Source organism: Micromonospora echinofusca (genome assembly GCF_900091445.1).
Classification (GTDB): Bacteria; Actinomycetota; Actinomycetes; order Mycobacteriales; family Micromonosporaceae; genus Micromonospora; species Micromonospora echinofusca.
The window spans coordinates 335248-391939 of record NZ_LT607733.1; the positions used below are offsets into that span (position 1 = coordinate 335248).

At 74.5% G+C, this 56692-nt stretch carries 51 protein-coding genes (2 of these 51 running past the window's edge); 28 read left to right on the plus strand and 23 right to left on the minus strand.

Features of this window, described 5'->3' with window-relative positions:
* Positions 1-715 carry the end of a phosphomethylpyrimidine synthase ThiC gene (gene thiC / locus GA0070610_RS01680; RefSeq protein ID WP_088998379.1) on the plus strand. The gene continues 878 nt to the left of window position 1, outside the view, so 715 of the gene's 1593 nt are visible here — the last part of the coding sequence; its start codon lies beyond the left edge, outside the window; the stop codon is at positions 713-715.
* Positions 716-811: 96 nt separating this feature from the next.
* Here thiC and GA0070610_RS01685 read toward each other — a convergent pair whose 3' ends face one another.
* The 4 genes from GA0070610_RS01685 to GA0070610_RS01700 all read right to left on the minus strand — a co-directional run bounded on the left by GA0070610_RS01685 (position 812) and on the right by GA0070610_RS01700 (position 5252).
* Positions 812-3139, minus strand: coding sequence for a hypothetical protein (locus tag GA0070610_RS01685; protein WP_088998380.1), 2328 nt, complete (start codon positions 3137-3139; stop codon positions 812-814).
* 75 nt (positions 3140-3214) lie between these two features.
* The gene (locus GA0070610_RS01690; RefSeq protein ID WP_088998381.1) at positions 3215-3517 is read right to left on the minus strand and encodes a cupin domain-containing protein; all 303 of its coding nucleotides are present in this window, start codon (positions 3515-3517) and stop codon (positions 3215-3217) included.
* Positions 3514-4464: an LLM class F420-dependent oxidoreductase gene (locus GA0070610_RS01695; protein WP_088998382.1), complete on the minus strand. Its 951-nt coding sequence runs from the start codon at positions 4462-4464 to the stop codon at positions 3514-3516. Before GA0070610_RS01695 ends, GA0070610_RS01690 begins: the two co-directional genes overlap by 4 nt.
* A gap of 2 nt (positions 4465-4466) precedes the next feature.
* The gene (locus GA0070610_RS01700) at positions 4467-5252 is read right to left on the minus strand and encodes an ABC transporter ATP-binding protein (protein WP_088998383.1); all 786 of its coding nucleotides are present in this window, start codon (positions 5250-5252) and stop codon (positions 4467-4469) included.
* Between the two features lie 268 nt (positions 5253-5520).
* Here GA0070610_RS01700 and GA0070610_RS01705 point away from each other — a divergent pair, with 268 nt between their 5' ends.
* Positions 5521-6552 carry an ABC transporter substrate-binding protein gene (locus tag GA0070610_RS01705; RefSeq protein ID WP_088998384.1) on the plus strand — a complete coding sequence of 344 codons (1032 nt, stop codon included), beginning with the start codon at positions 5521-5523 and terminating at the stop codon, positions 6550-6552.
* 96 nt (positions 6553-6648) lie between these two features.
* A complete protein-coding gene (locus GA0070610_RS01710; protein ID WP_088998385.1) occupies positions 6649-7494 on the plus strand; it encodes an ABC transporter permease in 846 nt (281 codons plus the stop codon).
* A 57-nt stretch (positions 7495-7551) separates the two neighbouring features.
* Here GA0070610_RS01710 and GA0070610_RS01715 read toward each other — a convergent pair whose 3' ends face one another.
* Complete coding sequence (locus GA0070610_RS01715) at positions 7552-8733, minus strand: ABC transporter substrate-binding protein (RefSeq protein ID WP_088998386.1); 1182 nt, start codon at positions 8731-8733, stop codon at positions 7552-7554.
* Between the two features lie 445 nt (positions 8734-9178).
* On the opposite strand from GA0070610_RS01715, the gene GA0070610_RS01720 reads away from it, so the two are divergent.
* The 4 genes from GA0070610_RS01720 to GA0070610_RS01735 all read left to right on the plus strand — a co-directional run bounded on the left by GA0070610_RS01720 (position 9179) and on the right by GA0070610_RS01735 (position 13812).
* Complete coding sequence (locus GA0070610_RS01720) at positions 9179-12349, plus strand: sensor histidine kinase (RefSeq protein ID WP_088998387.1); 3171 nt, start codon at positions 9179-9181, stop codon at positions 12347-12349.
* A complete protein-coding gene (locus tag GA0070610_RS01725) occupies positions 12346-12753 on the plus strand; it encodes a roadblock/LC7 domain-containing protein (protein ID WP_067359650.1) in 408 nt (135 codons plus the stop codon). Before GA0070610_RS01720 ends, GA0070610_RS01725 begins: the two co-directional genes overlap by 4 nt.
* Positions 12754-12842: 89 nt before the next feature.
* Positions 12843-13208 (plus strand): DUF742 domain-containing protein, encoded by a 366-nt coding sequence (locus GA0070610_RS01730; protein ID WP_088998388.1) that lies wholly within the window; start codon positions 12843-12845, stop codon positions 13206-13208.
* Complete coding sequence (locus GA0070610_RS01735) at positions 13189-13812, plus strand: GTP-binding protein (RefSeq protein ID WP_088998389.1); 624 nt, start codon at positions 13189-13191, stop codon at positions 13810-13812. The genes GA0070610_RS01730 and GA0070610_RS01735 overlap by 20 nt, the downstream gene beginning before the upstream one ends.
* 28 nt (positions 13813-13840) lie before the next feature.
* On the opposite strand, the gene GA0070610_RS01740 is transcribed toward GA0070610_RS01735, so the two are convergent.
* From GA0070610_RS01740 to GA0070610_RS01760, 5 genes are all read right to left on the minus strand, one after another.
* Complete coding sequence (locus GA0070610_RS01740; protein WP_088998390.1) at positions 13841-14929, minus strand: uroporphyrinogen-III synthase; 1089 nt, start codon at positions 14927-14929, stop codon at positions 13841-13843.
* Positions 14930-15283 carry a nitrite reductase small subunit NirD gene (gene nirD / locus GA0070610_RS01745; protein WP_231925876.1) on the minus strand — a complete coding sequence of 118 codons (354 nt, stop codon included), beginning with the start codon at positions 15281-15283 and terminating at the stop codon, positions 14930-14932.
* Positions 15284-15317: 34 nt separating this feature from the next.
* A complete protein-coding gene (gene nirB / locus GA0070610_RS01750) occupies positions 15318-17837 on the minus strand; it encodes a nitrite reductase large subunit NirB (RefSeq protein WP_088998391.1) in 2520 nt (839 codons plus the stop codon).
* 76 nt (positions 17838-17913) lie between these two features.
* Positions 17914-19353, minus strand: a complete 1440-nt coding sequence (locus GA0070610_RS01755) for an FAD-dependent oxidoreductase (protein WP_088998392.1) — start codon at positions 19351-19353, stop codon at positions 17914-17916.
* A 37-nt stretch (positions 19354-19390) separates the two neighbouring features.
* Positions 19391-21514 carry a molybdopterin oxidoreductase family protein gene (locus GA0070610_RS01760; protein WP_088998393.1) on the minus strand — a complete coding sequence of 708 codons (2124 nt, stop codon included), beginning with the start codon at positions 21512-21514 and terminating at the stop codon, positions 19391-19393.
* 147 nt (positions 21515-21661) lie between these two features.
* Here GA0070610_RS01760 and GA0070610_RS01765 point away from each other — a divergent pair, with 147 nt between their 5' ends.
* The 7 genes from GA0070610_RS01765 to glmM all read left to right on the plus strand — a co-directional run bounded on the left by GA0070610_RS01765 (position 21662) and on the right by glmM (position 27046).
* Positions 21662-22357 (plus strand): class I SAM-dependent methyltransferase, encoded by a 696-nt coding sequence (locus tag GA0070610_RS01765; protein ID WP_088998394.1) that lies wholly within the window; start codon positions 21662-21664, stop codon positions 22355-22357.
* Positions 22358-22408: 51 nt separating this feature from the next.
* Positions 22409-22666: a DUF6364 family protein gene (locus GA0070610_RS01770; RefSeq protein WP_088998395.1), complete on the plus strand. Its 258-nt coding sequence runs from the start codon at positions 22409-22411 to the stop codon at positions 22664-22666.
* Positions 22656-22949 (plus strand): type II toxin-antitoxin system PemK/MazF family toxin, encoded by a 294-nt coding sequence (locus GA0070610_RS01775; RefSeq protein ID WP_088998396.1) that lies wholly within the window; start codon positions 22656-22658, stop codon positions 22947-22949. The genes GA0070610_RS01770 and GA0070610_RS01775 overlap by 11 nt, the downstream gene beginning before the upstream one ends.
* 124 nt (positions 22950-23073) lie before the next feature.
* Positions 23074-24459 (plus strand): MFS transporter, encoded by a 1386-nt coding sequence (locus tag GA0070610_RS01780; protein ID WP_088998397.1) that lies wholly within the window; start codon positions 23074-23076, stop codon positions 24457-24459.
* A 192-nt stretch (positions 24460-24651) separates the two neighbouring features.
* Positions 24652-25095: a 50S ribosomal protein L13 gene (gene rplM / locus GA0070610_RS01785; RefSeq protein WP_088998398.1), complete on the plus strand. Its 444-nt coding sequence runs from the start codon at positions 24652-24654 to the stop codon at positions 25093-25095.
* A gap of 20 nt (positions 25096-25115) precedes the next feature.
* A complete protein-coding gene (rpsI, locus tag GA0070610_RS01790) occupies positions 25116-25580 on the plus strand; it encodes a 30S ribosomal protein S9 (protein WP_088998399.1) in 465 nt (154 codons plus the stop codon).
* Positions 25581-25690: 110 nt separating this feature from the next.
* Positions 25691-27046: a phosphoglucosamine mutase gene (glmM, locus tag GA0070610_RS01795; protein WP_088998400.1), complete on the plus strand. Its 1356-nt coding sequence runs from the start codon at positions 25691-25693 to the stop codon at positions 27044-27046.
* 69 nt (positions 27047-27115) lie between these two features.
* Here glmM and GA0070610_RS01800 read toward each other — a convergent pair whose 3' ends face one another.
* Both GA0070610_RS01800 and GA0070610_RS01805 read right to left on the minus strand, forming a co-directional pair.
* The gene (locus GA0070610_RS01800) at positions 27116-27862 is read right to left on the minus strand and encodes an ABC transporter ATP-binding protein (RefSeq protein WP_088998401.1); all 747 of its coding nucleotides are present in this window, start codon (positions 27860-27862) and stop codon (positions 27116-27118) included.
* A gap of 2 nt (positions 27863-27864) precedes the next feature.
* On the minus strand, positions 27865-30693 hold the full coding sequence (locus tag GA0070610_RS01805) for an FtsX-like permease family protein (protein ID WP_172896348.1): 2829 nt from the start codon (positions 30691-30693) through the stop codon (positions 27865-27867).
* Positions 30694-30789: 96 nt separating this feature from the next.
* Here GA0070610_RS01805 and GA0070610_RS30300 point away from each other — a divergent pair, with 96 nt between their 5' ends.
* The gene (locus GA0070610_RS30300; RefSeq protein WP_157747018.1) at positions 30790-31395 is read left to right on the plus strand and encodes a PadR family transcriptional regulator; all 606 of its coding nucleotides are present in this window, start codon (positions 30790-30792) and stop codon (positions 31393-31395) included.
* 20 nt (positions 31396-31415) lie between these two features.
* On the opposite strand, the gene GA0070610_RS01815 is transcribed toward GA0070610_RS30300, so the two are convergent.
* On the minus strand, positions 31416-32606 hold the full coding sequence (locus GA0070610_RS01815) for a pyridoxal phosphate-dependent aminotransferase (protein ID WP_088998404.1): 1191 nt from the start codon (positions 32604-32606) through the stop codon (positions 31416-31418).
* A gap of 203 nt (positions 32607-32809) precedes the next feature.
* Here GA0070610_RS01815 and glmS point away from each other — a divergent pair, with 203 nt between their 5' ends.
* Entirely contained in the window at positions 32810-34723 is a 1914-nt protein-coding gene (glmS, locus tag GA0070610_RS01820) for a glutamine--fructose-6-phosphate transaminase (isomerizing) (RefSeq protein ID WP_088998405.1), read from the plus strand.
* A 65-nt stretch (positions 34724-34788) separates the two neighbouring features.
* On the opposite strand, the gene GA0070610_RS01825 is transcribed toward glmS, so the two are convergent.
* Positions 34789-36660, minus strand: coding sequence for an alpha/beta hydrolase (locus GA0070610_RS01825; protein ID WP_231925877.1), 1872 nt, complete (start codon positions 36658-36660; stop codon positions 34789-34791).
* The gene (locus GA0070610_RS01830; RefSeq protein WP_088998406.1) at positions 36657-36953 is read right to left on the minus strand and encodes a type VII secretion target; all 297 of its coding nucleotides are present in this window, start codon (positions 36951-36953) and stop codon (positions 36657-36659) included. Before GA0070610_RS01830 ends, GA0070610_RS01825 begins: the two co-directional genes overlap by 4 nt.
* A 175-nt stretch (positions 36954-37128) precedes the next feature.
* Here GA0070610_RS01830 and GA0070610_RS01835 point away from each other — a divergent pair, with 175 nt between their 5' ends.
* The 6 genes from GA0070610_RS01835 (at position 37129) to ung (ending at position 42606) form a co-directional block, all read left to right on the plus strand.
* On the plus strand, positions 37129-37497 hold the full coding sequence (locus GA0070610_RS01835) for a holo-ACP synthase (RefSeq protein WP_088998407.1): 369 nt from the start codon (positions 37129-37131) through the stop codon (positions 37495-37497).
* A 51-nt stretch (positions 37498-37548) separates the two neighbouring features.
* Positions 37549-39018: an NAD(P)H-hydrate dehydratase gene (locus GA0070610_RS01840; protein ID WP_088998408.1), complete on the plus strand. Its 1470-nt coding sequence runs from the start codon at positions 37549-37551 to the stop codon at positions 39016-39018.
* Between the two features lie 140 nt (positions 39019-39158).
* On the plus strand, positions 39159-40277 hold the full coding sequence (alr, locus tag GA0070610_RS01845; RefSeq protein WP_088998409.1) for an alanine racemase: 1119 nt from the start codon (positions 39159-39161) through the stop codon (positions 40275-40277).
* On the plus strand, positions 40274-41365 hold the full coding sequence (locus GA0070610_RS01850; RefSeq protein ID WP_088998410.1) for an alpha/beta fold hydrolase: 1092 nt from the start codon (positions 40274-40276) through the stop codon (positions 41363-41365). The genes alr and GA0070610_RS01850 overlap by 4 nt, the downstream gene beginning before the upstream one ends.
* The gene (gene tsaE / locus GA0070610_RS01855; RefSeq protein ID WP_088998411.1) at positions 41362-41844 is read left to right on the plus strand and encodes a tRNA (adenosine(37)-N6)-threonylcarbamoyltransferase complex ATPase subunit type 1 TsaE; all 483 of its coding nucleotides are present in this window, start codon (positions 41362-41364) and stop codon (positions 41842-41844) included. Before GA0070610_RS01850 ends, tsaE begins: the two co-directional genes overlap by 4 nt.
* Before the next feature lie 60 nt (positions 41845-41904).
* Positions 41905-42606 carry a uracil-DNA glycosylase gene (gene ung, locus GA0070610_RS01860; RefSeq protein WP_088998412.1) on the plus strand — a complete coding sequence of 234 codons (702 nt, stop codon included), beginning with the start codon at positions 41905-41907 and terminating at the stop codon, positions 42604-42606.
* Here the strand turns inward: ung and GA0070610_RS01865 are convergent.
* Positions 42595-43362 (minus strand): helix-turn-helix domain-containing protein, encoded by a 768-nt coding sequence (locus GA0070610_RS01865; protein WP_088998413.1) that lies wholly within the window; start codon positions 43360-43362, stop codon positions 42595-42597. The two genes, ung and GA0070610_RS01865, sit on opposite strands and share 12 nt — an antisense overlap.
* Before the next feature lie 486 nt (positions 43363-43848).
* On the opposite strand from GA0070610_RS01865, the gene tsaB reads away from it, so the two are divergent.
* The 6 genes from tsaB to GA0070610_RS01895 all read left to right on the plus strand — a co-directional run bounded on the left by tsaB (position 43849) and on the right by GA0070610_RS01895 (position 49888).
* Positions 43849-44526 carry a tRNA (adenosine(37)-N6)-threonylcarbamoyltransferase complex dimerization subunit type 1 TsaB gene (gene tsaB, locus GA0070610_RS01870; RefSeq protein WP_088998414.1) on the plus strand — a complete coding sequence of 226 codons (678 nt, stop codon included), beginning with the start codon at positions 43849-43851 and terminating at the stop codon, positions 44524-44526.
* A complete protein-coding gene (gene rimI / locus GA0070610_RS01875) occupies positions 44523-44978 on the plus strand; it encodes a ribosomal protein S18-alanine N-acetyltransferase (protein WP_088998415.1) in 456 nt (151 codons plus the stop codon). The genes tsaB and rimI overlap by 4 nt, the downstream gene beginning before the upstream one ends.
* A complete protein-coding gene (tsaD, locus tag GA0070610_RS01880; protein WP_088998416.1) occupies positions 44975-46021 on the plus strand; it encodes a tRNA (adenosine(37)-N6)-threonylcarbamoyltransferase complex transferase subunit TsaD in 1047 nt (348 codons plus the stop codon). Before rimI ends, tsaD begins: the two co-directional genes overlap by 4 nt.
* 18 nt (positions 46022-46039) lie before the next feature.
* Positions 46040-46294, plus strand: coding sequence for a hypothetical protein (locus GA0070610_RS01885; protein WP_088998417.1), 255 nt, complete (start codon positions 46040-46042; stop codon positions 46292-46294).
* Positions 46295-46397: 103 nt separating this feature from the next.
* Complete coding sequence (locus GA0070610_RS01890; RefSeq protein ID WP_088998418.1) at positions 46398-48098, plus strand: ABC transporter ATP-binding protein; 1701 nt, start codon at positions 46398-46400, stop codon at positions 48096-48098.
* Positions 48098-49888 carry an ABC transporter ATP-binding protein gene (locus GA0070610_RS01895; RefSeq protein WP_088998419.1) on the plus strand — a complete coding sequence of 597 codons (1791 nt, stop codon included), beginning with the start codon at positions 48098-48100 and terminating at the stop codon, positions 49886-49888. The genes GA0070610_RS01890 and GA0070610_RS01895 overlap by 1 nt, the downstream gene beginning before the upstream one ends.
* A gap of 521 nt (positions 49889-50409) precedes the next feature.
* Here GA0070610_RS01895 and GA0070610_RS01900 read toward each other — a convergent pair.
* The 7 genes from GA0070610_RS01900 to GA0070610_RS01930 all read right to left on the minus strand — a co-directional run.
* A complete protein-coding gene (locus GA0070610_RS01900; protein ID WP_088998420.1) occupies positions 50410-51147 on the minus strand; it encodes a DUF4142 domain-containing protein in 738 nt (245 codons plus the stop codon).
* Positions 51148-51320: 173 nt separating this feature from the next.
* Positions 51321-52502, minus strand: coding sequence for an ROK family protein (locus GA0070610_RS01905; RefSeq protein WP_088998421.1), 1182 nt, complete (start codon positions 52500-52502; stop codon positions 51321-51323).
* A gap of 28 nt (positions 52503-52530) precedes the next feature.
* Positions 52531-53790, minus strand: a complete 1260-nt coding sequence (locus tag GA0070610_RS01910; RefSeq protein ID WP_088998422.1) for a sugar ABC transporter permease — start codon at positions 53788-53790, stop codon at positions 52531-52533.
* Positions 53787-54611 carry an ATP-binding cassette domain-containing protein gene (locus GA0070610_RS01915; protein WP_088998423.1) on the minus strand — a complete coding sequence of 275 codons (825 nt, stop codon included), beginning with the start codon at positions 54609-54611 and terminating at the stop codon, positions 53787-53789. Before GA0070610_RS01915 ends, GA0070610_RS01910 begins: the two co-directional genes overlap by 4 nt.
* A gap of 105 nt (positions 54612-54716) precedes the next feature.
* Positions 54717-55814: a sugar ABC transporter substrate-binding protein gene (locus GA0070610_RS01920; RefSeq protein ID WP_088998424.1), complete on the minus strand. Its 1098-nt coding sequence runs from the start codon at positions 55812-55814 to the stop codon at positions 54717-54719.
* Positions 55815-56007: 193 nt separating this feature from the next.
* Positions 56008-56487 carry a Cys-tRNA(Pro) deacylase gene (gene ybaK, locus GA0070610_RS01925; protein WP_088998425.1) on the minus strand — a complete coding sequence of 160 codons (480 nt, stop codon included), beginning with the start codon at positions 56485-56487 and terminating at the stop codon, positions 56008-56010.
* An 83-nt stretch (positions 56488-56570) separates the two neighbouring features.
* Positions 56571-56692 carry the final stretch of a class I SAM-dependent methyltransferase gene (locus GA0070610_RS01930; RefSeq protein WP_088998426.1) on the minus strand. It continues 1129 nt past the right edge of the window, so 122 of the gene's 1251 nt are visible here — the last part of the coding sequence; its start codon lies beyond the right edge, outside the window; it ends in the stop codon at positions 56571-56573.

Here is a 56692-nt window from a genome sequence, read left to right on the forward strand (position 1 = left end):
CGTGACGTTCTCGCTCGGCGACGGGCTGCGCCCCGGCTCGATCGCGGACGCCAACGACGCCGCCCAGTTCGCCGAGCTGCGCACCCTGGGCGAGCTGACGAAGGTCGCCTGGGAGTACGACGTCCAGGTGATGATCGAGGGCCCCGGGCACGTGCCGATGCACAAGATCAAGGAGAACGTGGACCTCCAGCAGGAGTGGTGCCACGAGGCGCCCTTCTACACCCTCGGCCCGCTGACCACGGACATCGCCCCCGCGTACGACCACATCACGTCGGCGATCGGCGCCGCGATGATCGGCATGTTCGGCACCGCCATGCTCTGCTACGTGACCCCGAAGGAGCACCTGGGGCTGCCGGACCGCGACGACGTGAAGGCCGGCGTGATCGCGTACAAGATCGCGGCGCACGCGGCCGACCTGGCCAAGGGGCATCCCGGGGCGCAGGCGTGGGACGACGCGCTGTCCAAGGCGCGGTTCGAGTTCCGCTGGGAGGACCAGTTCAACCTGTCGCTGGACCCGGAGACCGCGCGCTCGTACCACGACGCGACCCTGCCGGCGGAGCCGGCGAAGACCGCCCACTTCTGCTCGATGTGCGGCCCGAAGTTCTGCTCGATGAAGATCACGCAGGAGCTGAAGGAGTACGCGGCACGCGGCATGAAGGACAAGTCGGAGGAGTTCCTCTCCTCGGGCGGCCGCGTCTACCTGCCGCTGGCCTGAGCGCCGCGACCGCCCGTCCGAGCTGTCGGACTGCCGGAAGATCGACGACGCCCGCCCTGCTCGGTCCTCCGGGCGGGGCGGGCGTCGTCGGTCGGGTCAGTCGCGGTGGTGGCGGCCGGTGGAGCGCAACGACCGCCGGCCGTTCTCCTGCTCGGGCTCGTTGTCCGGGACCGCCCTGCTCAGGCCGGTGACCCAGTCCACGTACTCCTCGTCCTGCGCCGGCAGCGGCTCGGGCTCCTGTCCGGCCGGGGCCTCCTCGGCCCGGGACCGGTTGCGGCGGAACAGGGCCAGCCGGCCCCGGCCCCGCCCGGTGGGTTGCTCGGCCTCGCCGGGCGACGCGGATCCGGGCGACGCCTCCGCCCCGGTGGCGGTGCCGCCGTTCGTCGGGGTGCTGTCGGCGGACACCGGGGCGGGACCGCCCCGGCGCGCGGTGGCGAGCGCCTCCCAGCTCGCGGCGCGGGCCAGGTCGGGCATCGGGGCCCGGTGGCGGGGCCGCGGCGTGCTCTCGGCCGCGGGTTCGGTGGCGGGCCGGGCGACGTCGGCCGTGTCGGCCTGGGGCCGGGGCGGGACCGGCCACGCGGGGACGGGCGGCGGCGCGGCGCCGGCAGCGGGGACCGTCGTGCTGTTCGCGGCGGTGTCCGCGATCGCGGGGGCGTCCGGGGCGGCGGGCGTCGGGTCCGCGTCCCCGGGCTTCGGGTCCGCAGCGGTGGGCGTCGGTTCCGCAGCGGTGGGCGTCGGTTCCGGAGCGGCGCTGGTCGGGTCCCCGGTCACGGGGGTCGGGGCCTCGGCGGTGGGCGTCGGGTCCGCAGCTTCGGATGCCGCCGCGGGGGCGACCTGGCGCGTGGACCGGGGCTTGCGGGTACGGCGGGGCTTGGGCGCGCTCGCCGTGGCCGGCTGCCCTGCAGGCGTGGATCCCTCGGCCGGCTGCCCGGCGGGCGTGGCCCCCTCGGGCGGCTGCGCAGCCGATGTGCCCTCGGCCGGCTGCGCGGCTGGCGTCGGGGCTTCGGCCGGCTGTACCGGGGGAGTCGTCTCCCTGGCCGGGCGTCCGGCAAGCGTCGCCTCCCGGAGGGGCTGCCCGGCGGGCGTCGCCTCGGCGGCCGTCGACGCCGTGAGGACGGAGGGCGCCTCGAAGTCGGGTGACGCTTCGGCGACGGGCGTCGCTTCGGCGGTGGCCGGGACGGACGGGGCCGTCGGGGCGTGGGCGGCGGCGTCCGGCGTACGGGCGGGCTCCGGTGCGACCGGGCGGTCGGCTGCGGCCGGGGCGTCGGAGCCGGCCGTCCGCTGCGGACCCGCGCCCGTCCGGGCGGCGGGGGCCGGGGCGATTCCTCCCTCGGCGGGCCAGTCCCAGTGCGGGGGGACGGTCCGGGGCTCCCGGCCGTCGCCGGTGGCGGTGGTGACCGCGCCGGAGTCCGTACCGCCGGCCCGGTCGGTGGTGGCCAGGGTGGCGCCGGCCAGGTCGACCGTCTCCGGCTCGTCCCCGGCGGCGGACGCCGGGGCGTGCGGCAGGGCCGGACCGGCCGGCAACGGACGCAGGATGTCGGTCGGCTCGATGGCTCCGGTGGGGGCGGTGCGGGCGACCAGCGGCCAGCGCAGCAGCGCGGCTGCGGCCGACCCGAGGGCGCCGGCGGCCACCGCGAGCAGCGCCGCGTAGTACGGCGTGAGCTGGTAGCGGTCGGCGGTGTCGCCGGGACCGGCGGTCAGGTAGGCGAACGCGACCAGCACCGGCCCCGCCACTCCCGTCGCGCCGCTGACCAGCGGCGGGTGGCCGCGCCAGCGGGCCAGCCCGCCGGTCGCGGCGCCGGCCAGCAGGGCCACCAGCGGCAGGACGACCAGGGCCAGCCGCTGCGCCGCGCCGGCGTCGAGCGACGCCGGCTCCAGCACCCCCAGGCGTACGGTCCCCAGCGGCCCGGTCGACAGCAGCGACGGCGTCACCGAGATCAGGGCCAGCAGCCAGACGGCGCCCGCGACGGCCGCCATGTTCCACCCCACCGGCGGCTGGAGCAGTACGGCGAGGGCGGCGCCCGCACCGGCCACCGCACCGAGGACGGCGCAGATGCCGACGGCCCAGACGGGGTCCACCGAGACGAGTTCGGCCGCCCGGGCGGGCTGCATGCACAGCGGCGCGACGACGGTGGCGCCCAGTGCGGCGGCGCCGGCGACGGCGAGCAGACGCCCGGTGCCGGCCAGCCCTCCGTCCCGGCGGGCCAGGCGCTCGGTGAGCACGGCGCCCACCACGGCGGCGTTGGCGGCGAACCAGCCCGCCCAGACGAGCTGGGCCGGCCACTGGTTGACGGTGGTGCCGGTGAAGGTGCCGGTGAGCCGGACGACGCCGAAGCCGAAGGCGATGCCGAGCTGACCGGCCCCAGCCAGCAGGCTCACCCCGAGCGCGGTGAGCAGCAGTCTGCCCCAGGTCCGAAAGGCCATGTCCGGCACGTTACGCACCTGTTGACCAGGCCGCCACCGGCGCGCCGCGAGCGGGGGTGACCCGCCGGCCGGCGGTTACTTCAGCTCGACCAGCCGGGCCAGGTAGGTCGTGTCGCCCACGTTGGTCAGCATGTGCACCGCGCCCGGGTCCCGGTAGACGACCCCGCCGGTCGGTTCGTCGGCGTCGATGAGGGTGCCGTCGATCGTCTGCACGACGTTCTTCGCCCCCTGGATCGCCACCACGAGGTACGGATGGTCGTGCCGGTGCAGCGGCTGCCGCTCGCCCGGCTCCAGGCGGATGTGCCAGACCCGGACCCGGTCGTTCTCGTACACGATCTCCTGGCCCACCGGCCCGAGTTCGAGGTGCGCGTCGGTCATCGGGTTCCGTCCAGTCGGGGGAGCACCTCGGCGGCGATGAGCTCCAGGTGGTCGAGGTCGGCGAGGTCGATCAGCCGCAGGTGCACCCGGGTGGCGCCGATCGCGGCGAACTCGCCGATCCGGTCGACGAGCTGCGCGGGCGAGCCGACCACCGGGTCCTCCGGCGGCAGCGCGCTCTTGACGTGCAGCGGGGCGGCGCGGCGCTGGGCCTCGGCGTCGGTGCGGCCGATCGCCACCACGATCCCGGCGGAGAGGGTGAGCGGGGCGCGTCCCGACTCGGCCCGGCCGGTCCGGTCGCAGGCCTCCCGCACCCGCTCGTACGCGGCGGCGGTCTCCGCGACGGTCTTGAACGGCATGTTGAACTCGTCGGCGTACCGGGCGGCGAGTTCGGGGGTGCGCTTCGGGCCGCGACCGCCGACGATGATCGGCGGGCCGGGCACCTGCACCGGCTTCGGCAGCGCGGGGGCGTCCACCAGCCGGTAGTGGTCGCCGGTGAAGCTGTACGTCTCGCCCGGCGGCGTCCGCCACAGCCCGGTGACGATCTCCAGCTGCTCGGCCAGCCGGTCGAAGCGTTCGCCGACGGCGGGGAACGGGATGCCGTAGGAGGTGTGCTCCCGCTCGTACCAGCCGGCGCCGATGCCGAGTTCGACGCGACCGCCGCTCATCTGGTCCACCTGGGCCACCATCACGGCCAGCGGGCCGGGTGGTCGGAAGGTGGCGGAGGTGACCAGGGTGCCGAGCCGGATCCGGCTGGTCTCGCGGGCCAGCGCGGCCAGCGTGAGCCAGGCGTCGGTCGGGCCGGGCAGGGCCGGTTCGTCGCCCATCGCCTGGTAGTGGTCGGCGCGGAGGAAGCCCTCGAAGCCGCCGTCCTCGGCCAGCCGGGCGAAGCGGAGCTGGTCGTCGTAGCTGGCGCCCCGGTGCGGCTCGGTGAAGACGGTGACCCGCATGCTCATCGTCCTTCCGCGCCGGCTGTCGCCGGCAGGTCCCGCTCCATGAGGAGTTCGTGCAGGTCGGCGCTGACCCGGGCGACGTCGGCCAGGTGCGCGTTGCGGCCCAGGGTGCGCGGTCGCGGGATGTTCACGTCGACCACCTTGCGGATCCGGCCGGGGCGGGGGCTGAGGACGACCACCCGGTCGGCCAGCAGTACCGCCTCGTCGATCGAGTGGGTGACGAACACGATGGTGGCCCCGGAGGTCATGTGCACGCGTTGCAGCTCGCCGGAGAGCTCCTCGCGGGTCAGCGCGTCGAGCGCGGAGAACGGCTCGTCCATCAGCATCACCCGGGGCTCGCCGATCAGCGAACGGCACAGCGACACCCGCTGCTGCATGCCGCCGGAGAGTTCGTGCGGCAGCCGCTTCTCGAAGCCGGCCAGCCCGGCGAGGTCCAGCAGCTCCCGGGCCCGGTCGCGGTGCTTGGCCCGCTTCCAGCCGAAGATCTCCACGGGGAGCAGGACGTTGTCCAGGACCGTGCGCCAGGGGAGCAGGGCCGGTCGCTGGAAGAGCATCGCGATGTCCGGACGCGGCTTGGTGATCGGCGTACCGGCCACGGTGATGCTGCCGTCGCTGACCGGGAGCAGGCCGGCGATCAGGCGCAGCAGCGTGGACTTGCCGCAACCGGAGCGGCCGAGTACGGCGACGAACTCGCCGGCGGCGACGTCGAGGTCGATGCCGCGCAGCGCCTCGACGCGGCCGCTGCGGCCGTCGAAGGTGCGGGACACCCCGGAAAGCTGGATCATCTCCGGCGGCCTCCCTGAGTGGGCGATCAGCAGTCGCGGCCCAGGGTAACCGGCTCGTGTGGACTGCACGTCGTCCGGGGTGGACGCGAGGATTTTTGCGTAACGAAACCCATACGCCTGGCATTGTCGGGGTCGGTTTCTCGTACGCTGTCCCCCGCTAAGAGTCCCCTCACGACGGTTGGTATCGGCCCAACCCCTCGGCCGGCCAACCTAGACAACCCCTCCGGTGGCGGCGCGCCGCTCCGGTCGGAAAGGACATGGTGCACTGATGAGAAGGCTGACCCGTACGGTCGCTGCCGCTGCGCTGGCCACCGCCCTTGCCCTGGTCTCCGGGTGCAGCGGCGACTCGGACTCCGGCGCCGACGCCAAGAGCGGCAACGGCACGGCGTTGGAGAAGGTGACCTACCTCACCTCGTTCGGCAACTTCGGCCGTGACTCCTACGCCTGGGTCGCAAAGGAGAAGGGCTTCTTCAAGGAGGCCGGGTTCGACGTAGACATCAAGCCCGGTCAGGGCACTGGCGCGGTGATCCAGCAGATCGTCGGCGGCCAGGCCCAGTTCGGCCCGATCGACCTCACCGGCGGTCTGCTCCAGGTCGGCAACGGCCAGGCCAAGGACTTCGTCGCGGTCGCGGCGATCCAGCAGCGCACCATGGCCGCCATCGCCACCGTCGAGGGCAAGGGCATCGCGTCCCCCAAGGACCTGGAGGGCAAGAAGCTCGCCGACACCCCCACCTCCGTCGTGCGCAACCTCTTCCCGACGTACGCCCGGCTGGCCGGCGTGGACGCGAGCAAGGTGACCTGGGTCAACGGCCAGGCCCAGGACCTCATGGGCATGCTCGGCTCCGGCACGGTGGACGGCATCGGCCAGTTCGTCGTCGGCCAGCCCACCATCGAGACGGTGACCAAGCAGAAGGCCGTCATGCTGCCCTACAGCAACGTGATGCAGGACCTCTACGGCAACGTGCTGATCACCTCCGCCAAGATTGCCAAGGAGAAGCCGGAGATGGTCAAGCGGTTCACCGCGGCCCTGATGAAGGGCCTGGACTACGCGCTGACCAACCCGCAGGAGGCCGGTGAGCTGCTCAAGAAGAACGTCGACGCCGCGAACCCCGCCGCGGCCGCCGCCGAGCTCCAGCTCATGGCCGGCTACGTGCGCTCCAACAACTCCGGCACCCAGCTCGGCACCCTGGACAGCGGCCGGGTCGCCAAGAGCATCGCGATCCTGCAGGGCGCCGGTTCGCTCAAGCAGAACATCACCCCCGATCAGATCATCGACTTCAGCCTCGCGCCGAAGGCCTGACGGCCGCCGTTACGGCACGGGGGTGCGGTCCACCGGGGCGACCCGGCGGCCGCACCCCCGTCGCGTGCCGGCCCGGCCGGCAGGAGAGGAGAACCCGTGACGGAGACGACCGCTAGCCGGTCCGGCCACGTCGGGAAGAGGCCCGCAGCCACCGGCGCAGCCCCGCGCCGGTCCGCCGTACGCCCGGCGGCCGTCGGGCTGCCGCTGCTCGGCGCCGTGATCACGCTGGCCGCCTGGTGGCTGGTCACGTCCGGCCTGCAACTCGTGCACCCGGTGTCGCTGCCCCCGCCGCAGGCGGTCTGGCAGGCACTGGTCGCGGGCAGCGACGTGCTGCTGCCGTCGCTGGGCGTGACCACCACGATGACCGTGGTCGGCTTCCTGCTGTCGGCGGTGGCCGGGGTGCTGATCGGGATGGCCCTGGCCGCGTCCCGGCGGGTCGAGCGGATGTTCGCGCCGCTGCTGGTCGCGGTCAACGCGGTGCCGAAGATCGCCCTGGGCCCGCTGCTGGTGGTCTCGGTCGGCTGGGGCTCGAAGCCGATCCTGACCATGGTGTTCCTGCTCTGCTTCTTCCCGATCGTGCTCTCCACGGCGACCGGCCTCACCACCACCCCGAACGACCTGGCCGAGCTGGCCCGGTCGCTGAACGCCTCGTGGTGGCAGGCGTTCCGCAAGGTGCGCTTCCCCGCCGCGCTGCCGCAGATCTTCGTCGGGCTCAAGGTGGCGATGCCGCTGGCCGCGATCGGCGCGGTGATCGGCGAGTTCTATTCGGACAAGGCGGGGCTGGGCTACCAGATCCTGCAGTACAACGGCATCGGGGACACCGCGACCGCCTGGGCGGCGATCGTGCTGATCGCGCTGATGAGCATCCTGCTCTACAGCGCGTTGTCCCTGGTCGAGCGGCTCGCCCTGCCGTGGGTGCGCGCCACCACCTCGGCCCGCTGACCCGTTCGGCCAACCGCCGGTGTGGCCCGCCGTTCTCCGGCGGGCCACACCTACCGGTCAGCTCGCGAGGCGCCAGCGTCCGTTGCGCGCGACCAGGGTGGTGAGGGCCTGCGGCATCAGGCCGGAGTGGTTGTCCGGCGTCATCCGGATCGGCCCGGAGAGGCCGTCCAGCTGGGTCGTCTCCAGCACGTCCCGGATGCCGTCGCGGTCGACCTCACCGGGCTCGCCGCCCGAGCGCAGCTCGGCGTCGGCGATGAGCTGCACCGCGTCGGCGGCGAACGACGAGGAGCCGTTGTAGCTGCCGAAGCGGGCGGTGTAGTCCTGGAACCACTGCCGGCGGGCCGCCTTCGCCGGGGTCGTGGCGATCACGTCGTCGATCACCATGGTCTGGGTGAAGACCAGCGTGGCGCGTTCGGTGGCCCGGGACGCGGCACCGAGGAAGAGGTCGCCGGCCGCCGCCGCGTCGAAGAAGAGGTCGCCCTCGAACTTGGCCTGCTGCGCGGCGGTGGCGGCCAGTGTCGCCTGCTCCGCCGGGGTCCAGACGACCAGCGCGTCCGGCTTCTTCGCGATCAGGTCCTTGACCTGCTGGCCGACCTCGGTGTCGGTGGTGCGTACGGCCTCCTCGCGCAGCAGCTTGACGCCGGCCTTCGCGAACTCGGCGCGCAGCGCGGTCGACCCCTCGCGGCCGTAGGCGTCGTCGCTGTGCAGCACGCCCGCCTTGCGTACGCCCTTGCGGCGCATCTCGCCGGCGAGGGCGGCGGCGCTGTCGGCCGCGTTCGGCGAGAGCTTGAACACGTACCGCCGTTCGGCGACCGGGGTGGACACGGCGCTGGACGCGGCGAGCGCAATGGTGGGAATTCGCTTCTCGTTGATGGTGCGTACGGCACCGACGGCGCATTCGTTGCAGCCGCCCATGATGATGGCGCTGACTTGGGAATCAGCGCTGAAGTCACCGATGTTGCGCAGCGACTCGCTCGCGTCCGACCGGTTGTCCTTCACCCTCAGCTCGACCTTCCGGCCGTTCAGCGCACCGGAGGAGTTCAGCTGCTCGACCTTCAGTTCCAGCGCCCGCTGGTACGCCTTGCCGACGGGCGCGGCGGCGCCGGAGAGTTCGAGGTCCGCGGCGATGACGATGGGACTGGTGTCCTGCTCGTCCGCCCCGAACTGGCAGCCGGTGAGCGTGGTGGCCAGCACGGCCGATGCGAGCGCCGCGGCGGTCGCGGAGCGGATGGGGCTCAACTCAGTCCTCCAGATGCGGCCCGGGCGATACCCGGTCACCGCCGGGTTGTCCGTCCTCAGTAGAGGAACGGGATCGGTCTGCCGTACGGTGTGCGCGAAGCCTGCAAAACCTTGCCAACGCCGGGCCCTGCGGTCAAGCGGAGCGTCTGAAGCGTTTCGGGACGCGTATCCCACATGGTGGGGCAACGGGAAGTTTGCAAACGCTTACTAATACGACACGGATGACCACTCTGGAGTTACATGCCCTGTTCACGGGCATGGAGAATTGAAGGTATTAGTTGACCGGATCACGGGATGCGTGCCCTCCGACCGTTTCCTACCCCGCTGCGACTTCCCAAACAGGATCACTTCTGATGAAATCGCGGCCGTGCCGCGTGTGGCGCAGTCCGCTGCACCGGGCGCGAGTCGGCGGGGCAGGCGTGGAAGAAACGACGGAGGCGATGTCGTGAGCACCGGACCGACGACCCTGCCCGCGAGTGGCGACACCGATCAGCCGAAGCGGCGTCGGCTGCCCCGGCTCCGCGACGTGCGGATCCGCTCCAAGCTCGCGCTGATCCTGGTCGTGCCGGTCGCCGCGGTGCTCGCGCTGGCGACGGTCCGACTCGTCGCCGTCGGCGAGAACACCTTCGACGCCAACCAGGCCCGGGCGCTGACCGCGCTCTCCATCGACGTCTCCGCCCTGACGCAGGACCTGCACGCCGAGCGGATGGCCGCCGCTGCCTTCCTGTCGACCCCGCAGCAGAAGGCCGACGCCTACAACCTGCGGGTCCGCAGCACCGACGAGCGGGTCGCGGCGTACCGGGCCGAGCGCGGTCGGATCGGTGACCTGCCGTCCGCCGTACGCGAGCGGCTGGCGACCATCGACGAGCACCTGGAGACGCTCGCCGCCACCCGGCAGGAGGTGCTGGACCGTCAGCAGATGGCGGTCGCCGAGGCGGCCCTGCGCTACGGCGTCATCATCACCGACCTGGTCGCGTACGGCGACGGGCTGGCCCAGCTGCCCGGCGACGAGCGGCTCGCGGACGCCCGGCGCGCGGTCGCCGCGTTCGCCCGCGCCAAGGCGGCCGTCGCCGAGGAGCAGTCGGTCGCCTTCACCGCCCTCGTCGGCGGCCGGCTCGACGAGGAGCAGTTCTCCTCCTTCGTCGCCACGCTGACCAGCCAGCAGGAGGCGCTGGGCGCCTTCACCCTCGCCGCCGACCCGACCCAGCGGGCCCTGGTCGAGAGCACGGTCTCCGGCGACGCGGTCACCCTCGCCGACCGGGTGGCCGCCGACATCACCCGCTCGGTCGGGCAGCCCTCCCTGGTGACCGCCCAGGACGCCACCGCCGCCATCGGCGCCGTCAACGACCTGATGCGGTGGGCCGAGATCCGGCTCCAGGACCGGCTGCTCAGCCAGGCCGACCAGGCCCGCTCGGACGTCATCCGGCAGGCCGTCATCGAGACGGCGCTGGTGCTGCTCACCCTCATCGTCGCCGTGACCCTCGCCGTGGTGCTGGCCCGCTCGCTCAACCACTCGCTGCGCCGGCTGCGGGAGGGCGCCCTCTCGGTGGCGAACCACGACCTGCCGGACGCGGTCAAGCGGCTGCAGAACGTCGGCAACGTCGGCGACGGCGGCGTCGAGGAGATCGTCCGGGAGGTACGCGACCCGATCCAGCTCAACAACCGCGACGAGGTGGGCCAGGTGGCGCTCGCCTTCAACGTCGTGCACCGCGAGGCGGTCCGGGTGGCGGCCGAGCAGGCCGCGCTGCGTACCAGCGTCTCGGCGATGTTCCTCAACCTCGCCCGGCGCAGTCAGACCCTGGTCGACCGCATGATCGGTGAGCTCGACGCGATCGAGCGCGGCGAGGAGGACCCGAAGCGGCTCGCGCAGCTCTTCGAGCTGGACCACCTGGCCACCCGGATGCGCCGCAACGACGAGAACCTGCTCGTCCTGGCCGGCGCCGACTCCGCCGTGCCGCGCCGCGACGACGCCCTGCTGGTGGACGTGCTGCGGGCCGCGCAGTCCGAGGTGGAGCTCTACAACCGCATCGAGTTCGGCACCGTCGACACCGACATCTCGGTCGCCGCGCACGCCGTCAACGACGTGGTCCGCCTCGTCGCCGAGCTACTCGACAACGCCACCCGCTTCTCGCCGCCGACCACCACCGTGGTCGCCGACGGCCGCCGGATCCGCGACTACGTCCTCATCCAGGTCGAGGACCGGGGTCTGGGCCTGACCGACGACCAGCTCGACTCGCTCAACCGGCGACTGGCCGCCCCGCCGAGCGTCGACGTCGCGGCGTTCCGGCTCATGGGCCTGGCCGTGGTCAGCCGGCTGGCCTCCCGCTACGGCATCCGGGTGGAGCTGCGTCGCAACGTGGAGGGCGGCACCGTCGCCCAGGTGACGCTGCCCGCCGCGACGGTCGTGCTGCCGCCCGTGCACAGCCGGGACCAGCAGATCACCCGGCCCCGGCAGCCGCTCGCGGTCGAGCAGAACCCGCTCACCCCGGCCGGCCTCGCCGAGCCGGCCGGCGCCGGGCGTACCGCCTCGGCCACCCTGACCGACCAGTGGCGCTCCGCCGCCCCGGCGCCGTGGCAGGCCCCGGAGCAGGCGCGGGACACCACGGCCCCGGTGCAGGCAGGTGGCCTGCCGACGACACCGCCGCCCGCCCCGCCGGCGCCCCCGGCCCGACCGGCCTTCGGCGGCGTCTCGGTCGGCACGCCGACCGTCGCGTACCCCACGGTCGAGGCGCTGCCCAAGCGCGTCCCCGGCGGGGAGGCCGCGGCCCCGGGTACGCCCGGGCTGCCGGTGGGCCCGATCGCCGGCTCGCCGGCCACCGCCGGGCTGTCGGCGGGCCTCGCCGGCTCCGACCAGGGCACCGGCCGTGGCCTCGGGGCCAACCTGGCCGCCACGGCCCCGCTCGCCCCCGCCCCGGCCGCGCCGATCACCCCGCGCCCCGAGCTGCCGGCCGAGGCGCCGATCTTCCGCGAGATGGAGGCGGTGTGGTTCCGGTCGCACGGTAACGACGCCACGGCCATCTTCACCCGCCCGGACTTCAGCCAGTCGCCCGCCGCGCAGCAGGCCGCCGGAGCGCCGAGCGCCGCCGCGCCGAGCGCCGCCGCGCCGGCAGCCGCCCAGCCGGCGCCGGCGCCCCGCGCGCCGCGGCTGCCCACGCGTACGCCGGGCAGCACCGACACCACCGCACCGACCGCGCAGCCGGCACCGCCGTCGTACACCCCGCCGGCCGCGGCGCGGCCCACCACGCCGGACACACCCCCCGCAGCGCCTCCCGCGGCACCCCCCACCCCGCCTGCGGCGCCGGTCGCGGACCCGCCGCCGGCGGCGCCCGCGACCGACACGGACGCCTGGCGGACGGCGGCAGACGAGGGCTGGTCCCGGGCCAGCCGGGCGGCGGCCCCCGCCACCGCCGGCACCACCCGCTCGGGGCTGCCCAAGCGGCAGCCGCAGGCACAGCTCGTGCCGGGCGGGATCGAGCCCCGGGGCGGCCGCGACCGCAGCCGGCGTACCCCGGACGAAGTTCGGGGCCTGTTGTCGGCCTACCACCGCGGCGTGCAGCGCGGCCGGGCGGCCGGCACGGACCAGAACAGCACCTCGACCAAGGAGACGAGTCGATGAACAGGCCAGCGGCCATGCAGGACATGAGTTGGTTGCTCACCAACTTCGCCGACAGCGTGGCGGGAATCGCCCACGTGGTGGCGGTGTCCGCCGACGGGCTGCTGCTCGCCTCCTCGCGGGACCTGCCCGCGGACCGGGCGGACCAGCTCGCCGCGATCACCTCGGGCGTGGTCAGCCTGACCGAGGGCGCCGCCCGGATGTTCAGCGCCGGCGGCGTGCTCCAGACGGTCATCGAGATGGACAGCGGCTACCTGTTCCTGATGTCGATCAGCGACGGCTCGTCGATGGCCGTGCTGGCGGCCCGCAGCTGCGACGTCGGTCAGGTGGGCTACGAGATGGCGCTGCTGGTCGAGCGGGTCGGTGCGGCGCTGGTGCCGCTGCCCCGGGACGCGGTGCGGTCCTAGCGGGACGCGACGTGCGGGCCGTACGTCGCCAGGAACGAGAAGACCCGGTGCCCGACCAGGGGCCCGGCCGGGAGAGGAGGTGATCGTCGATGGACCAACGGCGCGTGGACCCACGTGGTGCGCTGGTACGGCCGTACGCGGTCACCCGCGGCCGGACCGAGGCCCGGATGGACATCGCCCTGGAGGCGGTTCTGACGGCCAGCGCGACCCAGGCCGCGGAGGCCCGCTTCGCCGGGCACGACAAGCACCGCATCGCCACCGTCTGCGAGGGCCGGGCACAGTCGCTGGCCGAGATCTCCGCGTACACCCGGATGCCGCTGGGCGTCACCCGGGTGCTGGTCGCCGACATGGTGGCCGAGAGCCTGCTGACGCTACACACTGCCGCTCCCGCCGAGGGGTTCGAGGAGCGGATGGAAATCCTTGGAAGGGTGCTAAGTGGACTTCGCAGGCTATGACCCCGCCGGGGCCCGCCGAAACCGGGGAATCATCTCCGCGAAGATCGTGGTCGCGGGCGGCTTCGGCGTGGGCAAGACGACGCTGGTCGGCGCGATCTCGGAGATCACCCCGCTGAGAACCGAGGCGGTGATGACCGCGGCCGGCGTCGGCATCGACGACCCGTCCAAGGTGCCGGGGAAGCAGACCACCACGGTCGCCATGGACTTCGGCCGGATCACCATGGCCGAGGACCTGATCCTGTACCTCTTCGGCACGCCGGGTCAGACCCGGTTCTGGTTCATGTGGGACGAGATCATCAAGGGCGCGGTGGGGGCGGCCGTGCTGGTCGACACCCGCCGGATCACCGACGCCTTCGCGCCGCTCGACTACTTCGAGAACCGCCGGCTGCCGTACGTCGTGGCGTTGAACCGTTTCGACGGCGCACCGCAGTACGAGCTGGAGGAGGTCCGCGAGGCGCTGGCCATCTCGCCGGACGTGCCGCTGGTGCTGACCGACGCCCGGCATCGGGACGCCGTCAAGCAGGTGCTCGTGACCGTCGTGGAGCACGCCATGCTCCGCCTGGAGGCCGAGCACGGCCGGGGCTACCCGGCGCCGGTCGGCTGAACGGGACGGCCACCGTCTCCGGGTCGCGTCAGTCGACCCGGAGGCGGTAGCCGCGCTTGACGACCGTCTGCACCACCCGGGGCGCGCGCAACCCGGCGCGCAGCCGGGCCACCGCCATCTCCACGGCGTGCTCGTCCGCGCCGCGCGGCAGCGTGCGCAGCAGGGCCGTCCGGGACAGCACCCGACCCGGCGAGCCGCACAGCGCCCGCAGCACCGCCATCGGCGCCGGCGCGAGCGGGCGCAGCTCCCCGTCGACCACGGCGGCGTGCCCGCGCAGCGTGAGCAGGTGACCGGCCGCCTTCAGGGTGACCGTACGGCGCGGCAGCTCGTCGACGATGGTCCGGACCAGGGCGCCCAGGCGGGCCCTGGCCGGCGCGCTGACCGGCACCCCGCGCCGCAGCAGCGGCTCGGCGGTGACCGCGCCCACGCAGCTGGCGAGCACGTCGCCCCGGAACGCGTCGAGCACGGCGTCGCAGCGGTCCCCGGCGGCACGTAGCAGCGCCTCGGCAGCCGGGGCCGAGGTGAAGGTGACCGCGTCGACGAGCCGGCCGGCGACCAGGTCGATCAGGCGGTGCAGCGGGGCCGGGTCGGTCGGCGGCGCCCACCGGTAGACGGGCACCTCGATCACGGTCGCCCCGGCCTCCTCCAGCGCCAGCGTGCACTCCGGCTGCCGCTCGCCGTGCAGCTGCATGGCGACCACCTGCCCGGCCACCCCGCGCCGGCACAGGTGCTCGACCACCTCGTCGCAGCTCTCCGAGTCGGGCGACCACTGGTCGTGCAGGCCGGCGGCCCGGATGGCCCCGCGTGCCTTGGGACCCCTGGCCACCACGTACGCGTCGGCGAGCACGCCGCGCAGCGGCTCGGCCAGCCCCCAGCCCTCGGCCGCCTCCAGCCAGCCGCGCATCCCGATGCCGGTGTTGGCCATGAGGACGTCCGGCGGCCGGTCCAGGCAGGCCCGGGTGGCCTCACGCAGGTCGGTGTCGTCGGCCAGCGGCACGATCCGCAGGGCCGGGGCGATCACCACCCGGGCGCCCCGCCGTTGCAGCAGCGCGGCGAGTTCGTCCCGTCGCCGGTCGGCGGTCACCCCGATGGTGAAGCCGGCCAGTTCGTCGCGCATTCACCCCTCCCGTCGCAGCCGCACCTCGACCAGGCCGTCCCGGCAGCGCACGTCGTGCCGGGGCACGGCGACGCCGGGCAGGTCGAGGCACGCGCCGGTACGCAGGTCGTACACCTGCTTGTGCAGCGGCGACGCGACCGTCGGCACCCCGCCCCGGCTGCCGACGATCCCGCGTGACAGCACGTACGCGCCGGCGACGGGGTCGAGGTTGTCGATGGCGTAGAGCCCGTCGGCGGTGCGGAACAGGGCAACCTGCACGCCGTCGACGAGCGCGGCGACGCCCCGCTCCGGCTCCAGCCGGTCGAGCGGGCAGACCGGCGCCCAGGTGCACGTCGTCGTCATCGTGATGGTCATCGCCGTACCTCCAGCAGTCCGGGCGTCGTGGTGGTCATCGCCGTAGCTCCGGCATGCCGAGCGCGACCGGTTGCCGGACCCCGTCGGCCGGCGTACGGCCCGCCGGGACGGGTTGGCCCCGCTCCAGCGCGAACGTGATGGACGGGTCGGGCACGTCGGGGGCGTTGACGAAGGAGGCGAACCGGCGCAGTCGTACGGGGTCCTCCAGCACGTCGCGCCACTCGTCGGAGTACGACTCGACGTGCCGGGCCATCGCGGCGTCGAGTTCGGCGCAGAGGCCGAGCGAGTCGTCCACGACGACGGCGCGCAGGTGCTCCAGCCCGCCCTCCATCGCCTCGATCCAGGCGGCGGTGCGTTGCAGCCGGTCGGCGGTGCGGACGTAGTACATCAGGAACCTGTCGATCAGCCGGACCAGCGCCTCGGTGGACAGGTCGGTGGCGAAGAGGTCGGCGTGCCGGGGCCGGAAGCCGCCGTTGCCGCCGACGTAGAGGTTCCAGCCGGTCTCGGTGGCGATGACGCCGAAGTCCTTGCTGCGCGCCTCGGCGCACTCGCGGGCGCAGCCCGACACCGCCGACTTGATCTTGTGTGGGGCGCGCAGCCCCCGGTAGCGCAGCTCCAGGGCGACGGCCAGCCCGACCGAGTCCTGCACCCCGTAGCGGCACCACGTCTCGCCGACGCAGGACTTCACCGTGCGCAGCGCCTTGCCGTACGCGTGGCCGGACTCGAAGCCGGCGTCGACCAGCCGGCGCCAGATCTGCGGAAGCTGCTCGACCCGGGCCCCGAACAGGTCGATCCGCTGCCCGCCCGTGATCTTCGTGTAGAGCCCGAAGTCGCGGGCCACCTCGCCGATCACGATGAGCTTCTCCGGGGTGATCTCTCCGCCCGGGATCCGGGGCACCACCGAGTAGCTGCCGTCGCGTTGCAGGTTGGCCAGGAAGTGGTCGTTGGTGTCCTGCAACGACGCCTGCTCGCCGTCCAGCACGTGCCCGGTGCCCAGCGAGGCGAGGATCGAGGCGACCACCGGTTTGCAGATGTCGCAGCCGCGACCCCGGCCGTGCTCGGCGACGAGCTGCGAGAAGGTACGGATGCCGCGCACCCGCACGATGTCGAACAGCTCCTGCCGGCTGGCGTCGAAGTGCTCGCAGAGCGCGCTGGACTGCCGCACCCCGGCGGCGTCGAGGAGCTGCTTGAGCATCGGCACGCAGGAGCCGCAGCTCGTACCCGCCCGGGTGCACGCCTTCAGCGTCGGCACGTCCGCGCAGCCACCGGTGATCGCGTCGTCGATGTCGGCACGGGTCACCGCGTTGCAGGAGCAGACCTGGGCGGCGGCGGGCAGTGCCGCCGCGTCCGCGCCCGGCGCGCCGGCGGGGGCCAGCAGCGCCAGCGGGGGAGCGGGCAGCGGGCCGCCGACGCTGGCCCGTAGCGTCGGGTACGCGCTCGCGTCGCCGACCAGCACCCCGCCGAGCAGGGTCTGCGCGTCGTCGGAGAGGACCAGCTTGGCGTAGACCCGGGTGGCCGGGTCGGTGAACGTCACGTCGAGGCAGCCCGGCGTGGTGCCGTGCGCGTCGCCGAACGAGGCCACGTCCACGCCGAGCAGCTTCAGCTTCGCGGCGGTGTCCGCCCCGGGGAAGGTGGCCGCCCCGTCGACCAGCCGGTCGGCGACCACCTCGGCCATCGCGTACCCGGGGGCGACCAGGCCGTGGCAGACGCCGTCGACGGCGGCGCATTCGCCGACCGCCCAGATCCGCCCGTCGGCGCTGCGGCAGGCGTCGTCGACCAGCACCCCGCCGCGCGGGCCCAGGGCGAGACCGGCCGCCCGGGCCAGCTCGTCGCGGGGCCGGATGCCGGCGGCGACCACCACCAGGTCGGCGTCGACCACGGTCCCGTCGGCCAGCTCCAGCCCGGCGACCGCGCCGTCGGGCCCGGGTCGCAGCGCGGTGGTGGCGACGCCCAGGTGGGTCGCCACGCCCAGCTCGTCGACGTAGCGGCGGAGCATCGCGCCGCCGGCCGTGTCGACCTGAACGGGCATCAGCCGGGGCGCGAACTCCACCACGCTGGCGTCGAGCCCGAGCAGCCGCAGCGCGTTCGCCGCCTCCAGCCCGAGCAGCCCGCCGCCGATGACCGCACCGGTGCGCCGGCCCCGCGCGTACGCCCGGATCGCCGCCAGGTCGTCCAGCGTGCGGTAGACGAAGACCCCGGGCAGGGACGCGCCGTCCACCGGCGGTACGAACGCGGACGAGCCGGTGGCCAGCACCAGGGCGTCGTACGGGTGCTCGCCGGCCGCCGTGCGTACCAGCCGCCGCTCCCGGTCGATCTGCGTGGCCGGCTCGCCCAGGCGCAGTTCCACCCCGTCGTCGGGGGTGTGCAGGTTCAGCTCCTCGGCGCCGACCCCGTCGAAGAAGGCCGAGAGCCGCACCCGGTCGTACGCCGGGCGGTTCTCCTCGGCGAGCACGGTGACCCGCCACCGCCCCCGCGGGTCGCGGGCGCGCAGCGCGTCGACGAAGCGCTGCCCGACCATCCCGTTGCCGACGACCACCAACCGGCCACCGTTCATGACGGCACTCCGCTCCGCTGCGTGCCGTCATGAGGCACCGCCGCACCGAGCCTGCCGATTCGCTCGCTCCGCTCGCTCATCGCGCCACCTCCACCGATTCCACCTCGGACAACCAGTCGACGATTCCGGCGACGGCGTCCCGGCAGCCGCCGCATCCCGTACCGGCCCGGGTCGCGGCGACCACGGCGTCGACCGTCCGGGCCCCGGAACGCCAGCAGCCCACCAGCGCTCCCTTGCTGACGTCGTTGCACCGGCAGACGGTCGCCGCGTCCGGCATCAGCGCCGGGGTGGCGGCCGGCGCTGCTGTCGCCGCGCCGAACGACCGGCCGAGCAGCAGGGAACGCCGGTCGGCCGGCACCGGCTGGCCCCGGTCGAAGAGCTGGATGACCGTGCCGACCGCCGGGTTGTCGCCGAGCAGGATCGCGGCGGTCAGCCGCTCGTCGCGGATGCGCAGCCGGGCGTACGTGCCCCGGGCCGGGTCGGCGAAGGTCAGCTCCTCGCCGGTCCCGCCGTCGCCCGGGTCGCCCATGGCGGCGAGGTCGATGCCGGCCGCCTTGAGCCGGGTCACCGCCGGCCGGGGCCGGTAGCGGGCCCCCGGGTCCTCTCCGGTGAGCAGCTGCGCCACCACCCGGGCCTGCGCCCAGGCCGGGGCGACCAGCCCGGTGAGGGCACCGTCGTGCTGGGCGCAGTCGCCGATCGCCGAGATCCGTGGGTCGCTGGTGCGCAGCCGGTCGTCGACCAGCACTCCCCGCTCGACGGCCAGCCCCGCCGAGGCGGCGAGGGCGGTGTCGGGGCGTACCCCGCAGGAGAGGACCAGCAGGTCGGCGGCGAGCGAGCGGCCGTCGGCCAGGTCCAGGCGTACCCCGTCGGCGTCCGCGACCACCTTCGTGGCCGACACGGCCAGGTGGGTGGTCACCCCGAGGCCCGCGAGGGTGTCGGCCAGCACGGCCGCGCCGGCCGGGTCGAGCTGCCGTTCCATCAGGTGCGGCACCGGGTGCACCACCCCGACGGCCAGGCCGCGGGCGGCGAGCCCGCGGGCCGCCTCCAGCCCGAGCAGCCCGCCGCCGAGCACCAGGGCGCTGCGCGCGCCGTCGGCCACGGCGAGGATCCGCCGGCAGTCGTCGAGGGTGCGGAACGGCACCACCCGCTCCGGCAGCCCGGGCCCGGCCAGCCCCGGCAGCGGGGGCACGACGGCCCGGCTGCCGGTGGCGAGCACCAGATGGTCGTACGCGACGCGGTCGCCGTCGTCGGTGTGGACGGTCGCGGTGGCGCGGTCGACGGCGGTGACGGCCATCCCGCTGCGCAGGTCGACGCCCTGCCCGGCGGCCTCGGCCAGCTCCACGTCCGCCTCGCCGATCCGGCCCGCCAGCAGCGTGGAGAGCATGATCCGGTTGTACGCCCGGTGCGGCTCCGCGCCGAGCACGGTGACCTTGCGGTCCCCGCCCCGGGCGTGCAGCTCGCCGGCCAACCGGGAGCCCGCCATCCCGTTGCCGACGATCACGATCCGCTCGGTCATGGCCGCGTCACCGGGCTCTGCGGGACGATTCGCTCGCTCATGGTTCGTCCACCCTCTCCAGCCGGACGGCGCAGATCTTGAACTCCGGCATCCCGGAGACCGGGTCGACGGCGTCGTTGGTGACCGAGTTGGCCCGCGCGGCACCACCCCAGTGGAACGGCGCGAAGACGGTGTCCGGCCGGATGGCGGTGCTGAGCCGGGCCGGCGCGCGGAGTTCGCCCCGGCGGGAGACCACCCGTACCGGCTCGCCGTCGCCGATGCCGAGCCGTCCGGCAAGGTCGGGGTGCAGCTCGACGAAGGCGTCCGGGGCGGCCCGGCGTAGGGCGGCGACCCGGCGGGTCTGGGTGCCCGACTGGTACTGCGCGAGCACCCGGCCGGTGGTGAGGTGCAGCGGATACTCGGCGCACACCTCCTCGGCCGCCGGCCGGTGCTCGACGGCGTGGAAGCGGGCCCGCCCGTCCGGGGTGGCGAAGCGGTCGGCGAAGAGCCGGGGGGTGTCCGGGGCGCCCTCGGCCGGGCAGGGCCAGAAGACGCCGTCGTGCGCGTCGATCCGCTCCCAGCTCACCCCGGCGTAGTCGGCGGTCCCGCCGGCCGAGGCCCGCCGCAGCTCCGCGAACACGACCCGCGGGTCGCTGGCGTCCGCGTCGCCGGCACCACCCCGGAGGCGGGCGGTGAGGTCGGCGAGGATCTCCAGGTCCGTACGGACCCCCGGCGGCGGCGTACGCAGAGCGCGGCGGCGCAGCACCCGGCCCTCCAGGTTGGTCATCGTGCCGTCCTCCTCGGCCCACTGGGCGGTGGGCAGCACGACGTCGGCCAGCGCGGCCGTCTCGGAGAGCAGGAAGTCGGCGACCACCAGCAGGTCGACCGCGCGCAGCCGGCGTTCGATCCGGGCCGCCCGGGGCGCGGAGACCACCGGGTTGGAGCCGAAGACCAGCAGCGCCTTCGGCCCGGTGGGCGTGCCCAGCGACTCCAGCAGCTCGTACGCCGGCACGCCCGGCCCGGGCAGTTCCTCGGCCGGCACCCCCCAGACCCCGGCGACGTGTTCCCGGGCGACCGGGTCGTCGATCCTGCGGTAGCCGGGGAGCTGGTCGGCCTTCTGTCCGTGCTCCCGGCCGCCCTGCCCGTTGCCCTGCCCGGTGAGGCAGCCGTAGCCGGAGCCGGGGCGGCCGGGCAGCCCGAGGGCGAGTGCCAGGTTGACGAAGCCGGTGACCGTGTCGACGCCCTTGGCGTGCTGCTCGGCGCCGCGCGCGGTCAGGATGATCACGCGTCCGGCGGTGCCGAGGGCCCGGGCGGTCGCCTCCAGGTCGGCCACCGGCACCCCGGAGAGCGCCTCGGCGCGGGCCGGCCACCAGCCGGCCACGGTGCGGCGGACCGCCTCGAAGCCGGTGGTGCGCTCGGCCACGTACTCCCTGTCGATCCAGCCCTCGGTGAGCGCGATGTGCAGCAGCGCGCTCGCCACCGCCAGGTCGGTGCCCGGCAGGGGTTGCAGGTGCAGGTCGGCCAGCCGGGCGGTGGCGGTGACCCGGGGGTCGACCACGATCAGCCGGCCGCCGCGTTCGCGCTGCTCGGTGAGCCAGCGCACCAGCGGGGGCATGGTCTCCGCCGGGTTCGCGCCGACGAGCAGCAGCGTGTCGGCCCGGCCCAGGTCGGCCAGCGGGAACGGCAGGCCCCGGTCGATGCCGAAGGCGCGGTTGCCGGCCGCCGCCGCCGAGGACATGCAGAACCGTCCGTTGTAGTCGATGTGCCTGGTGCGCAGCGCCACCCGGGCGAACCTGCCCAGCGCGTACGCCTTCTCGTTGGTGAGCCCGCCGCCGCCGAAGACGGCGACCGCGTCGCGGCCGTGTCCCTCCTGGACGGCGCGCAGGCCGGTGACGATCCGGTCGAGGGCGGCGGCCCAGCTTGCCGGGCGCAGTTCGTCGCCGACCGGGTCGCGCAGCAGCGGGGTGGTCAGCCGTTCGGGGTGGTCGAGCAGTTCGGCGGCGGTCCAGCCCTTCTGGCAGAGGCCGCCCCGGTTGGTGGGGAACTGCCGGGGGAGCACCGCCACCCGGCCGGCCTCCTCGCGCAGCGTCATCCCGCACTGGAGGGCGCAGTACGGGCAGTGCGTCGCCACCTCCCGGGGCGTCCGCCCCGGTCCGGTCGCCGCGTGTGCACCGTCTGTCATGTCGGCAAAGCGTGCCGGGGGGCGATTTCCGGTCCGGGTCCCGTTCGTTTCGGTCCTGTCAAGAGCCGCTCACACCGCACGGGGGCGGCGGACCGGCTCGCGGGGGTCTACAATTTGGGAAAGCAGTCTTATATTTCGGGAGACGCGATGGACGTGGCCGAGGTCTTCGACGCGGTGGCCGGCAGCTACGACGAGGCCCGCCGGCGCCTGGTGCCCTGCTTCGACGCCTTCTACGGCACCGCCGTCGAGGTGGCCGCTCCGCCGCTGCGCGCCGCGTTCGCCGCGGGGCGTACCCCCGAGGTGCTGGACCTGGGCGCGGGCACCGGGCTGCTGTCGCTGCTGCTCGCCGCGGCGGTGCCGGGGGTCCGGCTGACCCTGGTCGACGCCGCGCCGGCCATGCTCGCCGTCGCCGCCGACCACCTACGCGCCCGTGGGGTGGCCCATCGGACGGTCCTGGCCGACCTGGCCGACCCGCTGCCGGCCGGCCGCTACGACGCGATCGTCAGCGCGCTGGCCGTGCACCACCTCGACGACGCCGGCAAGCGCGCGCTCTACCGCCGGGTGCCGGCGGCGCTGGCGCCCGGCGGCGTCTTCGTCAACGCCGAGCAGGTCGCCGGCCCCACGGCCGCGCTGGACCGGCGCTACCACGAGGTCTGGCTGGGGCAGGTCGCCGCCCTGGGCTCCGACGCCGAGGAGATCGCCGCCGCCGAGGGCCGGATGGCGTACGACCGGCCGGCCCCGGTCGCCGCGCAGTGCCGCTGGCTGGCCGAGGCGGGCCTGGTGGACGTCGACTGCTTCTTCAAGCAGTGGCGGTTTGCCGTGTTCGGCGGCCGGCGCGAATAGCAGGGCGCGGCGGGATGACTGCTGGTCATACCGCTGGGTAGTCTGCTCGGCATGACTGCCAAGGTGACCCTGTCGTTCTCGGACGAGACGATCGAGGAGGCCCGGCGGTTCGCAAAACGCGAAGGGCTCTCCCTCTCGGCGTGGATGGACCAGGCGGCCCGCGAGAAGGCGCTGCGCGAGGTCTTCACCGCGCACGCCGCCGCCGTCGGCCGGGCCGGTCTCGACCTCGAAGCCGCCGCCCTCGCCGACGCCCGCGAGGTGGGCATGGTCGACGACGTGCTCTTCGGCGGGCGCCCGCGTGCTGCGTAGGGGCGAGGTCTGGCGCATCGACGGCGCCCGGGAACGGCTCGGGCTGGTAATCAGCTCCGACGTCTACAACTCCACCGACGTGCCGATCGTGATCGTGGCCGAGGTGGTCGAGGAGGCGCTGCTGCGCGACTCGCCCCTGGCGGTGCGGATGGGCGCGTACGTGGTGATGCCCGACCGGCTCTCCTCGCCGATGAAGAAGTGGTTCACGGAGTGCGTGGACGTCGCCGACACCGAGACCATGCTCCGGGTCGGTCGGGCGCTGCGCATCCTCCAGGAGCTCTGACATCTCACGGGCCGCATCCGTCCGAGGTGCGGTCTCCGTTTCCGGCCCGACCCGCGACGGGCACGGTCGGGTAACCCCCGCTTCCTAGCGTTCCTCCAGGTCACACCGACGAGGAGGAGTCGCCGTGAGCACACTGGCCCCCACCGCACCCCTGGCCGAGGCCGTCCCGCCGGCCGCCGGCCGCCGGCGCCGCATCGACGACTGGCGGCCGGAGGACCCGGACTTCTGGCGTACGACCGGGGCGCCGATCGCCCGCCGCAACCTCTGGGTCTCGATCTTCGCCGAGCACGTCGGCTTCTCCGTGTGGAGCCTCTGGTCCGTCACGGTGCTCTTCCTCGGCCCGGAGTACGGCATCGACCCGGCGGGCAAGTTCCTGCTCACCGCCGTGCCGGCCGCCCTCGGGGCGGCACTGCGGCTGCCCTACACGCTGGCCGTGGCGCGCTTCGGCGGGCGGACCTGGACGATCGTCAGCGCACTGCTGCTGCTCGTCCCGGCCGTGCCGATGACGATGTTGCTGGAGCCCGGCGTCTCCTACTCCACCCTGATGGTGCTGGCCTGCCTGACCGGCGTGGGCGGGGGCAACTTCGCCTCCTCGATGGCGAACATCAACCTCTTCTACCCGTCTCGGCTCAAGGGCCGGGCGCTCGGGCTCAACGCCGGCGGCGGCAACCTCGGCGTGCCGGCGGTGCAACTGGTCGGCCTGGCGGTGCTGGCTACGGCGGGCGCCGCGTACCCGCGCCTGGTGCCGGCGGTCTACCTGCCGCTGATCGTGCTGGCCGCGCTCGCCGCGGCGCGCTGGCTGGACGACGTCCCGGGGGCGCGCAACGAGCCCGGCGCGCTGCGCGAGGCCGCCCGCGATCCGCACACCTGGATCATGTCGCTGCTCTACGTCGGCACCTTCGGCTCCTTCATCGGCTTCGGCTTCGCCTTCGGCCAGGTGCTCCAGCTCCAGTTCGCCGAGCGCTTCCCGACCCCGGCCGACGCCGTCTGGCTGACCTTTCTCGGCCCGCTGATCGGCTCGCTGGTCCGGCCGGTCGGCGGGCACCTCGCCGACCGCCTCGGCGGGGCCCGGGTGACCTTCTGGAACTTCGTCGCGATGGCGGCCGGCGCCTCGCTGGTGCTGTACGCCGCCCGCGAGCGGTCGTTGGGGCTCTACCTGCTCGGCTTCCTGTCGCTCTTCGTCTTCTCCGGCGTCGGCAACGGCTCGACGTACAAGATGATCCCGGCGATCTTCCGGGCCCGCGCGACGGCCGACGTGGCGGCCGGTCGGCGGGAGGCGGCCCCGGCGCAGCGCTGGGCCGTGCGGATGACCGGCTCGCTCATCGGTGTCGCCGGGGCGGTCGGGGCCTCCGGCGGGGTGCTGGTGAACGTCGCCTTCCGGCAGTCGTTCCTGACCCGGGGCAGCGCGGACGCGGCGTACGTCGCCTTCATCGCCGCGTACGCGGTCTGCCTCGCGGTGACGTGGCTGGTCTATCTGCGGCCGGGAGCCAGCCGGCCGGTGGGGGTGTGAGCCCCGCCGGGTATCCTCTGAGGGCCAGGCGGGGGCGGTACCCCGTTTTGACCTGCCGACGGGGCGGCGGGTATCGTTGCCTGCTGTTGTACGACATCCAGAGGCGTGCCGCCTGAGGTACGCTTGGTCGTTCGTGCGCGCCCGGTAACCTCGGCGCGCGACCCCAGACCGACGACGAGACAAGGTATACCTGTGCGTACGTACAGCCCGAAGCCGGGTGAGATCGAGCGTCAGTGGCACGTCATCGACGCCTCTGATGTCGTGCTGGGCCGCCTGGCCACCCACGCCGCCACGCTGCTGCGCGGCAAGCACAAGCCGACTTTCGCGCCGCACGTCGACACGGGCGACTTCGTCGTCATCGTGAACGCGGGCAAGGTCGCGCTGACCGGCAACAAGCGCCACACCAAGGTCGCCTACCGCCACTCCGGCTACCCGGGTGGTCTGAAGCAGGTCGGCTACGACGAGCTGCTGACCAAGCGTCCCGAGCGGGCCATCGAGCTGGCCGTCAAGGGCATGCTCCCGCACAACAAGCTCGGCCGTCAGCTCATCAAGAAGCTGAAGGTCTACGCCGGTGCCGAGCACCCGCACGGCGCGCAGCAGCCGGTGCCGTTTGAGATCAAGCAGATCGCGCAGTGAGCGCGGGCGAAGGAAACAGCATGACCGACATCACCGAGACCGAGGTCGCCCCCGAGGCCACCGAGGCGCCGGCGCCCGTCGCCCGCGCGCCGCGTGGTGACCGCCCGATCCAGACCGTGGGTCGGCGCAAGGAGGCCATCGTCCGGGTGCGCATCGTCCCCGGCAGCGGCAAGATCACCTGCAACGGCCGTGACCTCGAGGCCTACTTCCCGAGCAAGGTGCACCAGCAGCTCATCAAGGACCCGCTGGTCACCGCCGAGAAGCCGGAGGCGTTCGACGTCATCGCCAACCTGCGTGGCGGCGGCACCACCGGTCAGGCTGGCGCGCTGCGGCTCGCCATCGCCCGGGCCCTGATCGTCAACGAGCCGGACGACCGCCCGGCGCTGAAGAAGGCCGGCTTCCTCACCCGGGACGCCCGGGTCAAGGAAAGCAAGAAGTACGGCCTCAAGAAGGCCCGCAAGGCTCCCCAGTACTCGAAGCGCTGATCAACAGCTGCGCGTTGTACTTCTGACGAACGGCCGGGTTCACCTCCCCTGGATGGGAGGTGGCCCGGCCGTTCGCCTTTCCTGGACCGTTTCATCGGAGGTTGGCGGGTATGGGCCGGTTGTTCGGCACGGACGGCGTACGCGGGCGGGCGAACGCGGATCTCACGCCTGAGTTGGCGCTGGCGGTGGCGGTCGCCGCCGCGCACACGCTCGCCGAGTCGGACCGGAGCCATCCCCCGCTGGCCGTGGTCGGGCGCGACACCCGGGCCAGCGGCGAGATGCTGGAGGCCGCCGTGGTCGCCGGGCTCACCAGCGCTGGCGCCAACGTGGTCCGGGTGGGTGTGCTGCCCACCCCGGCCGTGGCATTCCTCACCGCCGAGGCCAAGGCCGACCTGGGCGTGATGCTCTCCGCCTCGCACAACCCGATGCCCGACAACGGGATCAAGCTCTTCGCCGCCGGCGGGCACAAGCTGCCGGACGAGATCGAGATGCGGATCGAGGCGGCCGTCGAGGCGAACGCCACCACCGCCTGGAAGCGGCCGGTCGGCGCCGGCGTCGGCCGGGTGCACGACCTGCTCGACGGCGCCGACCACTACGTGCAGCACCTGATCGGCACCCTGCCGCACCGCCTCGACGGCCTCAAGGTCGTGGTCGACTGCGCCAACGGCGCGGCGGCCGAGGTGGCGCCGGTGGTGTACCGGGAGGCCGGTGCCGAGGTCGTCGCCATCTACGCCGAGCCCGACGGCCTCAACATCAACGACGAGTGCGGCTCCAACCACATCGAGGCCCTGCGGGCCGTCGTGGTCGAGCACGGCGCGCACCTGGGCATCGCCCACGACGGCGACGCCGACCGCTGCGTCGCGGTGACCGCCGACGGCGACGAGGTCGACGGCGACCAGGTGATGGCGATCCTCGCGCTCGCCATGCGGGAGGCCGGCACGCTCACCGACGACACCCTCGTCGCCACCGTGATGAGCAACCTCGGCCTGCGGCTGGCCATGTCCGCGCAGGGCATCCGACTCCTGGAGACCAAGGTCGGCGACCGGTACGTGCTGGAGGAGCTGCGCGCGTCCGGCCTGGCGCTGGGCGGCGAGCAGAGCGGGCACATCGTCATGCCGGCGTACGCCACCACCGGCGACGGCGTGCTGACCGGGCTGCACCTGATGTCCCGGCTCGCCGCCACCGGCAAGTCCCTCGCGGAGTTGGCCGCCGTGGTCACCAAGCTGCCGCAGGTGCTGATCAACGTGCCGGTCGGCGACCGTACGGTCGGCGCCGCCGCGCCCGCCGTCCGGGCCGAGGTCGAGCGGGCCGAGGCGGAGCTGGGGGAGAGCGGGCGGGTGCTGCTGCGTCCCTCCGGCACCGAGCCGCTGGTCCGGGTCATGGTCGAGGCGGCCACCGAGCGCGCCGCCCGCGAGACGGCCGAGCGCATCGCCGAGCAGGTCCGCACCGCCAGCCCGACCGCCTGACTTCTCCCGGCTGCCCGGGTCTGCCGCTGGCGGGCCCGGGCAGCCGTCCGTCGACGCCCGGAAGCGGTTCTACAGGCGCAGGCCGGCGGCGCGCCGGAAGGTGGCCGCCGGGTCCTCGCCGTCGGTGAGGTCCACGTCCTCCACGATCCGCCCGTCGCCGAGGCGGACGAGCCGGTCGCACCGGGCGGCCACCGCCCGCTCGTGCGTGGCGAGCAGGATCGTCATGCCGTGCCGGTCGCGTAGATCCAGCAGCAGGTCGAGGATCTGCCCCCCGGTGGCCGAGTCGAGGTTGCCGGTCGGTTCGTCGGCGAGCAGCAGCCCGGGGGCGCCCATCAGCGCCCGGGCGATCGCGACCCGCTGCTGCTGGCCGCCGGAGAGTTGAGCCGGCAGGGCCCGCTCGCGCCCGGCCAGGCCCACCGCGTCGAGCAACTCCCGGGCCCGGGCGGCGTGGTCGGCCCGCCCGCGCCGGGGCAGCACCGGCACGGTCACGTTGTCCAGCACGGTGAGGGCGGGCAGCAGGTGGTAGCGCTGGAAGACGAAGCCGACCCGCTGCCGGTACCGCGTGAGGGCGGCGCGGCCGAGCGCGGTGATCTCCCGCTCGTCCACGGTGATCGTGCCGGCGTCCACCTGCTCGATCGCGCCGATCATGTGCAGCAGCGTCGACTTGCCGGAGCCGCTGGGCCCGGTCAACGCCACCACCGTCCCCGCCGGGATCTCCAGGGACACGTCGTCGACCGCCGTCACCTGCTGCGGGCCGGCCCCGAAGCGCCGGACCAACCCGGCGACCCGGACCGTGCTGCCCGTCGTCGTTTCCATCGTCACTCCTCCGCGAGCAGTCGGGCGGTCGGCAGCCGGCGCAGCAGCGCGGCCGGGACCAGGGCGGCCACCGAGGTGACCAGGACACCGGCCGCCGCCACCAGCGCGGCGACCGTGACCAGGGCGCCGGGCAGGGCGCCGACCAGCCAGGCCGTCCCGGCCAACCCGAGGCCGGCGCCGGTGACCGCGCCGAGCACTCCGAGGGCCAGGCCCTCGTAACCGATCAGCCGGCCCAGCGCGGCGTCGCTCCAGCCGATCGCGCGCAGGGTCGCCAGTTCGGCGGCCCGGTCCCGGATGTTGAGGTAGAGCACGTCGGCGACCGCGGCGGCACCGAGCAGCACCGTCGCCACGGCGGCCATGGTGTCCGCGCCCCGCACGCTCAGCGACACCGTGTCGCCGAGCAGGCTGCCGACGATGGCGCCGCGGAACGCGTACCCGGCGGCGGCGACCAGGGTCAGCGCGGCCACCCCGATGGCCAGCGCGCCGGCCCCGAGCAGGGTGCGGCCGGGCGTGCGGGCCAGGTTGGCCAGGGCCAGGCCGGCCAGGGTGCGCGGCCGGCGTACCCAACGGGCCGTCGCCACCGCCGGGCGCAGCGCGGCGGCCGGGTGGGCGCGCGTGGCCCGCAGGGCCGGCGCCAGGCCCGCCACCAGCGCCAGCAGCAGCGCCACCGGTACGGCCAGCAGCGCCCGCCGCCACCCCACGTCGATGTCGAGCGCGACCCCGAGCGGGACCGCCAGCGCCAGCGCGAGCAGCCCGGCGGCCAGCCCGAGGGCGGCCACCTCGCCGAGGATCAGCGCGCCGATCCGCCGGGCCGGCCAGCCCAGGCAGGCGAGCACGGCGAGTTCGGAGCGTCGGTCCCGGACGGCGGCGGCGACCGCGTTGCCGAGGAAGAGCGCGCAGACCACCAGCACCAGTACGAAGAGCGCGACGCTCTTGCGGTCCACCGCCTTGGTGATCACCGAGGCGACCCCGAGCGCCGACCACTCCTCGGTCAGCCGCAGCGCCGGCCGGCCGAACGACCCGGCGGGCAGCTCCACGGCCTGCGGGGCTGGGGACGAGCCGAGCGTGATGTCGACGTCGAGCCCGGTGGCCTGGGCGATCCGCTCGGCGACCAGCCGGACCTGTTCGGCGGCGCGGTCGCTGTAGCCGCCCACGTCGGCGACCCGGACCCGGATCGCGCTGATCGGGGCGGTGAGCTGCGGGCTGCCGCCGCCGGCCAGCAGCTTCGGCACGCTGGCCAGGCTGGTCAGCAGCAGCGGCGGGGCGGAGAGGTGGCCGGCCGGGTTGCCGCCCGGCTCCAGCGGCCGGCCGGCCAGGGCGTCCCGACTGCGGGCGTCGGCGCCCTGCGCCGACGGCGGCTCGTACGTCTCCAGCGGCACCCGCCCGAGGTCGCTGAAGCCGGTCAGCTTCGCCGGATCGAAGACCCCCACGGCCCGCCAGCTCCGGTACAGGGTGCCGGGCACGGCCTTCTTCAGCGGAAGCCTGCGCAGCGACCGTGCTCCGGTGTCCTCGGCCAGCCAGGGACGCGGGTAGGGGTTGAACGTGGCCTGGTCGCCGTAGATCGCCGGATCGGCCGCTGGGAGGGCGCCGACCCGCAGCGTGCCGTCGGGCAGCCGGTCGTACCGGGTCGGCCCGGCCTGCACCATCGTCTGGAGCTGGCCGAAGCAGCAGCCGTCCGGGGAGAGACCCGTGGCGAGCCGGGTACGCCAGCCGGTGGCGACGTCCTGGCGGGCGTCGCCGGCGGGAAGCGCGGGACCACGCCCCAGGACCCGTTCCAGCTCGGCGAGTCCGACCCCGGCCGGGCGGGCTGCGGGCAGCCGGGTGAAGCTGGCGCGCAGCTCCTCGTCGACGAAGGGGCTGCTGGTGGCGAGCACCGGCACGGTGTGCATCTCCGCCCCGCCCGTCCGCCTGACGGCGACGGTGTCGTCCTGGCCCAGCGCGCGCCCGTCGACCAGCGCGCCGCCGAGGCCCACGAGGCGGTCCTCGGCGGCCGGGTCAACGGCGGCGAGCAGGAGCGGCACCGTCAAATGGACCGCGATCCGCAGCCGGTCCGAGGTGGACGGGGTGCCCGACCACTCGTCGGCGAGGACGCCCCCGCCGGCCTCGAACCGGCCGTCCGGGAGCATCCGTACGGCCAACAGCGACCACTCCTCGCGCTCGGAGTACGCGCCCGGGCTGCCCAGGGTGGAGCGGGGGTCGCAGACGGCCTGGGTACGGCCGTCGGGCAGTACCTCGCGGGGCGCGGCCCACCCGCACGCGGCCCACGGATAGCTTCGCCCGTCGGTGTACGGGGTGGAGTCGCTGGACTGGGCAACGTCGGTGCGGGGGTAGATCAACGGGTGGGTGGTGACGTACACGAAGCGGGGCCGGCCCGGCGCGCCGGACAGCCCGCGCTCGGCGACGAACCGGGGATCGACGCGGATGACCTGCCGGTCGAGCGAGCGGTCGACGGCGTCGGTCAGGTCCAGCGGGGTCGGCACCGGGACGGTGGAGTGTCCGAGCATCGCGATGGGGGCGGCGACGTCCACCCCGGTGACCGCCTTCACCTGCTCGTACTGCGTGGTGGTGATGCCGCCGAAGAGGCCGGAGAGGTAGTTGGGCTGGACGAGCCGGCGTTCGGCCTCCAGCGGGGTGCGGGTGCCCTGCGGGCGGACCAGGATGTCGTAGGCGGCTTCGGTGTTCCGCTCGACGGCGCCCGTGACGTCGAGGCGGGAGGTGGTGGTGGCGCCGGTCAGCACGACGAAACCGGTGGTCGCCACCAGTACGCCGAGCAGCAGCGCCACCGACCGTCCCGCACGGCCGCGAAGCTGTCTCCAGATGATGTTGAGCATGTCGCGCCTCCCCGTGTGCTGAGCACACTGTGCGCGATACATTGTGACAATGCAAGGCTCGGCGGCGGTCAGCCCCGGGTCGGATCGGAGCAGACGGTGGCGATACAGCACGCGGTCCTGGCCCTGCTCGCCGGCGGCCCCAGCTACGGCTACGAGCTGAAGGGCGCCTTCGAGGAGGCGGTCGGCCCGCAGTGGGGGCCGCTCAACATCGGGCACCTCTACCAGATCCTCGACCGGCTCTCCCGCGACGGTCTGGTGGTGGCCGAGCGGCATCCCCAGCCGGTCAAGCCCGACCGGGTGGTCTACGAGATCACCCCGGAGGGCCAGGCCGAGCTGGCGCGCTGGCTCGGCGAGCCCAGCCCGCGCAGCGGCGGGTTCCGGGACGACTTCTTCCTCAAGGTGACCGCCGCGGCCCGCTCCGGCGAGCCGGCCACGGTGCGGACGGTGCTCGGCAACCAGCGCGGTCACCTGATGCGGGAGCTGCGCAACCTCGACGGGCTGCGCCGCGCGGCCGACGATCCGGTGGTCGGCCTGCTGCTCTCGGCGGCGGCCCGACACGTCGAGGCCGACCTGGCCTTCGTCGACGACGCCGAGGCGGTGCTGCTCGCGGACGGCGCAGCGGCGCTCGCCCGGCTCCGGACGCCCCGCTCCGAGGACGCGCCGTCGCAGCGCCGGGACGGCCCGACCCGGGCGGCCGGCTGACGGTCAGGCGTACGCGGCGGTCAGCCGGTTGCCAGGCGACGCAGTCGGTCGACCGCCTCGGCCAGCACCTCGGGGCGCTTGCAGAAGGCGAAGCGGACGAGGTGCCGGCCCGCCTCCGCGTCGTCGTAGAAGACCTGGGTCGGCACAGCGACCACGCCGCACCGCTCGGGCAGCGACCGGCAGAACTCCACCCCGTCCCGGCCGCCGAGCCCGGTGACGTCGGCGGTGACGAAGTAGGTGCCCTCCGGCGCGAGCACCTCGAACCCGGCGTCGGTCAGCCCGCCGACGAGCTGGTCGCGGCGGGCCCGCATGCCGTCGCGGAAGTCGGTGAAGTAGCCGTCCGGCAGGGCGAGGGCCACCGCGACCGCCGGCTGGAGCGGCGCGGCGTTGACGAAGGTGAGGAACTGCTTCACCCGCAGCACCGCCGACACCAGGGCCGCCGGCCCGCTCGCCCAGCCGACCTTCCAACCGGTGCAGGAGAACGTCTTGCCGGCCGACGAGATGCGCAGCGTGCGCTCGCGCATCCCGGGCAGCGTGGCCAGCGGCACGTGCGGGGTGGCCGCGTCGGTGAAGACGAGGTGCTCGTAGACCTCGTCGGTCACCGCGTACGCGTCGTGCTCCTGGCACAGCTCGGCGATCAGCGCCAGCTCGTCAGGGGTGAACACCTTGCCGGTCGGGTTGTGCGGCGAGTTCAGCAGCACGAGCCGGGTACGCGGGCCGAACGCGGCGCGCAGGGCGGCCGGGTCGAAGGCGTACCGGCCGTCGGCGGCGGGACGCAGCGTGACCGGGCGCCGGGCCGCGCCGGCCAGGGCGATCGAGGCGGCGTACGAGTCGTAGTAGGGCTCGAAGCAGACCACCTCGTCGCCCGGCTCGCAGAGCCCGAGGATGGCGGCGGCGATCGCCTCGGTGGCGCCCGCCGTCACCACGATCTCGCCGTCCGGGTCGTACTCCAGCCCCCAGAACCGGCGCTGGTGCGCCGCCACCGCCGCGCGCAACGCCGGGATGCCGGGGCCCGGCGGGTACTGGTTCTGCCCGGTGCGCAGCGCCTGCGCGGCGGCGGCGAGCATCTCCGGCGGCCCGTCGGTGTCGGGGAAGCCCTGCCCGAGGTTGACGGCGCCGGTGCGGACGGCGAGGGCGGACATCTCGGCGAAGATGGTCGTCCCGAAGGGGCGCATCCGGGCCACCAGCGGATCCACGTCGGCGGTCGTCACGCCCGCCAGCCTACGGACTCCCGGCGTGGCTTCAACCCCCTGCCGGGGCCGCCGCCACGCCCGAAACCGGGTCCGACGTCCCCTCCGGCCGGCGGAAGTATGTCACCGAACGTGTCGGTTCCCCTCCGATCGCTCAAGTTAGCTGATCGTTTGGCCGGCTTTCGCGCACGCGCGATGAGCGGAACTAGGTTAGGCTGCGGGTCATGTGTGGAATCGTGGGTTACGCCGGCGCGCGCCCGGCGCTCGGCATCGTGCTCGACGGACTGCGGCGGCTCGAGTACCGCGGCTACGACTCGGCCGGCGTCGCCATCGTCTGCGACGGCGCACTGCTGACCGAGAAGAAGGCCGGCAAGCTGGCCAACCTGGAGAAGGTGCTCTCCGAGCGGGCCGCCGAGGACCCCACGTCCTGCGCGGCCAGCCCGATCGGCATCGGGGACGGCACGACCGGCATCGGGCACACCCGCTGGGCCACCCACGGCGGCCCGACCGACCGCAACGCCCACCCGCACCTGGCCCCCGACGGCCGCGTCGCCGTGATCCACAACGGCATCATCGAGAACTTCGCGAAGCTGCGCGCCGAGCTGGAGGCCGACGGCGTCCAGTTCACCAGCGACACCGACACCGAGTGCGCGGCGCACCTGCTCTCCGCCGCGCTCGCCGACCTGCGCGCCGCCGGCCACCCCGACGGGCCGCAGCTGCTCGCCGCCGGCATGCGGGTGGTCTGCCAGCGGCTGGAGGGCGCGTTCACGCTGCTCGCCGTCGACGCCGCGGTGCCCGGCGCGGTGGTCGGCGCCCGCCGCAACTCCCCGCTCGTCGTCGGGCGCGGCGACGGGGAGAACTACCTGGCCAGCGACGTGGCCGCGTTCATCGAGCACACCCGGGAGGCGGTGGAGCTCGGCCAGGACCAGATCGTCCTCATCACCGGCGACACCATCGAGATCACCGACTTCGCCGGGCAGCCCGCCAGCGGCAAGGACTTCCACATCGACTGGGACTCCTCCGCCGCCGAGAAGGGTGGCTACGACTGGTTCATGCTCAAGGAGATCGAGGAGCAGCCGCAGGCCATCGCCGACACGCTGCTCGGCCGGCTCACCGACTCCGGCGAGATCATGCTCGACGAGGTCCGCCTCAGCGACCAGGATCTGCGCGACGTCGACAAGATCTTCATCGTCGCCTGCGGCACCGCGTACCACTCCGGCCTGGTCGCCAAGTACGCCATCGAGCACTGGACCCGGATCCCGTGCGAGGTGGAACTGGCCAGCGAGTTCCGCTACCGCGACCCGGTCCTCGACCGGTCCACGCTGATCGTGGTGATCTCGCAGTCCGGCGAGACGATGGACACCCTGATGGCGCTGCGGCACGCCAAGGAGCAGAAGGCCCGGGTGCTGGCCATCTGCAACACCAACGGCTCCACCATCCCCCGCGAGTCCGACGCGGTCCTCTACACCCACGGCGGGCCGGAGATCGCCGTCGCCTCCACCAAGGCGTTCCTCACCCAGCTCGTCGCCTGCTACCTGATCGGCCTGCACCTGGCCCAGGTGCGCGGCATCAAGTTCGCCGACGAGGTGGCCGCCGTGGTGGCCCAGCTCCAGGAGATGCCGGGCAAGCTGCGCGAGCTGCTGGAGCGGATCGAGCCCGTCCGCGAGCTGGCCCGCGACCTGAAGGCCGAGCCGACCGTGCTCTTCATCGGCCGGCACGTCGGCTACCCGGTGGCCCTGGAGGGCGCGCTCAAGCTCAAGGAGCTGGCGTACATGCACGCCGAGGGCTTCGCCGCCGGCGAGCTGAAGCACGGCCCGATCGCGCTGATCGACAAGGGCACCCCGGTCATCTGCATCGTGCCGTCCCCGGTCGGCCGCGGGATGCTGCACGACAAGGTCGTCTCCAACATCCAGGAGGTACGGGCGCGCGGCGCCCGGACGATCGTGATCGCGGAGGAGGGCGACGAGGCGGTCGTCCGCTACGCCGACCACCTGATCTACGTGCCGCGTACGCCGACGCTGCTCGCGCCGCTGGTCACGACCGTGCCGTTGCAGGTCATGGCGGCCGAGATCGCCGCCGCCCGGGGGCACGACGTGGACCAGCCCCGCAACCTGGCCAAGTCGGTGACGGTCGAGTAGCCCGCGCCGCCGCGCCACGGGCTCCCGTCCACCCGCCGGTGGGCGGGGGCCCGCCGCGTGCGGGGTCACCGGCCGAGCACCACCCGGGCCATCCCGTCGAGGGCCGGGTTGCCCGCCTCCCAGTAGCCGGTGTGCCCGTGCCGGCCGCTGGGGAACGTACGCCCGCCGAAGCCCGGGTGGGACGGATCCTGCCCGAACCACAGCTCCCGCTCCGGCGCGCCGAGCAGTGCCCCGATCGCCGGGCCGACCGGCGACGCGCCCAGCAGGGCCCGGCGGGCCAACTCGTCCGGGGACCGGGCCCACCGGATCACGTCGTCCGGCGCGGTGCTCGCCCAGACCTGCCCGGGTGGCAGGCCCAGCTCGCCCGCGTGCGCGACGCCCACCCCGGGCGAGCCGACGAAGACCAGCGCGTCGGCGGCCAGCCCATGGTCGCGGGCGGCCGTGCCGACCACCAGCGAGCCGTAGCTGTGCCCGAGCACGGTCTGCCGGCCCGGTGGGTCGTCGTGGGTCGCCCGCAGCCCCTCCTGGAAGCGGTGCAGCGCCGGGCCGGCGTCCCGGGCCTGGCCCGGCCAGGCCGCCTCGTGCAGGAAGTCGGGTGCGTCGTAGTCCAGCCAGAGCACGGCGGCGGCCTCCTGCCCGGAGTCGAGCGCGCCGCAGCGGGACAGCACCCGGGCCGCCCGACCCAGCTCGCCGGGCACGTCGTGCAGGCCGGCGGTCATCCCCGGCACGTAGGTCAGCACCCGGGCCGACCGGTCCGGGTTTCCCAGCGCCACCACCGCCCGCCCCTCACCGGCCGTGCCCAGCCCCAGCAGGTAGGCCCGGGGCTGCTCGTCGCCGGCCAGGCGGGCGGCCAGCGCGTCCAGCCCCGCCAGGGACTTCCCGACGCGCGCCAGCCCGGCCAGCTCGACCGGCCCGCGCGGCACCCGCTCCAGCAGCCGTCGCCGCGCGGCCAGCAACTCCTCCCGGCGCGCCCCGAGGAGCAACCGGTTGGCCTGGTCCCGGGCGGCCACCGGCACCCCGTCGAGGCGGCCGACCAGCCCCGGCTCGTACGCGACCAGCCACCGGCGCTGCGCCGGGGTGAGCCCCGCCCACCACGCCCGAACCGTGGCCGGGTCGGCGCCGGGTGCCGGGCGACCGGGCGGCGGCACGTCGGCCCATGCCACGCGGGCGCCGTCGGCCAGCGCGCCCAGCCGGGCCGCGGCCTCCCGGTCGGCCGCACCGGCCAGTTCCAGCGCCGCCCGGATCGCCGCCCCCGCCCCGGCCGGGCCCGTCCCGGATCCGCCCGCTCCGCCCGAGCCGGACCCACCGGATACGCCTGCACCGGTTCCGCCCGCGCTGGACCCGCCCGCGCCGGCTGCGCCCGTGTCGGTCCGGCCCGTCCCGGGACGGGCGGTCGCCGGGGCGCGGGCGGGGCCGGCGGTGACCCGGCCCTGACGGTCCACCAGCAGCCCGGCCGCCTCGGCGTGGGCCACGGCGGCGGCGAGCCGGGCCTTGGCGACGCCCAGCCGGGCGGCGAACTCCGCCAACACCTGGTCGGCCTCGATCAGGGCGGGGCGGACGGCCGTCAGCTCACCGCGCAGCGCCGCCAGCCGGGCGTCGGCGGCGTCGGCCGCCCCACCCGACCAGCCGCCCCGCAGCACCGCCGCGCCAGCGGCCAGCTCGCCGGCCCGGTGGGCCACCGGCTCGGTCAGCCCCCGCCAGGCGGCCCCGGCGGCCCGCCACGCGTCGGGATCGGCCGCCCACAGCTGCCGGTAGGAGACGTCCGCCGCCCGGTGGCCGACGACCGCCGCCCGGTCGGCGGGGTGCGCCGGGCGCGTCGGAGGCGTCGGGGGTGCCGGAGGGTCCGGGCGCGCCGGGTGCGCCGGGTGCCCGGCCCGGGCCGCCGGAGCCGATGCCCGGGCCGCCGGACCCGACGCCGGGGGTGCCGGGGCGGTCACCGGGACAGCGCGGTGAGCCGGCCGGCCGCCCGGTCGTCCACCGTCTCGTACGCCTCGGCGGCCGCCCGGACCGCCCTGGCCGTGTGGGCCGCCCGGGCGCCGAGTCCGCCGAGCCAGGCGTGCACGGCCGACTCCAGCCCGGTCAACGCCGCCCCGGCCGACCACTCCGGGGCCGGCACCACCAGCCCGGACGCCCCGGCCAGCCCGTGCCCCAGCCGGTACGCGTCGTCGTCGAGCCCGTGCGCGGCCCGGCGCAGCACGCCGGGTCGTACGGTCAACGGCCCCTCGGTCATCCTCGGCCCCCCGCCTCGCGAGAACATCGATGGCTGCGACGCTAGGCGCCGTCCACACCCCGGCGCGTGCCCTGTGGACGACGGTCCCCGCGGCCCACGGCCGGTCGTCCACAGGCGTTGCCGCGCGCGCAACCGGCGGCTAATGTGCGCCCGCCCGCGCCGGTAGGGTGAGCGGGTGATCGTCGCTGTCGGCATCGACGTCGTCCTCGTCGAGCGGTTCGCCAAGGCACTGGCACGCACACCGCTGCTCGCCGACCGGCTCTTCACGGAGGCCGAGCGCCGCACGCGCTCGGGCAACCCGCGCTCGCCCGAGTCCCTGGCGGCCCGCTTCGCCGCCAAGGAGGCGGTCGCCAAGGCGCTCGGCGCACCGGCAGGCCTGAGCTGGCACGACTGCGAGATCGTGCCGGACCCGGACGGCCGGCCCTGGCTGACCGTCTCCGGCACGGTCGCGGCGGCGGCCACCGAACGCGGGGTCAACCGCTGGCATCTCTCGTTGTCGCACGACGGCGGGATCGCCTCGGCGATGGTGGTCGCGGAACGGTGATCGGGGCGGGCCGGTTCGCGGCACGCCGGTAGTCGGACGGGACGGGGCGGCATGAGACAGGTGTGGCGGGTCGCGGACGTACGCACGGCGGAGGCGGGCCTGATGGCCACGCTCCCCGCCGGGACGCTGATGAAGCGGGCGGCCGCCGGGCTGGCCCGCCGCTGCGCCCTGTTGCTCGCCGAGCGGGGCGGCGTCTACGCCGCGCGGGTGCTGCTGCTGGTCGGCTCCGGCGACAACGGCGGCGACGCGCTCTACGCCGGCGCGCACCTGGCCCGGCGGGGCGCGGCCGTGTCGGCGCTGCTGCTGACCCCCGGCCGGGCGCACGCGGAGGGGCTGGCCGCGCTGCGGGCCGCGGGCGGGCGGACCGTCGACCGGCCGCCGGGGACCGTCGACCTGGTGCTGGACGGCATCGTCGGCATCGGCGGGCGCGGCGGGCTGCGCGACACCGCCGACCAGCTCGCCGCCAGCCTCGTGCGGCACCGCGGCCGCGACGGCGCCCCCGCCGCGGTCGTCGCCGTGGACGTGCCCAGCGGGGTGGCGGTCGACACCGGCCACGTGCCGCTGACCGCCTCCGGCCGCCCCAGCGCCGTACGGGCCGACGTGACGGTGACGTTCGGCGGGCTGAAGCCCGCGCTGGTGGTGGGCCCGGCCGCCGTACTCGCCGGCGAGGTGGAGCTGGTCGACATCGGGCTCGAGCCGTGGCTGCGGGGCAGCCCGGCGCTGGGCGTCACCGAGTGGTCGGACGTCGCCGACTGGTGGCCCCGGCTCGGCCCGGCCTCCGAGAAGTACACCCGGGGCGTGGTGGGCGTCGCGACCGGCTCGGCGACCTACCCCGGCGCGGCCGTGCTCTCGGTCGCGGGCGCGCTGGCCGGCCCGACGGGTCTGGTCCGCTACGCCGGCTCGGCACGGGCCGACGTGCTGCGCCGGCACCCGTCGGTGATCGCGACCGGTCGGGTCGCCGACGCCGGACGGGTACAGGCGTGGGTCTGCGGCTCCGGCCTGGGCACCGGCGAGGAGGCGGCCCGGGAGCTGCGGGCGGTGCTCGCCGCCCCGGTGCCGGTGGTGCTCGACGCCGACGCGCTGACCCTGCTGGTCGACGGCTCGCTCGCCGACCGGTTGCGCAGGCGGGACGCCCCGATCGTGGTCACCCCGCACGACCGGGAGTTCACCCGGCTCTGTGGGGAGGAACCGGGCGCCGACCGGGTGGGCGCGACGCTGCGGCTGGCCGCCTGGATGAACGCGGTGGTGCTGCTCAAGGGCGACCGCACGGTGATCGGCACGCCGGACGGCCGGGCGTACGTCAACCCGACCGGCACCTCCGCGCTGGCCACCGGGGGCACGGGCGACGTCCTGGCCGGGCTGCTCGGCGCGCTGCTCGCGGCCGGGCTGCCTCCGGAGCGGGCGGCGGCCGCCGCCGCGTACCTGCACGGGCTGGCGGGACGGGAGGCGGCCCGGGGCGGTCCGGTGACGGCGCCCGACGTGGCCGACGCCCTGCGCCCGGTCCTCGCCCGACTGCGCTGATCCGGCCGCACCCTCCACGTCGGCGATGCCGCGTTCCCGTGCCCAGGGGACGCGGCACCTGCCACGACCGGCTGCGACCTGCCACGACCGGCTGCGCCGGCCTCGGTCGGGGGGATCGGCGCGGAAAGTAGGCTGGGGGCATGTGGCAGGCCGAGGTGCGCGTGGACCTGGACGCGATCCGCGAGAACGTGAGCCGGCTGAGGTCCGGCACCGGCGCCGAGCTGATGGCGGTGGTGAAGGCCGACGGCTACGGCCACGGCATGGTCCCGGCCGCCCGCGCCGCCCTCGACGCCGGAGCCGACTGGCTCGGGGTCTGCACGCTGGACGAGGCGCTCACGCTGCGCCGGGCCGGGCTCGACGTGCCCGTGCTGGCCTGGCTCCTCGCGCCGGGGCTGCCGCTGCACGAGGGCGTCGCCGCCGGGGTCGACCTCGGCGTCGCCAGCCTGCCCCAGCTCGCCGAGATGGTCGAGGCGGGCCGCGCCGCCGGCCGGCCGGCCCGGCTGCACCTCAAGATCGACACCGGCCTGGCCCGGGGCGGCGCGACCGTCGCCGACTGGCCGGCCCTGCTCGACGCCGCCGCCAAGGCACAGGCCGACGGCCTGGTCGAGGTGGTCGGGGTGTGGAGCCACTTCGTGTACGCGGACTCGCCCGGCCACCCGACCATCGACCGCCAGCTCGCCGTCTTCCACGAGGGGATCGGCATGGCCGAGCAGGCCGGCCTGCGGCCGCGCTACCGGCACCTGGCCAACTCGGCCGCCACCCTCACCCGGCCCGACACCCACTTCGACCTGGTCCGCCCCGGGCTGGCCGTCTACGGTCTCTCCCCCGTGGCCGGCGAGCGCTACGGGCTGCGCCCGGCGATGACCGCCCGGGCCCGGGTGATGCTGACCAAGCGCGTCCCCGCCGGCTCCGGCGTCTCGTACGGGCACACCTACACCACCGAGCGGGAGGCGAACCTCGCGGTGGTGCCGCTCGGCTACGCCGACGGGGTGCCCCGGCACGCCTCGAACAGCGGCCCGGTGCAGCTCGGCGGCAAGCGTCGGACGATCTCGGGTCGGGTCTGCATGGACCAGTTCGTGCTCGACTGCGGCGACGACCCGGTGGCCGCCGGCGACGTCGTCACCCTCTTCGGCGACGGCGCCGACGGCGGGCCCACCGCCGACGACTGGGCCGAGGCGGCCGGCACGATCAACTACGAGATCGTCACCCGGTTCGGCGGCACCCGCGTGTCCCGCGTCTACGACGGCGAGCGCCCGTGACGTCCCGCTCCCGCATCCCGCTGCCGCGTACCGGGCACGCCAGGGCGGCCGTCGGCGCCCTGGCCGCCGTAGGGGTCGCCGCCGCCGGGCTCGCGGCCGGCGTCGCCACCGAACGTGCCCTGGTCCGCAAGCTCAAGGCCGACCCCGCCGACCCGTACGCGGGCGAGGTCTTCGGCGACCAGTGGCACGACGAGTCCTTCCGGCTGGAGATGCCCGACGGCACCGACATCCACGTCGAGGTGGTGGAGCCGACCCGGCCCGTGCCCGGCAACCCGACCGTGGTGCTGGTGCACGGCTTCTGCCTCGACATGGGCACCTTCCACTTCCAGCGCAAGCTGCTCGCCGAGCGGGGCGAGCACCGGATCGTCGCGTACGACCAGCCCGGGCACGGCCGGTCCGGGCGGCTGGAGACCGGCGAGTACGACCTCACCGCGCTCGGCCGGACGCTGCGCGAGGTGATCGACCGGACCGCCCCGGAGGGGCCGCTGGTGCTGGTCGGCCACTCGATGGGTGGGATGACCATCATGGCGTTCGCCGAGCTGTTTCCGGAGCTGTTCGGCGACCGGGTCGTGGGCACCGTACTGATGGCCACCTCGGGCGGCCTGCTCGCCGAGACCAAGCTGGTGGCGCCCGCCCTGCTCGGCCGGGTCGGCGCGCCGGTGCTGCACATGGTCGGCAACGTCACCCGCTACGGCGGCCCCGTGATCGACCGGGCGCGCCGCTCCACCACCAACGTGGCCTGGCTGCTCACCCGCAAGTACGGCTTCGGCACCCGCCACCCCAGCGCGGCCCTGGTGTCGTACGTCGAGACGATGAACTCCCGCACGTCCGCCGACACGGTGACGCGCTACCTGCGGACGCTGGCCACGCACTCCCGGTTCCCGGCGCTCGCCGCGCTGGCGGACACCCCCGTGCTGGTGGTCGTCGGCGACAAGGACATGATCACCCCCGTGACGCACTCCGAGGAGATCGTCCGGCGGCTGCCGCACGCCGAGTTCGTCAAGATCTCCGACAGTGGGCACGTGGTGATGCTGGAGCACGCCGACGAGGTCGACGCGGCGCTGGTCCGGTTCCTGGAGGCGCTGTGAGTCACGTCGTGAAGCTGCCGACGGTCGAGGACACCCACGAGTTCGGGCGGCGGCTGGCCGGGCTGCTGCGCGCCGGCGACCTGCTGCTGCTGACCGGGCCGCTCGGCGCCGGCAAGACCGCGCTGACCCGGGGCATCGGGGCCGGGCTCGGCGTGCTCGGGGACGTCACCTCGCCCACCTTCGTGATCGCCCGGGTGCACCGGCCCGACCCGGCCCGGGGCGGCACGGTGGCGCTGGTGCACGCCGACGCGTACCGGCTGGGGGACGCCGCCGACCCGCGCGCCGAGATCGACGACCTCGACCTGGACGCCTCGGTGGACGAGTCGGTGACCGTGGTGGAGTGGGGCGAGGGACTGGTCGAGCAGCTCGTCGACGCCCACCTGCGGGTACGCGTCGACCGCCGCGACGACGACACCCGGGTGGTCGAGCTGGAGCCGGTGGGCGACGACTGGGCACAGCGCCTGGCCGCCCTCGGGTGAGCGCTGTCGTACCGGCTGCCTAGAGTGCGCGGGACGGACCCGACAGGCGAAAGGTTGCCGATGCCCGACGACGCCCCCACCTTGGACCTGCTGGCGCTGCTGCCGGAGGACTGGCGTGCCGTGCTCACCCCGCACCTCGATCCGGCGCGCACGGCCGCCCTGGCCGAGTTCGTCGCGGGGGAGTACGCGACCCGCACCGTCTTCCCGCCGGTCGAGGACCTCTTCTCGGCCTACCGGCTGTGCGCGCCGGCCGACTGCCGGGTGCTGATCCTCGGGCAGGATCCCTACCACAAGGCGGGGCAGGCGCACGGGCTCAGCTTCAGCGTGCGCGAGGGCGTGAGCGTGCCGCCCTCGCTGCGCAACGTCTTCAAGGAGCTGGGCGAGGACCTCGGCGTGCCGAAGCCGCGCGGCGGCAACCTCAGCGGCTGGGCGGCGCAGGGCGTGCTGCTGCTCAACGCGGTCCTCACCGTCCGCGAGGCGACGCCCGGCTCGCACGCCAACCGGGGCTGGGAGGAGTTCACCGACGCCACCATCCGGGCGCTCGACGCGATGGACTCCCGGGTGGTCTTCCTGCTCTGGGGCGGCTACGCGCGCAAGAAGGCCGCCCTGGTCACCAACCCGCAGCACGTGGTGCTGGAGGCCGGGCACCCCAGCCCGATGAACCCGCGTGGCTTCCTCGGCAGCCGCCCGTTCAGCGCCGCCAACAAGGCGCTCGCCGACGCCGGCCTGCCCACGGTCGACTGGGAACGCTCAGCCGGCTGACGACGGGCCGGCACCCGGTCGGCTCCCGCCCTCCGTCGGCGGGTGCTGACCGCCCGGCGGGTGCTCACCGCCGCCGTCGCGGTAACGGCGCAGCAGCTCGGCGGCGCCCGGATCGGCCAACTCCAGCTCGACGAGCGGTACCACCGGGTAGCCGCGTCCGCCGTGGCGTACCTCGACGGCCTCCGGTAGCTCGTCGCACATCGTCGCCCGGAGCTCGCCGTACCGGGTCTGCCACCGGTGCTCGCCGGGCTCCTCGGGTTCGAGCCGCAGCCCACCGAACTCGCCCCAGCGCTCGTTCCACCGCTGCCCGTATGCCGCGTCCAACCAGGCGGTGAACCGGGTCGAGTCACGCCAGCGGACCGCGATCTCCAGGGCGTCGACCGGTAGGGGCGCGCCCTGGAGCAGCGCGGCCGTGCCGCCCGTGAGCACGTACGGCAGGTCGCCGAGTTTGTCCAGGAACCGGTCCAGCCCGAGGGCGTCGACCCGGTCGGCGAGCGGCTGGGCGGCCAGCTCGGCGATCTGGGCGTCCAGATGCGCGTCGAGCGGTTCCACCGCGACGGTCAGCTGGACGTCCATCGCGGCGAGCAGCCGCTCCAGCACCAGCACGCTCGGCGTGCGGTCGCCGCGTTCGATGCGCGCGACCGAGGCCTGGCTGACGCCTGCCAGCTCGGCCAGTTGTCGTTGGCTGAGCTTGCTCAACTCGCGCTGACGCCGGACGGCGCGGCCGAACAGGGAGACGAGGCGGCTGGTCGACATCCCGACATGATGAACCATGTCCTCCCGGGTGCGATACCTCTCAGGCATTTTTATGACAAGGAGGTATCACACTCGCTGGGATCGTCGGTGGGGAGTCCCTGGAAGACGACCGTCGGTGGAGCCTTCCGCGCGAGCCTGAGCCGCGCGAGCCTGAGCCGCGCGACCGGGCTCTACCCGCGCGCCCAACCCGGCCGCCAGCGGTGGTGACTTCCGGCGGCACCGGCGACGACCTGTCCGGCAGGTGCCGTCGGACAGGCCCGGAACGAGGTGTCCACCGGAATACCGTCGCCGGCAAACAAACCCTGGCGCCGGCGTATCCCAGCGTCGGCAAACCCGAGCGCCGCATGGCCGGACGCCGGCACGTCCGAGCGCCGGCACGTCCGAGGGCCGGCTGGTGCGCGTGCCGGCTGGTGCGCGTGCCGGCACACCGGGGGATGGGGAAGGGCGTCACCGGGGGTGACGAAGGGGCGGCTAGGCTGGCTCACCGTGCTGGTACTGGTGGTGGACAGCTCGACGCCTGCGGTGACCGCAGCGTTGGTGGAGGTCGCGGCGGACGGCGTGACGACCCGCGCGCACCGCTGCACGGTCGACGCCCGCGCCCACGGCGAACTGCTCGCGCCGCAGGTCGACGCCGTGCTCACCGAGGCCGGTGCCCGTCCCGCCGACCTGGGCGCGATCGTCGCCGGGCTCGGCCCCGGCCCGTTCACCGGGCTGCGGGTGGGGCTGGTCACCGCCGCCACCATCGGCCAGGTGCTGGGCGTCCCGACGTACGGCGTCTGCTCGCTGGACGCCATCGGCCACCCGGCGGCCGCCGGCGAGCCGGTGCTGGCGGCGAGCGACGCGCGCCGCCGGGAGATCTACTGGGCGGTGTACGACGGCGCGGGCCAGCGGATCGTCGGGCCGGAGGTCTCCGTGCCGGCGGTCGCCGCCGAACGCGCCCGTGGGCTGGCCGTCACGGCCGCGGTCGGTGACGGCGCGCACCGGTACGCGGACGCGCTCGGCCTGCCCGTACGGGACGAGCCCCGCTACCCGGACGCGGCCGTGCTGGCGACCCTGGCCGGCGAGCGCATCCGGGCCGGCGCCCCCTCGGAGGCGCTCACCCCGCTCTACCTGCGCCGACCGGACGCCGTGGCGGCGACCGCCCGAAAGCCGGTACTGCCATGACGGTCCGCCTGGAGCGGTTCCGGTGGTGGCACGTCGACGAGGTGCTGCCGATCGAGGCGGACCTGTTCGGCGCCGAGCAGTGGTCGGCGGCGATGTTCTGGAACGAGCTGGCCAACGGGCACTTCTACCTGGTCGCCGTCGACGACGGCGAGGTGCTCGGCTACGCCGGCCTCGCCGTGGCGCCGCCCGACGAGGCGTGGGTGCAGAACGTCGCGGTGCGCCGGGACGCCCAGCGGCGCGGCATCGGTCGGCTCCTGGTGGAGGCGCTGCTCGCCGAGGCCGCCCGGCTCGGCGCCCGCAGCACGCTGCTGGAGGTCGCGGCGGACAACGCCCCCGCCCAGAAGCTCTACGCGACGTACGGCTTCGAGCCGATCGGCGTGCGGCGCGGCTACTACCAACCGAGCAACACCGACGCGCTGGTCATGCAGCGCAGCGCAGGATGTGAGCGATGACTGACGAACCCCTGATCCTCGGCATCGAGACCTCCTGCGACGAGACCGGGGTCGGCATCGTACGCGGGCACACCCTGCTGGCCGACGCGCTCGCCTCCAGCGTCGAACAGCACGCCCGCTTCGGCGGTGTGGTGCCCGAGGTGGCCAGCCGGGCCCACCTGGAGGCCATCGTGCCGACCATGCAGCGGGCGTTGACGGAAGCGGGGGTGACCCTCGCCGACATCGACGCGATCGCGGTCACCTCGGGACCGGGGCTGGCCGGCGCGCTGCTCGTCGGGGTGGCCGCCGCGAAGGGCTACGCCATCGCCGCCGAGAAGCCGGTCTACGGCGTCAACCACCTGGCCGCGCACGTCGCCGTGGACACCCTGGAACACGGCCCGCTGCCCGAGCCGGCGATCGCCCTGCTGGTCTCCGGCGGGCACTCCTCCCTGCTGCTCGTCGACGACCTGGCCCGGGGCGTCACCCCGCTCGGCGCCACCATCGACGACGCGGCCGGCGAGGCGTTCGACAAGGTGGCCCGGCTGCTCGGGCTGCCGTTCCCCGGCGGCCCGTACATCGACCGGGAGGCCCGGGCCGGCGACCCGGCCGCCATCGGGTTTCCGCGCGGCCTGACCGCCGCCAAGGACCTCGTGGCCCACCGCTACGACTTCTCCTTCTCGGGGCTGAAGACGGCGGTGGCCCGGTGGGTCGAGGCGCGGCAGCGGGCCGGCGAGCCGGTGCCGGTCGCCGACGTCGCCGCGTCCTTCCAGGAGGCGGTCTGCGACGTGCTGGTACGCAAGGCGCTGGACGCCTGCCGGGCCAACGGCGTGGAGACGCTGGTGATCGGCGGCGGCGTGGCGGCCAACTCCCGGCTGCGGGCGATGGCCGAGCACCGCGCCGCCGCACACGGCATCCGCGTCCGGGTGCCCCGCCCCGGGCTCTGCACGGACAACGGCGCGATGGTCGCCGCCCTCGGCTCGCACCTGGTCGCCGCCGGTGTCGCGCCGAGCCGGCTGGACCTGCCCGCCGACTCCGCCATGCCGCTGACCACGGTCAGCGTGTGAACCCCGAGGATGGCTGACGTGATCGTGCGGATGTGGGAGGCGCGGGCGGAGCCGTACGGCGTCACGGACCTGATCACCTGGGTCTGCGACACCGCCCTGCCGGAGTTCGAGCACGACCCGATGCACCTGTCCAGCGAGGTGTTCTCCTCCACCGACCACCGGGTGGTGGTCATCTCCAAGTGGCGCAGCAACCCGCGCCCGCTGCCGGCGCCGCCCGCGATGCTGCTCGCCCGCCCGCCGCACTCGTGGGACTTCACCCAGGTCGACCGCTGAGGCGGGGCCGGCCGGGCGACGGCGGAAGACGCGTGAGCCACGGCACGCCGAGGCGGTAAATGGTTGGCGGGGTGACCAGCCCGCCACCTAGCGTCGGTGGGCCATGCGCTTCACACCGGCCGGGGACCCCGGCGTACCCGACATCCGCTCGGCGACCCGCTACCTCGTGTGGCTCGCCGGGCGGCACAAGGCGCTGCTCACCGTCGGCATCCTGCTGGGCGTCGTGTGGATGGTCGCCCAGGCGCTGGTGCCGGCGGCCGTCGGCCGGGCCGTCGACGGGCTCACCCGCCGCGACGAGGACGCCCTGCTCACCTGGGGACTGGTGCTGTTCGGGCTGGGCGTGCTCCAGGCGGTCGCGGGGATCCTGCGGCACCGCTGCGCGGTGCACAACTTCCTCGCCGGCGCGTACGGGACGGTGCAGTTGACCGTTGGCGCGGCGAACCGGCTCGGCGCCGCGCTGCCCCGCCGCGTCTCCGCCGGCGAGGTGGTGAGCATCGGTACGGCCGACATCAGCCAGATCGGTTCGGCCATCGACATCACCGCCCGGGGCGCCGGCGCGGTCGTGGCGATCGTGACCGTCGGGGTGATCCTGCTCGGCGCCTCCGTGCCGCTCGGGCTGGTCGTGGTGCTGGGCGTACCGCTGCTGATGGCGGTCGTCGGGCTGCTCATCCGGCCGCTGCACCGGCAGCAGCAGGCGTACCGGGACTCGGAGGGGGCGCTGACCGCGCGGGCCGGCGACATCGTCTCCGGGCTGCGGGTGCTGCGCGGCGTCGGCGGCGAACCGGTGCTCTCCAACCACTACCGGGTGCGCTCGCAGGCGCTGCGCGCCGACGGGCTGCGGGTGGCCCGCATCGAGTCGCTGCTGGAGGCGGCCCAGGTGCTGCTCCCGGGGGCCTTCCTGGTGCTGGTCACCTGGCTCGGCGCCCGGTTCGCGCTGCGCGGCGAGATCAGCGCCGGCGAACTCGTGGCGTTCTACGGCTACACCGCGTTCCTGGTCAGCCCGCTGCGGCAGCTCACCGAGGCGGTGGACAAGCTGACCCGTGGGCACGTCGCCGCCCGGCGGGTGGTGCGGCTGCTGCGGCTCACCCCGGAACTGCTCGACCCGGCGCGCCCGGCCGCCCTGCCGGACGGCCCCGGCGAGCTGGTCGACGTGGCCTCCGGCGTGACGGTACGGCCGGGCCGGCTCACCGCGCTCGCGGCCACCGCGCCCGAGGACGCGGTGGCGATCGTGGACCGCCTCGGCCGGTACGTCGACTCGGACGCGACGCTGCACGGCGTACCGCTGCGGGAGGTGGCGCTGGCGACGGTGCGCGAGCGGATCCTGGTGGCCGACAACGACGCGCACCTGTTCACCGGCCCGCTCCGCGCGGAGCTGGACCCGCACGACCGGGCCGACGACGCGACGATCGCGGCGGCGCTGGCGGCGGCGAGCGCGACCGACATCGTCGAGGCGCTGCCGGCGGGGCTGGACAGCCTGGTCGCCGAGCGCGGCCGGGAGTTCTCCGGCGGCCAGCAGCAGCGGCTGCGGCTGGCCCGGGCCCTGGTCGCCGACCCGGAGACCCTGCTGCTGGTGGAGCCGACGAGCGCCGTGGACGCGCACACCGAGGCCCGGATCGCCGACCGGCTCGGCGCCGCCCGGGCGGGCCGGACCACCCTGGTCTGCACCACCAGCCCGCTCGTGCTGCACCGTGCCGACCACGTGATCTTCGTGGAGGACGGCAAGGTGGTGGCCGAGGGGGCGCACACCGCACTGCTCGACGGCGAGCCGCGCTACCGGGCGACGGTCAGCCGGGGGGAGGACTGATGGCCACCGAGCTGCCCGTCGCCGACGCGCGCCAGGTGCGCCGCTACGCACGCACGCTCGTCCACCGGCACCCGAGGGCGCTCGGGGCCGCGCTCGGCCTGCACGCGCTGGCCGCCGCGGCCGGGCTCGTCGCGCCGTGGCTGCTCGGCGACCTGGTCGAGGGGATCGCGGGCGGCACGTCCGGCGTCACCGTCGACCGCATCGCCCTGCTGATCGCCGGGTTCGTGCTGGTGCAGTCGGTGCTGGTCCGCTTCGCCCACCTGGCGTCGGCACGGCTGGGCGAGCGGGTGCTGGCCGAGCTGCGCGAGGAGTTCGTCGACCGGATCCTGGCGCTGCCGCTGGCCACCGTGGAGCGGGCCGGCACGGGCGACCTGCTCACCCGGACGTCCCGGGACGTCTCCGCGCTGTCGCGGACGGTCCGGTTCGCCGTACCGGAGACGCTGATCGCGGTGGTCACCGGCTGCTTCATCGTCGGCGCGCTGCTCCTGGTCGACCCGCTCTTCGCGTTGCCCTGCCTGCTCGCGGTGCCGCTGCTGTGGGCGGGCACCCGCTGGTACCTGCGCCGCGCCCCTGCCGGCTACCTGCGGGAGAACGCCGCCTACTCCGACATCACCGACGGCATCAGCGAGACCGTCGAGGGCTCGCGGACCACGGAGGCGCTGCGGCAGCAGGCGCGCCGCCGGGCCCGCACCGACGCCGACATCCGCCGGTCGTACGCGGCCGAGCGCTACACCCTGCGGCTGCGCACGGTGTTCTTCCCGGTCGCCGAGATCGGCTACGTGCTGCCGGTGGTGGCGACGCTGCTCATCGGCGGCTGGTTCTACCTGAAGGGCTGGGTGAGCCTCGGCGAGGTCACCGCCGCCACCCTCTACGTGCAGCAGCTGATCGACCCGGTCGACCGGCTGCTCTCCTGGCTGGACGAGTTGCAGGTCGGCGGCGCCTCGATGGCCCGCCTGCTCGGGGTGGCCGCCGCCGACGCACCGGCCCCGCCCGTCGGCGCTCCGGCCCCAGCCGTCGTGGGTTCCCCGGGCCCGGCCGATCCCGCGCCACCGGGGGACCGGCGGCTCGCCGCCCGGGACGTCCGGTACGCGTACCGGGAGGGCCGGGACGTGCTGCACGGGGTGACCCTGGTGCCGGAACCGGGGGAGAAGCTGGCCATGGTGGGTCCCTCGGGCGCCGGCAAGTCCACCCTCGGTCGGCTGCTCGCCGGGGTGCACGCGCCCCGCACCGGCTCGGTCACCGTGGCCGGTCGACGCCTCGACGAGCTGCCCCTGGCCGAGCTGCGTACGCACGTCGCCCTGGTCACCCAGGAACACCACGTCTTCATCGGTACGCTGCGCGAGAACGTGGCGATGGTGCGGCCGGGGGCCGACGAGTCGGCGGTCCGGTCGGCGCTGGCCGCCGTCGACGCGCTCGACTGGGCCGACGGGCTGCCGGACGGGCTGGACACGGTGGTCGGCGCCGGCGGGCACCCGCTGTCGCCCGCGCAGGCGCAGCAGCTGGCGCTGGCCCGGCTGGTGCTGGCCGACCCGCACACCCTGGTGCTCGACGAGGCCACCTCGTTGATCGATCCCCGCGCGGCCCGGCACCTGGAACGGTCCCTCGCGGCCGTCCTCGCGGGCCGTACGGTCGTGGCCATCGCGCACCGCCTCTTCTCGGCGCACGACGCGGACCGGGTGGCGGTGGTGGAGGACGGGCGGATCGCCGAGATCGGCTCGCACGACGAGCTGGTCGCGGCCGACGGCTCCTACGCGGCCCTCTGGCGCTCCTGGCACGGCACCGCCTCCTGACCCGCCGCGCCCTGTTCGAAGGCGCCGCCGGTTTCCCGGGTCATCCGGGCCCGCTCCCGGGTGCTGGCGTACGGCTTCTGGGACCTCGCCACGTTCCTGATCAACGGTGGGCTCTTCGTGCCGGGACCCGAGCTGGTTTCCGAGCGGGACTGCCATGACTACCGGAAGTGACGAAGTCGAGGAGGGGCGCCATTCTCACGCACGGTAGTCACTTTCTGTCGGCCCGGAGGACGCGTCAGGCGACGATCTCGACGCGGTGCCCGCTGACCAGCGGTTTCTTCTGAGCGCTGTCGAGCCGGCCGACACCCCTCACACTCCCTTTGCTCTGCAGCCACCGACGCACCGGCCACCGGGTGTAGTCGGTGCGTGGATGGCTGCAGAGCAAAGGGGGCGAGGCGGGTGGCCGGCGGCGACGCGGAAACGCCCATGACGACTACTCACGGTCACGCCGATGGTCGCCTCGCCAGCAACGTGCGCGGCCGTCGGCCCGCCGCAGGACGGGGCGGCGGGCCGGGCGGCGGTCAGGTGCGGCGCAGGATGCGGTACGTGGCGACGCCGCCCGTGCCGAGGGCGGCGAGGAAGACCAGCCAGACCACCGTGCTACTGACCCCGATCGGCGGGCCGGAGTTGGCGGAGGCGGCGGCGAGCAGGCCGTCTTCGCCGGGGGCGGGCAGGGCGGCCGGCGGCAGTTCCGGCCAGCGCACCAGTCCGGTGCTCTCCAGCATCTGCATGTGGTGCAGGACGAAGCGGTTGGCGTCGTCGGCGAGCCGGCGGATCACCGGGTCGCGGGTGCCGGCGCGGACCGCTCCGATGACCGGGAAGATCTTGCCGTGGGCGACCCGGAGCCGGGTGACGAAGAGCTGGTCGAAGCGGGCGCCGGAGGCGGTCTGCATCTCCGTCAGCCAGCCCTTCTGCTCGGCGGTCGGGTCGCTCGGGATGCTCGCCCCGAGCTTGTTGGCCGCCTCGACCGTCAGCCGGTCCAGTTCCTCGTGCTCGGTGGCGATGCCGGCGCCGATCTCGCGTACCTTCGGGCTCTGCCCCTTCTCGGCGGCCATCTGCCCGGCCGGCATCTCCCAGAGCCCCGCCAGGCGCACCCCGTTGAGCAGGGCGGCGTCGGCCGCGTTGAGCTGCTGGCCGCCCGGAGCGGCGACGGCCACGCCGGGTAGCGGGCCGAGTCCGGCGGCGACGGCGACGAGCAGCACCGCCAGGCGGAGACTCCGGTGTCCGCGCGGGCGACGGGCGGATCTGAGCGGTGCCATGTCCGTGGTGCCTCCTCGGTCCGGTCCGAAACGGGTCGGGCCGGGCGACGCTGCGCCCTCGCCCGTCCGCGCACTGGTACGGACGGGTCGACCGATCGGTTCACCGGACCGGCCCCGCCGTGCCCTCCGGGCCGAGGGGCGGGACGGCGCCCCCGGGCCGGGGGCGGGACCGGTCAGCCGGCGTCGAGGGGGTCGGCGAGCAGGCGTTCGAAGGCCAGCTCAGCGGCGCCGATCAGGGCCGCGTCGTCGCCGAGTTTCGGGGTGCGCAGTCGGACGTGCTCCAGGCAGGCGGGCAGGGCGACCGAGTTGAGCCGGCTGCGTACCTGGGCCGCCGACGCGAGGTAGAGGTCCCGCATGCCGCCGCCGAAGATGACCATCTCCGGGTTGAAGATGTTGACCAGGTTGGCCACCCCGAAGCCGAGCCAGTCGCCGGCCTGGCGTACCGCCGTCTGGGCCCGCAGGTCGCCCCGGTCGGCGGCGTCGAAGACGGCCAGCAGCGCGTCGCGGCCCCGCGCGTCGGAGCGGCCGGCCGCCCTCAGCAGCGCGTACTCCCCGATCTCGGTCTCCCAGCAGCCCCGGGAGCCGCACTCGCAGGGCGCGCCGTCCCGGACGACCACCATGTGGCCGACCTCGCCGCCGTAGCCGCCGTGCCCGGTCAGCCGGCGCCCGCCGGCGATGATGCCGGCGCCGACGCCCACGTCCCCGTACAGGTAGATGACGTTGTCGCAGCCGGCGGCCGCGCCCCGGGCGTGCTCGGCGAAGGCCGCCACGTCGGCCACGTTGCCCACGGTGACGGGCACGTCGCAGCCCAGCTCGGCGCCGAGCGCCGCGCCGATCGGCTCGTCCACCCACCCGGTGGTCGGGCCCAGCCGGACCAGCCCGTCGTCGCGCCGGACCATGCCGCAGACGGCGACGCCCGCGCCGACGCAGACGGCGTCCGCCGGCGCGCTCTGCTGCATCTCCTTGACCGCCCCGGCCAGCAGCGGGGCGGCCTCCGCGGCGGTCAGACCGCGGGGGCGGTCCAGCTCCCGGCGGTCGAGCACCGCGCCGCCCAGACCGATCCGCGCGGCCCGCAGCCGGTCCACCTCGATGCTGTACGCGTACGCGTGCACCCGGTCCGACTCGGGCCGGACGACCAGCGACGGTCGTCCGGCCCGGCCGGTCTCCTTCGGGGTCCCCTCGCTGACCAGCCCGGCGCCGGCCAGGTCGGCGGTCAGCGCGCCGATGGTGCTGCGGTTGAGCCCCAGCGCGGTGGTCAGCTCGGCGCGGGTGGTGGCCCCGTGCACGTGCACGTAGCGCAGCAACGCGCCCAGGTTCTGCCGACGGATCTCGTCCTGGCTCGGTCCTGCGCGCATCGCCGTCGTCACTTCCGGTGCCGCGCGGTCAACGGTTGCCGGTGGCGGTGGAGCGCCGGCGGGAGAACGCGTCCACGCTCGCGGCGAGCAGCAGCACCACGCCGGTGACCACGTACTTCACCCCCGAGCTGTATCCCATCAGGCCCATCCCGTTGTCGATGACCGCGACGACCGCGCCACCGAGGACGGCGTCGAGCACCCGGCCCTTGCCGCCGAAGAGGCTGGTGCCTCCGATGACCGCCGCGCCGACCGCGTAGAGCAGTACGTTACTGCCACCCGTGTTCGGGTCCACCGAGTTGGCCCGGCTGGCGGCGACGATGCCGCCGACGGCCGCCATCGAGGAGCAGATCACGAAGACCGAGATGCGGATGCGGTCCACGTTGATGCCCGCCCGGCGCGCCGCCTCCTTGTTGCCGCCCACGGCATAGACGTGCCGGCCGTAGCTGGTGCGCTGGAGCACGAAGGTCCAGAAGATCAGCAGCAGGGCGATGATCGGCACCACGATCGGCACGCCCTTGAGCGAGCTGATCACGACGTTGCGGCTGCGCTCCAGGTTGAGGATGAAGACCGCCGCGCCGAGGACGAGCGCCAGCCCGCCGATCCGGGCGAACACCACCGCGATCGGGTCGGTCGTCAGGCCCCGAGCGGCCCGCTTACGGTGCCGGAGCAACTGCACGGCCGCGTAGCCGGCGACCGCCACGGCGGCCAGCAGCCAGCCCAGGACGGGCGGGAGGTTGCGGTTGGCGATGGCCACCAGCACCTCGTCGCGGACCGAGATGTTGGTGCCCTCCTCCATGAGCATCAGCACGATGCCCTGGAAGGCGAGGAACCCGGCGAGGGTCACCACGAAGGACGGGATGCCGATCTTCGCCACCAGGAAGCCCAGGGTGGTGCCGATCGCCACGCCGGTGACGAGGGCGGCGAGCACGGCCACGTACCACGGGTAGCCGAGCACGGTGACGACGTTGGCGAGGATGGCGGCGCAGACGCCGCTGGCGAAGCCGGCGGAGAGGTCGATCTCGCCGAGCAGCAGGACGAAGACCAGCCCCATCGCGATCAGCGTGACCGCGGCGCCCTGGGTGAACAGGTTGGCGAAGTTGCCGGCGGTGAGGAAGGACGGCCGCATGATCGAGAAGACCGTGCAGAGCACGACCAGGCCGAGTACGGCGGGCAGCGCACCGATGTCGCCGCCGCGTACCCGGCTGACGTAGTTGCGGGCGTGGCTGCCGAGGGTGGGCGGCGGTGTGGCGGCCGCCGGGCCGTCCTTGTGCACGACGGTGGTGGTCATCGGACGCCTCCTGGGTTGCTGTCGGCCGGCTCCGCGCCGTGCCCGTTGCCGCCGTTGGCCGGCTCGGCGGCGAGCCCGAGCCCGCCGGAGCGGCCGGCGGTGATCAGCTCGACGACCTGCGAGTGGGTGATGTCGGTGGTCTTCACCTGGGCGACCATCTGGCCGAGGTAGAGCGCGGCGATCCGGTCGGAGACGGCGAAGACGTCGTTCATGTTGTGCGAGATGAGCACCACGGCCAGGCCGTTGTCGGCGAGCCGGCGGACCAGTTCGAGCACCTGGGCGGTCTGCGCGACGCCGAGCGCGGCGGTCGGCTCGTCGAGGATGACGAGCCTGCTGTTCCAGAGCACGGCCTTGGCGATCGCGACGGTCTGGCGCTGGCCGCCGGAGAGGCTGGAGACGTGCTGCCGCAGCGACTTCACGGTCCGTACGCTGAGCCCGGCGAGGGTGTCGGCGGCCATCTGCTCCATGGTCGGCTCGTCGAGCACGATGCCGCTGCGCTTCTCCCGGCCGAGGAACATGTTCTGCACGATGTCGAGGTTGTCGCAGAGCGCGAGGTCCTGGTAGACGACCTCGATGCCGAGCGCCGCGGCGTCGCGGGGGCTGTTGATGCCCACGGGCCGGCCGTCGAAGTGGAACTCGCCGGCGTCGGTGGGGTAGATGCCGCTGATGCACTTGACGAGGGTCGACTTGCCGGCGCCGTTGTCGCCGACCAGCGCGGTCACCTCGCCCGGGTGGGCGGAGAAGGCGACGTCGCGCAGGACCTGGACGGGACCGAAGCTCTTGTCGATCCCGCGTAGTTCCAGCAGGGGGGTTGCGGACACGGGGGCTCCTTCAGGTGGAGGGGAGGTCTCGGATCCCGTCCGGCGCGAACCGCCGCCCGGCACAGGGTCCGTGCCGGGCGGCGTGCGCGTGGAATCGGTTACGGGTCAGCTGATGCCGGCGTCGGCGCAGAGCTTGGCGTACGCCCCGGCGCAGACCTCGTCCTTGGTGACGAAGCCGTCGGCGATGACGTCCTTGACGTTCTCCTTGAAGATCAGCTTCGGGGTCAGCAGCACCGCCGGGACGTCCCGGCCGCCCTCCGGGTCCTTGACCGTCTGGGCGGTCTCCTTCTTCTCACCCTTGGCCACCGCGATGGCCAGGTCCGAGGCGGCCTTCGCCTCCTCCTTGATCGCCTTGTAGACGGTCATGCACTGGTCGCCGGCGAGGATGTTCTGCAGGCCCTGCGGGGTGGCGTCCTGGCCGGTCACCGGGACCTTGCCGTTGAGCTTGTTCTTCTTCAGCACCGAGATGGCCGCGTTGCCGAGGCCGTCGTTGGCGGCGAGCACGCCGTCGATCTTGCCACCGGTCTGGGTCAGCATCTGCTCGAAGATGGTGGCGGCCTGGGTGTTGTCCCACTCCGGCACGTTCTGGTCCGGGCCCTTGGTGTACTCCTTCGAGTCGAACTTCGGCTTGAGCACCGAGTCGTACCCGTTCTTGAACAGGGTGGCGTTGTTGTCGGTCGGCGAGCCGTTGAGGTACGCCACGACCGGGTTCTTGACGCCCTTGTCGGTCAGGCACTTGCTCAGGCCCTCGCCCTGGAGCTTGCCGACGGCCTCGTTGTCGAAGCTGACGTAGTAGGTGGCCGAGCCGCCCAGCGTGAGCCGGTCGTAGTCGATCGTGGCCACACCCTGGGACTTGGCCTTGTCGAGCACGGCCTTGCCGGTGCCGGAGTCCAGGTTGACGATCATCAGGGCGGTCACGCCGTTGGTGATCATCTGGTCGGCGATGGTCTGGAACGCCGTCTTGTCGCCCTGGGCGTTCTGGATGTCGTAGTCGACGCCGGCGGCCTTGAACGCCTCCTCCAGGAACTTGCGGTCGGCGCCCTCCCAGCGGGCGGAGGACTTGCTGTCCGGAAGGATCACGCCGATCTTCGGCTTCTTCTCGGAGGAGCCGCCGGCGTCGGAGCCGGAGTCGTCGCCGCAGGCGGCCAGGCCGCCGGTGGCCAGCAGGCCCACGGCGGCGAAGGTGAGGAAGCCCTTGCGCATCTGCAGGGTCCTTTCGGGGGTGGGGGACGATGTTGTTTTGTTGTGTCCGGCAACGTATTCCGCGTCGCGCCGTGGGCACAAGACCACCGAGGTCGCGAGTTTGTTGTCGGCAGTAACAATTCAGCAACGTCCCTGAGACCCGGCCGACGTCGACCGGGGAGCGCTCTCCCGGCGCGCGCCGGAGCGGCGCAGCTCAGTGGGCGGCCAGCGGGGCCGTGACCGCCCCGGTGAGCGCCACCAGATCCTGCGGGGCGAGCTGGAGCTGGAGCCCGCGCCGGCCCGCCGAGACGTAGACGGTGGGATGGTCGAGCGCCGACGAGTCGAGCACGGTGGGCAGCCGCCGCCGTTGCCCGAGCGGGCTGATCCCGCCGCGTACGTAGCCGGTGGCCCGTTCGGCCACCGCCCGGTCGGCCATGGCGGCCCGCTTGCCGCCGACGGCCGCGGCGAGCGCCTTGAGGTCCAGCTCGCCCGTGACCGGCACGACCGCCACCGTCAGCGCGCCGTCGACCTCGGCGACCAGCGACTTGAACACCCGCTCCGGCGGCACCCCCAGCGCCGCCGCGACCAGCGCGCCGTAGTGGGGCGCGTCCGGCGAGACGTCGTACGGATGGGTGCTGTGCGGCACCTTCCGCTTCGTCAGCAGCGCGGTCGCCGGAGTGCCCTGTCCCGCCATGACGGTCAAGCTAACCCGCGGTCGCCCGACCCGCGAGCCGAAACGGCCGGGCGGTCGACACCCGCGCCGGCCCCGGCCGCGCGCTATCCGACCGGGCGGCAGACGAGCACCGTCGGCGCCCCGGCGACCCGGGTCAGCACCAGGCTGGCCGGCTCGTCCCCGGCCAGCCGCAGGTCCCGCCGGAGCTTCTCCGGCTCCAGCGCCG

Coding starts and splice junctions, on each gene's coding strand:
- GA0070610_RS01685 (WP_088998380.1), bottom strand. CDS start 3,139: ATGGCCTTTCGGACCTGGGGCAGACTGCTGCTCACCGCGCTCGGGGTG.
- GA0070610_RS01690 (WP_088998381.1), bottom strand. CDS start 3,517: ATGACCGACGCGCACCTCGAACTCGGGCCGGTGGGCCAGGAGATCGTG.
- GA0070610_RS01695 (WP_088998382.1), bottom strand. CDS start 4,464: ATGCGGGTCACCGTCTTCACCGAGCCGCACCGGGGCGCCAGCTACGAC.
- GA0070610_RS01700 (WP_088998383.1), bottom strand. CDS start 5,252: ATGATCCAGCTTTCCGGGGTGTCCCGCACCTTCGACGGCCGCAGCGGC.
- GA0070610_RS01705 (WP_088998384.1), top strand. CDS start 5,521: ATGAGAAGGCTGACCCGTACGGTCGCTGCCGCTGCGCTGGCCACCGCC.
- GA0070610_RS01725 (WP_067359650.1), top strand. CDS start 12,346: ATGAACAGGCCAGCGGCCATGCAGGACATGAGTTGGTTGCTCACCAAC.
- GA0070610_RS01730 (WP_088998388.1), top strand. CDS start 12,843: ATGGACCAACGGCGCGTGGACCCACGTGGTGCGCTGGTACGGCCGTAC.
- GA0070610_RS01740 (WP_088998390.1), bottom strand. CDS start 14,929: ATGCGCGACGAACTGGCCGGCTTCACCATCGGGGTGACCGCCGACCGG.
- nirD (WP_231925876.1), bottom strand. CDS start 15,283: ATGACCATCACGATGACGACGACGTGCACCTGGGCGCCGGTCTGCCCG.
- nirB (WP_088998391.1), bottom strand. CDS start 17,837: ATGAACGGTGGCCGGTTGGTGGTCGTCGGCAACGGGATGGTCGGGCAG.
- GA0070610_RS01755 (WP_088998392.1), bottom strand. CDS start 19,353: ATGACCGAGCGGATCGTGATCGTCGGCAACGGGATGGCGGGCTCCCGG.
- GA0070610_RS01760 (WP_088998393.1), bottom strand. CDS start 21,514: ATGACAGACGGTGCACACGCGGCGACCGGACCGGGGCGGACGCCCCGG.
- GA0070610_RS01765 (WP_088998394.1), top strand. CDS start 21,662: ATGGACGTGGCCGAGGTCTTCGACGCGGTGGCCGGCAGCTACGACGAG.
- GA0070610_RS01770 (WP_088998395.1), top strand. CDS start 22,409: ATGACTGCCAAGGTGACCCTGTCGTTCTCGGACGAGACGATCGAGGAG.
- rpsI (WP_088998399.1), top strand. CDS start 25,116: ATGACCGACATCACCGAGACCGAGGTCGCCCCCGAGGCCACCGAGGCG.
- glmM (WP_088998400.1), top strand. CDS start 25,691: ATGGGCCGGTTGTTCGGCACGGACGGCGTACGCGGGCGGGCGAACGCG.
- GA0070610_RS01800 (WP_088998401.1), bottom strand. CDS start 27,862: ATGGAAACGACGACGGGCAGCACGGTCCGGGTCGCCGGGTTGGTCCGG.
- GA0070610_RS01805 (WP_172896348.1), bottom strand. CDS start 30,693: ATGCTCAACATCATCTGGAGACAGCTTCGCGGCCGTGCGGGACGGTCG.
- glmS (WP_088998405.1), top strand. CDS start 32,810: ATGTGTGGAATCGTGGGTTACGCCGGCGCGCGCCCGGCGCTCGGCATC.
- GA0070610_RS01830 (WP_088998406.1), bottom strand. CDS start 36,953: ATGACCGAGGGGCCGTTGACCGTACGACCCGGCGTGCTGCGCCGGGCC.
- GA0070610_RS01840 (WP_088998408.1), top strand. CDS start 37,549: ATGAGACAGGTGTGGCGGGTCGCGGACGTACGCACGGCGGAGGCGGGC.
- alr (WP_088998409.1), top strand. CDS start 39,159: ATGTGGCAGGCCGAGGTGCGCGTGGACCTGGACGCGATCCGCGAGAAC.
- ung (WP_088998412.1), top strand. CDS start 41,905: ATGCCCGACGACGCCCCCACCTTGGACCTGCTGGCGCTGCTGCCGGAG.
- GA0070610_RS01865 (WP_088998413.1), bottom strand. CDS start 43,362: ATGTCGACCAGCCGCCTCGTCTCCCTGTTCGGCCGCGCCGTCCGGCGT.
- rimI (WP_088998415.1), top strand. CDS start 44,523: ATGACGGTCCGCCTGGAGCGGTTCCGGTGGTGGCACGTCGACGAGGTG.
- tsaD (WP_088998416.1), top strand. CDS start 44,975: ATGACTGACGAACCCCTGATCCTCGGCATCGAGACCTCCTGCGACGAG.
- GA0070610_RS01890 (WP_088998418.1), top strand. CDS start 46,398: ATGCGCTTCACACCGGCCGGGGACCCCGGCGTACCCGACATCCGCTCG.
- GA0070610_RS01895 (WP_088998419.1), top strand. CDS start 48,098: ATGGCCACCGAGCTGCCCGTCGCCGACGCGCGCCAGGTGCGCCGCTAC.
- GA0070610_RS01900 (WP_088998420.1), bottom strand. CDS start 51,147: ATGGCACCGCTCAGATCCGCCCGTCGCCCGCGCGGACACCGGAGTCTC.
- GA0070610_RS01905 (WP_088998421.1), bottom strand. CDS start 52,502: ATGCGCGCAGGACCGAGCCAGGACGAGATCCGTCGGCAGAACCTGGGC.
- GA0070610_RS01910 (WP_088998422.1), bottom strand. CDS start 53,790: ATGACCACCACCGTCGTGCACAAGGACGGCCCGGCGGCCGCCACACCG.
- GA0070610_RS01920 (WP_088998424.1), bottom strand. CDS start 55,814: ATGCGCAAGGGCTTCCTCACCTTCGCCGCCGTGGGCCTGCTGGCCACC.
- ybaK (WP_088998425.1), bottom strand. CDS start 56,487: ATGGCGGGACAGGGCACTCCGGCGACCGCGCTGCTGACGAAGCGGAAG.